This window comes from Arenibacter sp. S6351L (genome assembly GCF_023016025.1).
Lineage (GTDB): Bacteria > Bacteroidota > Bacteroidia > Flavobacteriales > Flavobacteriaceae > Arenibacter > Arenibacter algicola_B.
In genome coordinates this window covers 1-57,671 of the sequence record NZ_JALKBB010000028.1, presented here as the reverse complement: position 1 = coordinate 57,671, position 57,671 = coordinate 1, and the positions used below count along the sequence as shown (strand labels likewise).

Sequence of the window (57,671 nt, the reverse complement as noted above, 5' to 3'; positions counted from 1 at the left end):
ATTAGGCAAAACTACCTTTGGTAGGATTGGGAAACGTTTTAAGTTATTAAATTTTATTAACGGGGATTGAAGGGGAATGCTTCCTTAGAGGGTAATTTTTTTTGAAATATATGGGGGTGGTTACCCCAAAATCATTCCGGCAATGGTAGCCGAAAGCAAAGAGGCGATAGATCCGCCCAAAACAGCTTTCATTCCAAATTCCGACAATGTTTTTCTTTGTCCGGGAGCCAAGGAACCTATGCCTCCGATCTGAATGCCAATAGAGGCAAAATTGGCAAATCCACATAACATATAAGTAGCCATTATTACGGATTTGTTATAGGTGAAATGGGTGCTGCTGGCAATATTTTTTAGTTCGGCCAATTGTATATATCCAATAAATTCACTGGCGGCCAATTTAATGCCCAAAAGCTGTCCCATAAGCATAATGTCCACAGAATCCACTCCTATTAGCCACATGAGCGGGGCAAAAATAGTTCCGAGTATGGCTTCCAAGGAAAAATTCTCGTAAGGTGAATTTAGTGCAATCCATGAGTTTAGATCTGTAATATCGCCTGTCCAATTTAAAATGCCATTTATCATCGCAATAAAGGCTACAAATACCAACAACATGGCGCCAACGTTTACGGCTAATTTTAGGCCTTCTGTAGTTCCGTTGGAAATGGAATCCAGAATATTGGAACCAATTTTTTCATTGGAAACATGTACGTCTGTATTAATGGCTTCGGTTTGAGGATAAAGAATTTTAGAGATAACAATGGCTCCCGGAGCTGCCATTACCGATGCGGCCAGGAGGTGTTTTGCGAACTGTAACCTAAGGATTGGGTCGTCTCCCCCTAAAAAACCAATATAGGCCGCTAAAACGGCCCCAGCAACGGTTGCCATGCCTCCGATCATCACCAAAAGCATTTCCGATCGGGTCATTTTTTCCAAATAGGCCTTTATTAGCAAAGGAGCTTCTGTTTGACCTAAAAATATATTCCCTGTTACGCTTAAACTTTCAGCACCGGAAATTCCGAGGGATTTGGTCAGTAACCAAGCCAATGCCTGTACTACTTTTTGAATGATGCCCAAATAGAACAAAACCGATGTCAATGCCGAAAAGAAAATAATAGTGGGTAGGACCTGAAATGCAAAAATAAATCCGAAGGTATCCATGTCCACCACCAGCCCTTCAAACAGGAATTTGCTGCCTGCCCTTGTGAAATCTAGAATACTCACAAAAATTTTCCCTCCAATCTCAAAGATCTTGGAGACAAAGCTGAGGTCGAATCTATAGCCGAAGGCATTAAAACCTATTTTTTCGCCAATTAGGATACAGATGGCTAAAAGCAGTTGGATAAAGAGTCCGATTCCTGCGGTTTTCCAATTAATGGCCTTTTTGTTATTGCTAAAGAGGTAGGCAATAAAAATCAACGATATCATTCCAAGAACTCCCCTCCATAGACTTTGAAATGATGCCCCTTGATTGGCGATGATCTCTGGTGAATTCTGCAGTAAGTTTGGGTTGCTTATTTCTTGGGCCAAGGATGGGAATGCTATAAAGCAGAAAATAAATAAAACCCAAAGCTTATTTCTCATCCAATAATTCTTATTAATGCTTAAGTTACTTGCGTTTGGATATCTCGTCCCTGAGTTTTGCTGCCTTTTCATAGTCTTCGCTGGCAACGGCCTTGTCCAACTCGGCATACAATTCATCCGTACTTAATTCTTTGTACCCGTCGGAAGCACCTGGATTTATTTCTACCGTTTCTCCTTCCTGAAGAATTTCATCCACCATAATGCTGTCGTCAGAATCTTCCTTGTCCTTCTCTTTTGAAGAAAATTTAAGGAATATACCCGCTTTGTCCAATATAGTCTTGTAGGTGAAAATAGGTGCGTTGAACCTCAGGGCCAGGGCAATGGCATCGCTGGTCCTGGCATCTATGATCTCCTCTATTTTATCGCGTTCGCAAATAATACTGGAATAAAAAACACCATCGACCAATTTGTGGATGATGACCTGTTTGATTACGATATCGAAGCGATCGGCAAAATTTTTAAACAGATCATGGGTAAGTGGTCTTGGAGGTTTAATCTCCTTCTCAAGGGCAATAGCTATGGACTGGGCCTCAAACGCTCCAATAACTATAGGTAGTTTACGGTCACCATCAACTTCATTCAATATAAGGGCGTATGCGCCATTTTGCGTTTGGCTATAGGAAATCCCCTTTATTTTTAATCTAACTAAACTCATAGAAATTTATCAACTAAAAAAGGCTGTTCAAAATACTGGACGGGCCAAGTATGTTTGAGCAGCCCTTTAAGGGGCACAATTTAACAAAAATTAAGCGTTTTGTGCCTTAAATTCCTTTAATTTTTCGATTAGCTTGGGAACAACTTCAAAAGCATCGCCTACTACACCATAGTCGGCAGCTTTAAAAAAGGGAGCTTCCGGGTCGGTATTGATGACTACTTTTACTTTTGAGGAGCTAACTCCTGCCAAATGTTGGATTGCTCCAGAAATACCAATGGCAATGTACAAATTACTGGCAACCGGTTTTCCGGTTTGTCCAACATGTTCCCCATGAGGTCTCCATCCAAGATCGGAGACAGGTTTGGAACAAGCTGTAGCCGCGCCCAATACTTCTGCCAATTCTTCAATCATTCCCCAGTTTTCCGGTCCTTTTAGTCCACGTCCTCCAGATACCACAATATCTGCATCTGCAATAGTGGCTTTCCCTACTACCTTATCTATTTCTATAGATTTGGTGGTAAAGGAATCGTCTCCTAGGCTGGGGTCAAAATTTTCGACCGCTGCAGTAGTTTTGTTTTCCGTACTCCCAAAAGCATTATTGGAAACACCAACAATTTTGATTTCAGAACTGATTTCGGTAATGGCATAGCCTTTATTGCTAAAAACAGTTCTTTTTACCTTGAACGGGCTGGTACTTTCCGGGGCCGATACCACATTGGGAACATAACCGGCCTTTAGCTGTGCAGTTAAAATTGGCGCTAAGAATTTAGTGTCCGCACTGGAACTAAGAATAATGACCTTGGCAGATTCCTTTTCTGCTGCTTGGCCAATTACGTTGGCAAAGGCTTTTGCATTAAAGGTCTTTAGTTGGTCGTTGGAAACATTCAATACTTTGGAAATTCCAAAGTCCCCCAGGCCTGCGGCATCACTGGCATTAATAGAAATGGCAGTAGCCGTTGTCCCCATTTGCTTTGCTACCTCATAGGCGTAGGAGGCAACCTCATGGGCATTCTTTTTAAATTTCCCGTTTTCGGATTCTGTATATACTAAAACTGACATAGAGTTTAAGGTTTTTTAATAAGTGCCCGGTTCCAAGGATATATGGTAATAGGCGCTATAAATTATTTTCTTTTAGACTGATAAAAATAATGCTTATCTAGGTTGCTGTGCTGTAGAAGGAAGATTTTTTAGATTACCTTCGCTTCATTGTGCAATAGATTGATCAATTCGTCAATATTATCCGCATCCACCAACGTTACTTTGCCTTTTGGAGCGGGTTTTTCAAATTTAACATCGGCCGTTAAATTATTGGATGAAGTGGGTTCAACTACGTTTAGTTTTTTCTGGCGCGCCATCATAATTCCCCTCATGTTCGGAATTCTTAGGTCGCTTTCGGCAACTAGGCCTTTTTGTCCTCCGATCACCAATGGCAATGTGGTGGCTATTTTTTCCTTTCCACCATCTATCTCTCTTGTAGCGGTGGCATTGTTGCCATCAATATCCAAACTAATACAGGTGTTAACGAAGTTCATGCCCAATAAAGTGGCTAGAATGCCTGGGACCATGCCGCCATTGTAATCAATGGATTCCCTCCCGGCGATTACTAGGTCATATTCTCCGTTTTTAACAATTTCTGCCAACTGTTCGGCCACAAAAAAGCCGTCTACGGGAACTGCGTTTACACGTATTGCTTCATCCGCACCAATGGCAAGCGCTTTTCTAATGGTTGGTTCGGTGCTTGCCTCGCCAACAGTAGCGACATGTACAGTGGCTCCTTGTTTTTCCTTGAACCACATGGCGCGTGTCAGGCCAAATTCATCATTGGGATTAATTACAAATTGAACCCCATTGGTGTCAAATTTGGTGTCACCGTCCGTGAAGTTTATTTTTGAAGTAGTGTCCGGGACATTACTTAGACATACTAAAATTTTCATATATTAATATTTTATTGACCATTAATTAAGAAATGGTGGCTAAGATACTCAATAATTTTTTAAAATACTATGCATGCATAGTATTTTTTTGAGGTATTTTTAATTATTAACTTCTTAGTTTTGATATATTATTTCCTACTTTTGCTAGCGCTTTAAGCATTTTAACATAAAGATTCCATTTTAAAGATGAAAACACTACAGTTTAGGGAAGCTATACAGGAGGCAATGTCCGAGGAGATGAGGAGGGACGAGTCCATTTATTTAATGGGTGAAGAAGTTGCTGAATACAACGGGGCCTATAAGGCTTCCAAAGGAATGTTGGATGAATTTGGACCGGAAAGAGTAATAGATACCCCTATATCCGAGCTTGGTTTTGCCGGTATAGGTGTGGGTTCGGCTATGATTGGCAATAGGCCTATTATAGAGTTCATGACTTTTAATTTCGCTTTGGTAGGGATTGATCAAATCATCAATAACGCGGCCAAGATCAGGCAAATGTCCGGGGGTCAGTTTAATTGCCCTATTGTTTTCCGTGGTCCAACTGCCTCTGCTGGTCAATTGGCAGCAACCCATTCGCAGGCTTTTGAAAGTTGGTATGCCAACTGTCCTGGGCTAAAAGTGGTGGTTCCTTCCAACCCAAAAGATGCCAAGGGACTTTTAAAAGCGTCTATACGCGATAATGACCCGGTTATATTTATGGAGTCGGAACAAATGTACGGCGATAAAGGCGAAGTGCCGGAGGGAGATTTTACCATTCCCTTGGGTGTTGCCGATATTAGGAGGGAAGGTACTGATGTTACCATTGTTTCTTTTGGTAAAATAATTAAGGAAGCGGATAAAGCGGCCGAAGAATTGGCCAAGGAAAATATTAGTGTAGAAATTATTGATTTACGTACGGTTAAGCCTTTGGATTACGAGGCGGTTTTAAAATCGGTGAAGAAAACCAATAGGTTGGTAATTTTGGAAGAAGCTTGGCCTTTTGGCAATGTGGCTACTGAGATTACTTATCATGTTCAGTCCAACGCATTCGATTATTTGGATGCTCCGATCGTGAAGATCAATACTGCTGATACGCCAGCACCATATTCCCCAGTGCTATTGGCAGAATGGTTGCCAAACCATGAAGATGTAGTAAAGGCGGTAAAGAAAGTATTGTACAAACTATAATACAGATCTTAAAATTATGTTATGGCTTCGTTGGCTTTGGGTTGACGGAGCTTTTATATTATAAATCTAATTAAAAGGGTAAGTATGGACTATTGGTTACGTCTATACGTTTGGTTCCTTGCTAGAATGAAAAGGTGCTTTTTTATTAGAAGTCTTTTTAAATAAGAAAATGACACGAATCCTTTTAATCTTATTTCTGTTTATCGTTCAATACTCTGTTTCCCAGACCAAGGTTGGGGGTATTGTAGTGGATGAGGCCGGTGAACCCGTTTCGTTTGCCAATGTTCTGTTCAAGGATTCCTCGGAGGGTACCATAACCAATGACAACGGTAGGTTTTATATGGAATCCGAGAATACCCATGCTACTTTATTGGTGTCTTTTATTGGTTACGAAACCAAGGAAATAAGTCTTACGGCCAAGGTTACCTATAACATGAATGTTGTGCTTGCGGAGTCCAGCGAACAGTTGGATGAGGTGGTGGTTTATTTTGGTAAAACCGATAAAAAAAATAATCCGGCGATAGATATACTCAAAAAAATATGGGCCAAAAAGCGTAAGAACGGGGTTCATATGTTTAAACAATATCAGTATGACAAGTATGAGAAAGTAGAGTTTGATCTCAATACTATAGATAGTGCCCTTATGAAGAGTAGGGTTTTTAAGGGGTTGGAATTTGTTTTTAACGATTTGGATACTTCACGGATAACAGGGAAGACCTATTTGCCCATTTTTTTGAATGAAACCTTTTCCAAGGTCTATGGGAATAATGAGACGGCCGTGGTAAAGGAGGATGTTTTGGGGAGCAAGAATTCTGGCTTCAGCAATAATCAGGCTATAATTGCCTTTATTGCCGATCTTTATTCTGATTACGATATTTACAATAATTATTTGAAATTTTTCGACAAGAGTTTTACCAGTCCATTGTCCAAGACAGGTGTGGATACCTATAATTACGTCTTGGCAGATAGTGCCTTTATAGATAATAAATGGTGTTACAATATTATTTATTATCCGAGACGAAAAAATGAACTTACGTTTAAAGGAGACTTTTGGGTAAACGATTCTACCTACGCGGTGAAGAATATAAATTTGGCCGTCACCAAAAGTGCCAATATTAACTGGGTAAAGGAAATTTATATTGAACAGGAGTTCGATGTGGTCAATGATTCGGTTTTTCTTTTGACCCGGGATTATATGCTATCGGATTTTAGCTTTAATAAAAAGGAAAATTCTAGAGGGGTATATGGCAAGAGGACTACGGTCTACGGGGATTATAAATTTAATCAGCCAAAACCCAATGAATTTTATAGGGCCAAGACAGACCCATTTGACCCGCTGGTCTTGAATAAGGAAGATGACTTTTGGGAGGCCAATAGATTGGAGTCTTTAAATGCTGATGAAAAAGGTATTTATAAATTGTTGGATACCCTAAAGACAGTTCCCAAATTTAAAAGCTACTATAACATTGTGAGTATACTGGGATCCGGGTATGTAGAAATAGATAAATGGAATTTGGACCTAGGGGATGTGTACAGTATTTTTGGTTATAATGAAGCTGAGGGGGTTCGACTAAGGGCCGGGGCCCGGACTTATTTTGGGCAAAATGATCCTTGGCGATTGCAGGCCTATTTGGCATATGGGTTTGGCGATGATAAATTTAAATATGGGATTTCCGGAAAATGGCTGGTGGACAAGAAATCCAGGTTTATAATTTCAGGTGGTAAAAGAAGGGATATTGAACAATTGGGGATTAGCTTAACGGCCACTACGGATGTCTTGGGAAGGAGTATAGCCTCCTCTTCGGTGTTTACTGTGGGTTCCAATGACCGACTTACCAATATAGATCTTAGTACCTTTAATCTTGAGCTGGAACCGGTCACCAATTTAAGGATAGGGGTAGGTGGGTCTTACAGGACACTCAGTTCTGCCTTGCCCAATGCCTTTAGCTTGGATTATATAGATCCTACGTCACCTACAGGGATATCTTCGGAAATCAATCAATTTGACCTTTCTACCATTCTTATATATACTCCAGGAAAGAAAACCATAGGAAATGGAGTGGAAAGGCGTGATGTGAACGATAACTACAGCACCTTGTTTTTGTCCTATACCAATGGAGTTAAAAACTTTCTGGACAGTGATTTCGATTATAAAAAGGTTCAGTTTAGTTACACACAACCTTGGCAGGTAGGTGGTCTTGGCAGGTTGCTAAGTACCGTGGAGATTGGGAAGACTTATGGGGAGGTTCCATTGGGACTACTAAACGCCATTCCCGGAAATCAAACATTTTTCTCTGTTTACAATACTTTCTCAAATCTCGATTTTTACGAATTTGTTACGGATACTTATGTTTCTGCACATTTGGAACACAATTTTAATGGTAGATTTTTTTCCAGGATTCCCTTTATGAGAAAATGGAACCTAAGGGAAATAATTGGACTAAGAGGAGTCTGGGGAGAACTTTCGGATGAAAATAGGGCCTTGAGCGCCCCGGCAAACATTCCGTTATTAGCTCCAAATGATAAGGTTTATTGGGAGTATTCCGTTGGAGTAGGGAATATATTGAAGATTTTAAGGATAGATTTTAACTTTAGGGGCAATTATTTGGAAAACCCTGGGGCAAGGTCTTTTGGGGTAACAGGGTCCTTCGGATTTCACTTCTGATATACTTTTTGCCCAATACCTGATATTAATTTGTTATTTTAGGAAATTATAAGAATAAACATAACCATATGAGCAGTGAAGATATTACGTCGTTCGATGTATTGATCGAAATACCAAAGGGTAGTAGAAACAAATATGAATACGATTTTGCCCTAAAGAAGATAAGGTACGATAGGATGATTTTTTCATCCATGATGTATCCGGCCGATTATGGGTTTGTCCCAGAAACCTTAGCATTGGATGGCGATCCATTGGATGTCCTTGTTTTGGTGACCGAAGCAACATTTCCCGGTTGTGTAATGGAGGTAAAACCTATCGGCGTATTTCATATGACCGATGAAAAAGGTCCGGATGAAAAGGTGATCTGTGTGCCCGTATCGGATCCAGTCTGGAACAAGATCAATGATTTAAACGAATTAAACCCGCATTTAATAAAGGAAATAGAACATTTCTTTAAGGTTTATAAGGATCTTGAAAAGAAAAAAGTCGATGTTGGTGGATGGGGAGAGCAACAAGAAGCAAGGGAAATTGTCGCAAAATGTATCCAAAGGTTTAAGGATAGCGATGTCCCAAAACAGGATGTAAGTATAAAGTATTAATCCTTAATTTTTTAAAAAGTAAAAAAGCAATATTGCGGAAGTAATATTGCTTTTTTTATTCTGGCATATTTTACTACTTTTGCCCCTCAAAATATATAACAAATAATCAAACAAATGGAATCAATAATTATTTACTTGCCAATAATTATGGCATTGGTAGGTCTTGCTTTTATGGCGGTAAAAAGGTCTTGGGTATTAAAACAAAATGCTGGAGACGGAAAAATGAAAGAAATTTCAGATTATATCTATGAAGGGGCCTTGGCTTTTCTTAAAGCAGAATATAAATTATTGACCATCTTCGTTATAGGGGCCAGTGTTGCGTTGGCCGCAATTTCTTTTATAGTACCTACTACGCATATTCTTATTGTAGTAGCTTTTATTTTTGGTGCATTCTTTTCTGCATTGGCAGGTAATATGGGAATGAAAATTGCCACAAAAACAAATGTTAGAACCACGCAGGCTGCCCGTACCAGTTTGCCACAGGCATTAAAGGTGTCTTTCGGTGGTGGAACTGTCATGGGACTTGGGGTTGCTGGTTTGGCCGTTTTGGGCTTAACTGCCGCCTTTATATTATTGTTTCAATTTTTTATGAACGGTACTTGGACATCTACAGAGGACATGACCATTGTTCTTGAAACATTGGCCGGTTTTTCCCTTGGTGCGGAATCTATTGCCTTGTTCGCAAGAGTTGGTGGAGGTATCTATACCAAGGCCGCAGATGTAGGTGCGGATTTGGTTGGTAAGGTTGAGGCAGGTATTCCAGAGGATGATCCGCGTAACCCGGCTACCATTGCAGATAACGTTGGGGACAATGTTGGGGATGTTGCAGGTATGGGTGCGGATTTATTTGGTTCGTACGTAGCTACCGTTTTGGCGGCTATGGTACTTGGGAATTATGTTATTAAGGATATGGGTGGTGCCATCCAGGATGCCTTTGGTGGTATTGGACCAATTTTATTGCCTATGGCCATTGCCGGCTTTGGAATTATTTTTTCCATTATAGGTACTATGTTGGTTAAAATAAAAAACAACGAAGCCAAGGAAAAAGAAGTGCAGGGTGCTTTGAACATAGGAAACTGGGTTTCTATAGGTTTAACATTGATAGCCTGCTTTGTATTGGTAAAATACATGTTGCCAGAAACCATGCAAATGGAGTTTTTTGGTGAAGGTTTAAAAGATATTTCTTCCATTAGGGTGTTTTATGCAACCGTTATTGGTTTGGTTGTAGGTGGGGTTATTTCCTCGGTTACTGAATATTATACAGGTTTGGGTACAAAGCCGGTTATGGCCATTGTGCAAAAATCAAGTACTGGTGCTGGGACAAATGTTATTGCCGGTTTGGCTACTGGGATGATTTCTACATTTCCTACTGTTCTAATTTTCGCAGCAGCAATTTGGTCTTCCTATGCCTTGGCAGGTTTTTATGGGGTGGCATTGGCCGCTTCTGCAATGATGGCTACTACAGCCATGCAATTGGCTATTGATGCGTTTGGACCTATTTCCGATAACGCTGGTGGTATAGCGGAAATGAGTGAGCAAGATCCTATTGTAAGGGAGCGTACAGATATATTGGATTCCGTGGGGAACACCACAGCAGCAACTGGAAAAGGATTTGCTATTGCCTCCGCTGCTTTGACCTCATTGGCGTTATTTGCAGCTTATGTAACCTTTACAGGTATCGACGGAATTAACATTTTTAAAGCGCCAGTTTTGGCCATGTTGTTCGTAGGTGGTATGATTCCGGTGGTTTTCTCCGCCTTGGCCATGAATTCGGTTGGTAAAGCGGCTATGGATATGGTGTACGAAGTGCGTAGACAATTCAAGGAAATTCCAGGAATTATGGAAGGCACTGGGAAACCAGATTATGCAAAGTGTGTTGATATTTCAACTAAAGCAGCATTACGTGAAATGATGTTGCCAGGAATTCTGACCATTGGCTTCCCTATTGCTATTGTGCTTTTAGGAAAATTGGTTTATGGTAGCGATAATCAATTGATTGCTGAAATGTTGGGAGGTTATATGGCCGGTGTTACTGTTTCTGGGGTGCTTTGGGCTATATTCCAAAACAATGCCGGTGGTGCTTGGGATAACGCTAAAAAATCTTTTGAAGCAGGTGTTGAAATTAATGGTGAAATGACCTACAAGGGGTCTGATGCCCACAAAGCGGCAGTAACAGGGGATACCGTAGGAGATCCATTTAAGGATACTTCCGGACCTTCAATGAATATTCTTATAAAACTTACCTGTTTAATTGGATTGGTAATAGCCCCAATATTGGGTGGACATTTGGAAACAGGGGTTGCCGAGCAGGAAGTGCAGATTGAAATGAATGTGGAATCAGCAGATTTGGCGCAGGCTGTAATTACTTATAGTACTACGGTGAATGGTGAAACCACCACAGAAGAAAAAACTTTCAATGGAACCAAGGCGGAAGTAAAAGCCCAATTGGAAGCATTTGAAAAGACTACTCAAGTATCGGATAAAAATGATAATAAAGTGGTTATAGAGAAAATAGATATTAGAAAGTAAGTTGTAAAACTTGTATTTTGGCATCATATTAAAAACCCCGTTCAAACGGGGTTTTTTACTTTTTACGGTGTTCTTACATAACGCGGTAAATGGATTACCACGATATAACTACATTGGGCATTGTCTTCTGATTAGGCCTTTTGGTTGCCTTCAGGCCGAAAAGGCAAATAGTGAACTGGCGGGGGTACGGACCTTTGCCCTGATTTCAATTTTAGGGGTTTTGGCAGGGTTCTTAAGTAAGGACTATTAAAATCCATTTATTCTGCCGGTTCTTGGCATTTCTAACCATTGGTTTTTATCGGTAATGAAATATGAACTACTGCTGGTGTATTATATATTGCCAGGAAGGTTTCATAGGATTATGTTTTAAAAAAGACCATTGATCTCGGCGTCAATTTTATTGATGACCAAGCCTAAATCTTCCGGTTCGTCCACGAAATTCAATTTGTCTACATCAATTACCAATAGATTTCCTTTTTCATAGCTTTGCGCCCATGCTTCATAGCGTTCGTTCAATCGGCTTAGGTAGTCGATGGAAATACTGTTTTCATATTCACGCCCGCGCTTGTGGATTTGATTCACCAAATTTGGGATGGAACTTCTTAAATAAATTAATAGATCTGGTGGCTGTACCAGAGTTTCCATTAATTCGAATAGACTGGTGTAATTGCTAAAATCCCTATTGGTCATTAAACCCATGGCATGAAGGTTTGGGGCAAAAATGTGGGCATCTTCGTAAATGGTCCTGTCCTGAATAGTGTCTTTGCCGCCCTTCCTTATCTGTAAAATTTGTCTGTACCTATTGTTTAAAAAGTATATCTGGAGATTAAAGCTCCATCTTTCCATTTGATTGTAAAAGTCGTCCAAATAGGGATTGTCAACCACATCTTCAAATTGGGCCTCCCATTGGTAGTGTTTGGAAAGTAATCTTGTCAAGGTTGTTTTGCCAGCCCCAATATTTCCTGCAACGGCGATATGCATAGGTTTGTAATTATGGTTAGTGTTTTGTGCACTTGTAATAAAGAGGTACAATATACAAGATATCGGGTGCATGATAAAATCTTTGTGAGAATATCCGATAAAAAACTTATGCGAAAGGATAATTGTATTTTTTATTGATTTCGGATTAAACCAAATCAAATTGTTGCAGTCTTAAGCTTAATATAAAATGTTAAAAAATGAAAAGTTTCTATTTATTCTCTTTGATGCTATTGGCATCCCATTTCGGAATTTATGCCCAGGATTTTCAGGGCGAGGCTACCTATTTTAGTAAAACTACGGTTAATATGGATTTTGGGGGAAGGCAAATTCCAGAGGATAGAAAAAAGGAAATAATGCAAAGAATGAAGGAAGCCAATGAGCGGACCTATATTTTAACCTTTGACAAATCCACTTCGATCTATAAGGAGGAGGAAAGATTGGAACAGCCTGGCAACGATAGGGGAGGTAGACGATTTGGTATGATGAGCGGAGCCGGTGGCGATTATTATAAGGATGTGAAGGAAGGTAGATATTTGGTTAAAAATGAACTTTTCGGAAAGATTTTCCTAGTAGATGATACATTGCCAAAATTGGATTGGAAACTCGGAGGGGAGTCAAAGCAGATTGGTAATTATACAGCTTTTAAGGCCACTGCCATCAGAACTATTAAAAGGCCCAATATGCGGGCAATTTTTCGTAGAGGAGGGGAGAATAGTGAAAACAAGGAAGAGGAATTTACAGAAAAGGATATTGAGATAACAGCTTGGTATGCTCCGGATGTTCCGGTAAATCAAGGTCCGGGGGAGTATTGGGGGCTTCCCGGTCTAATTTTGGAGGTTAAAGATGATATTACGGTTATTCTTTGTACAAAACTGGTGCTCAATCCAACAGAGAAGAAAGAGATAAAGGCGCCCAATAAGGGCAAGACGGTTACCCAAGAGGAATATGATAAAATATCCAAAGATAAGATGGCCGAGATGAGGGAGAATTTCCGTCGTGGTGGCGGAGGCGGAGGCAATAGAGGTGGTGGAGGTGGCAGGCCATAGTTCAACTGTTTTTAGTCACAATAAATAATTTAGGTATTTTAATTTTTTTTATAGATGTACAATAAGAATGTTTATTCCGTACTGGTAGCTATTTTTGCTTTTACTTCAGCTTTTGGTCAAGAAATTACCCTAACGGGAACAGTTAAGGATTCCATAGGAGTGGGGATCGATATGGCAAATGTTATCGCCATAAATACAGAAACCAAAGCGTTGGAATCTTACGGCATAACAAACCATAGTGGACTCTATAAGTTAAATTTAAAAGCGGGTGCAAATTTTAATGTTCGCGTAAGCTATTTGGGTTTTAAAACGGAAGAATTCTCGTTTACGGCACCTACCAATGATGTTAACAAAGACATTGTTCTTTATGAGCAAACCAATCAATTGGACGAGGTTGAGGTTACCTATGAGATGCCTATCTCAGTGAAAGGGGATACCATAGTATATGATACGGATTCCTTTGTTACGGGTACTGAAAAAAAGCTTAAGGATGTGCTGGCCAATTTGCCTGGTGTAGAAATAAATGATGATGGGCAAATAGAGGTAGAAGGAAAAAAAGTGACCAAAGTAATGGTAGAGGGGAAGGATTTTTTCGACGGGGACTCCAAGTTGGCGGCAGATAATATTCCAGCCAATGCATTGGATAAAATAGAGGTGTTGAGGAATTTTAACGAAGTAACCCAAATGAAGGGTCTGACCAATGATACGGACAATGTAGCTCTCAATATTAAACTGAAAGAAGGGAAAAAGAGATTTTGGTTCGGGGAAATTACGGCAGGCTATGGTACCAATGATAGCTATTTGGCACATCCAAAACTCTTTTATTACAGTCCTGACTATAGTATCAATATTATTACGGATCTCAATAATATTGGGGAAGCTCCTTTTAATAGACGGGATTACCAGAGTTTTACCGGCGGATTTAGAAATCTAGGTAGCTCTAGTGGAAGTTCTATAGATATTGGTGGGGATGGCTTGGGACTTTCCAGTCTTCAGAACAATAGGGCGAAAAATATAGATACTAAGTTTGCTGCTGTGAACTTTAGTTATTCCCCAAAGGAAAATTGGGACCTGAGCGGCTTTGGTATTTATTCCTATACCGGGACCCTAATGGAAAACCAAACAAGAAGGGTTTATATCTCCTCCAACGAAACGGAGGATGCCACTACTTCTACAGATCAAACGGCTCATTTGGGATTGGCAAAATTTAGTTCCATGTACAAGCCTAATGAGAGATTTCAATTTGATTACGACATACTCTTGAAACAGTCTAACGATGATGAAATTGAGAATGTTATTTCAATTTCCACGATTACCGATGAAATTACGGAAACGAAGAAGCAAAAGCCTATTTCTGTAAATCAAAATGCCAATATTTATTATACTACTTTAAATTCAAAGAATATTTTCGCATTTGAAGCCCAACATATTTATCAGGATGAAGATCCATTTTACAACGCCATAAGGGATAATTTTGCCTTTATCGATATTTTTCCGGTAGATGAAAGTCAGAGTATATATAACCTTAATCAAGGCAAAAATACCATAACCAATAAAGTGGATGCGAAGTTGGATTATTATTGGGTAACGGGCCAAAAGAGTAATTTAAACTTTACTCTGGGTACTACACAGAGTCATCAGAATTTTAATTCCGATATTTTTCAAATATTGGATGGAGGGGCACCATTGACTTTTACCGATAGCGAGTTCAATAACGATGTTACCTATACTATTTCGGATTTGTATTTGGGTTTTCATTATAAAGTAATAGCTGGGATTTTCACCTTTAACCCTGGTGTTACCTTACATCAATACGGTACTAAAAACGATCAGCTGGGGACTACCGTTGAGGATAATCTAACAGCCTTGTTACCTGATCTGTACATAAATGCGCAACTTAAAAAATCAGAAAACATCCGTTTCAATTATAGGGTGTCAAGATCTTTTACGGATGTCAATAATTTTGCTGAGGCCTATGTGCTCAACAACTATAATTCTGTTTATTCGGGGAACAGGGACTTGGAGAGTGCTTTGAACCATAACCTATCATTGAACTTCTTCAGTTTTAATATGTTCAATTTCACTAACATTTTCGGGAACGTTACCTATACTAAACGAATAGACGCACTTAAAAGTTCTTCGGAAATTATTGGGATAAACAGGATTGGGACCACTATAAATTCAAATTTGGAAGACGAATCCTTAAGTGCCAATGGTAGGTATCAACGGACATTTGGTAAAATAAAGGCTTCTGTTGGGGCAAATGTTTCCTGGTCCGCTACCAACAACATTATTGACCTTCAGCCAAGAAGGTCGGAATCCTTTACCCAGAATTATACATCTTCCCTGGCTACCAATTTTAGGAATGCCCCTAATTTGGAGGTAGGGTACAGGTATACGGTAAATAACTATGATAATGGGGGTAGGACTACTACCTTTTATACGGATCGGCCCTATGCCAAGTTTGATGCTACCTTTCTAAAGAGCTTCATTTTTACCTTGGATTATGACTATTATAAATACATGGACAAGGAAAATACCATTGATAATACCTATAGTTTTTTGGAAGGTAACCTCAGTTACCAGAAAAAGGACAGTCCGTGGGAATTTGGAATAAAGGGTACCAATCTACTTGGAACGGATACCTTGAATAGGGATAGCACCAACGAATTATATTTTACGACCTCTTCTTATTTCATTCAACCCCGGTATATCTTGTTTACCGTTAAATACGATTTATAGATTTTTAGGGCCAATTTTAAAATTGTTGTTAAACATTTTTAGTTACGTCAAGAATTCTTGTACTTTTGTACGCGAAAAATATCGAGGAAGGATTTGACTGATTGCAACCTCATGTGCTGAATTAGTTTCGGCATAACTAAATGCTAAAGCAGTTTAAGTTGTTCTGTTCCATTGGAACTGTAACATCAACTCTTCTCTAGTGTGCTTGGTCAAATCCCTATTAATTTTTATTTAGAAAGGATTTATGGCATATTTATTTACTTCGGAATCGGTTAGTGAAGGGCATCCAGATAAAATAGCGGATCAAATTAGCGATGCGCTATTGGACCATTTTTTGGCTTTTGACTCGGAAAGCAAGGTGGCTTGTGAAACCCTGGTAACTACTGGTCAGGTGGTATTGGCCGGGGAAGTTAAGAGTCATACCTATCTTGATGTGCAGCAAATAGCGAGGGATGTTATCAATAAAATTGGGTATACCAATGGCGACTATAAGTTTAGTGGAGATTCCTGTGGTGTAATATCATTGATCCATGAGCAGTCCAAAGAGATCAACCAAGGGGTGGATCGCGGTGCAAAAGAAGATCAAGGGGCAGGAGATCAAGGTATGATGTTCGGCTATGCCACTAAGGAAACGGAAAACTATATGCCCCTGGCCCTGGATATTTCCCATAAAATATTGCAGGTTTTGGCGGATTTGAGAAGGGTGGGAGATACAATTTCATATCTAAGGCCAGATGCCAAGGCACAGGTGACTATCGAATATTCCGATGATAATGTTCCGCAACGTATAGATACTATTGTTGTTTCTACCCAACATGACGAGTTTGATAAGGATGATGATCTGATGTTGGCCAAAATTAAGAAGGATATTATTTCCATTCTTATTCCAAGGGTAAAGGAACAATTGCCAGTGGCAATCCAAAGGCTTTTTAATGATACTATAAAGTATCATATTAACCCAACCGGGAAATTTGTAATTGGAGGTCCCCACGGTGATACAGGTTTAACCGGAAGAAAGATTATTGTAGATACCTATGGAGGCAAAGGAGCCCATGGTGGAGGTGCATTTAGTGGGAAAGACCCTAGTAAAGTAGATCGTAGTGCAGCTTATGCCGCAAGGCATGCGGCCAAAAATCTTGTTGCTGCCGGGGTTGCCGATGAAATTTTGGTTCAGGTTAGTTATGCTATTGGTGTTGTGGAGCCTACTTCTATTTTTGTGGATACCTATGGTTCTGCTAAAGTAGCTTTGAGCGATGGTGAGATTGCCAAGAAAGTGGCCCAATTGTTCGATATGCGTCCTTTTGCCATAGAAGAAAGGTTGAAACTCAGAAACCCTATTTATTTGGAAACGGCGGCCTACGGACATATGGGCAAGGAACCTAAGAAAATAACCAAGGTTTTTGAATCGCCATACAACGGACGGGTAGAAAAAGAAGTAGAATTATTTACTTGGGAGAAATTGGATGCCGTTGATTTGGTGAAAGAAGCCTTCGATTTATAATTTTATTGAAAAGATTAGGAAAAAAGAATTTTCCATACCTATATTTGCAAACCTAAAGTTCAAACACTTATTGAATTGTTATCAAGAAAGGTGGAGGGAATAGACCCTTTGAAGCCTTAGCAACCCTTTGATCCTTAATTAAAGAAGGTGCTAAATTCTACCTAAATACTGGGCCAAATTATTTTGGTTTGTTTTACAGTATCCATGGCAGATAACACTAACGGTTACTTCTGTAACGGATTTTCTTTTTAACTTTTTGATTTTATAATATTGCACTGTCCGCATTATTTGTTTTGGCTTTTTATTTTATCTATTTTAATAATATAAAAAAACAAGAAATCATGAGTACTCAAAAATTTTCAACAAACGCTTTACATGCCGGGCATGACACAAAATTAACAGCTGGTACCAGGGCTGTACCTATTTATCAGAATACCGCCTATGTGTTTAATAATACGGACCATGCGGCCAATCTTTTTAATTTATCGGAACCTGGATATATTTACACCAGGCTGAACAATCCTACCAATGACATTTTGGAGCAGCGTTTGGCAGCTTTGGAAGGTGGTCTTGCCAGTGTGGTTACCGCATCCGGTACAGCGGCCATTTCCACAGCATTATTGGTTTTGCTTAAAACGGGAGATCATATAGTGGCTTCCAGTAGCCTTTATGGAGGTACCTATAATCTGTTGGCGGTGACTTTGCCTAGATTGGGTATTACCACCACCTTTGTTGAGCCAGGGGACGAGGAGAATTTTGCGAATGCCATTCAGGAAAATACCAGAGCTATTTTTGTAGAATCCCTGGGAAATCCAAAATTGGACGTGTTGGATTTGAAGGCAATATCCGAAGTGGCCAAAAAAGCAAAAATACCTTTTATAGTGGATAATACGGTTGCCACAAGTGCTTTGGTTAAACCTATTGAACACGGGGCAAATATTGTAATACATTCCCTTACAAAATATATCAATGGCAATGGTACTTCTATGGGAGGTGTCATTGTAGATGCCGGTACTTTCGATTGGAGCAGTGGTAAATTCCCTGAGTTTACGGAGCCATCTCCCGGATACCACGGTTTGGTTTATCATGATGTCTTGGGTGCGGCTGCCTTTATTGCAAAGGTGAGAATTGAAGGCTTAAGGGATCTCGGTGCAGCCTTGAGTCCATTTAATGCCTTTCAAATTATTCAAGGTTTGGAAACATTGGAACTTCGTATCAAGAAACACAGTGAAAATGCTTTGGAATTGGCTAAATGGTTGGAGGATAGAAAGGAAGTGGCATGGGTAAACTATCCAGGCCTTTCATCCAGTCCATATTATTCCTTGGCCAAAAAATACCTTCCAAAAGGACAAAGTGGAATAGTGACCTTCGGGGTTAAAGGCGGATACGAATCGGCCAAAAAAGTGGTGGATGAAACCAAGCTATTCTCCTTATTGGCAAATATTGGGGATACCAAGTCTTTAATTATTCACCCTGCAAGCACCACGCACCAACAATTGGATGATGAAGCCCAGCAATCTACAGGCGTAACAAAAGATCTAATACGTCTATGTGTAGGTTTGGAGGATATTGAAGATATAAAAGCAGATTTGGTTCAAGCATTTTCAGTCATTGATAAATCTGTTTTAGCGTAAAAATTATTTTATTTCCTTTTATAGTCATTAACAAAGTGATACGGGAGTGCGGCAATTAATTTGTATAATATTAAGGCACTCCCTGATCATTTCATCATCAATGACAAAGTTCTATCAAGAAAATTATTAGTTTAAACAACTTATGTTACATCATCTTTCAATAAATAAATACGTTACCTATAGCGGCAAAACCTTGGATATTAATTTGTCCTACGAGATCTTTGGCCAACCATTGCATTCCGCACCTATAATAATGGTGAACCATGCCCTTACAGGTAATTCCAATGTGGCAGGCGAACATGGCTGGTGGACAACATTGATAGGAGAAGGAAAATGTATTGATACCAAAAAATACACCATTCTTTGCTTTAATATACCGGGAAATGGGTATGACGGGTTTGTAATAGATAATTATAAGGATTTTGTTGCCAAGGACATTGCCAAGGTTTTCCTTCTGGGACTTGAGGCTTTAAAAATAGGTAAGTTATATGCGCTTATAGGGGGGTCTTTAGGCGGAGGTATCGCTTGGGAAATGGCAGCAATTGATCCGCACTTAACGGAACATCTTATTCCAGTAGCATCTGATTGGAAGTCTACGGATTGGCTTATTGCCAACTGCCAGATTCAGGAACAGTTCTTGGTGAACTCCAAGCAGCCCGTACATGATGCACGTATGCATGCCATGCTTTGCTATAGGACACCGGAATCCTTTAAGGAGCGTTTTAAAAGAAGCACCAATGAGGAACTGAAAGTCTTTAATGTAGAGAGTTGGCTAACGCACCATGGTAATAAATTACAGGAACGTTTTCAATTGTCGGCCTACAAACTAATGAATCAACTGCTGAAGACTATTGATATAAATAGAAATGGGGAAGAGGCATTCATTAATCTTCAAAATAGCGATACCAATATTCATATCATTGGGGTAGATTCCGACCTTTTTTTTACGGCCCAGGAAAACAAGGATACCTTTAAGAAATTGGCCCAGGCCAACAGCAATGTAACCTATGGGGAAATACATTCCTTACACGGGCACGATGCCTTTTTGATCGAGTTCAATCAAATGGAGGAGTTGTTAAAGGGAGTTTTTGAGCGCAATGGAAGATCTAAAAAAGTCAAGGTCCTAAAATTTGGAGGCAAATCATTGGCCAATGGAGAGGGGTTGGATACTGTACTTCAGATAATAACGGACAAGGTTGCCAATGGTGAAAATATTGCGGTTGTGGTATCGGCCAGGAACAAGGCTACGGACGAATTGGAAGGGATGCTGGACAAAGCGGCCAAGGGGCTTGATTATGTAACGGATTTTGAACAATTTGAAAAATATCAAAGGCACACTTATGGCAATGTTAATCTTTCCGAAGAATTTCGGGGATTGGTAAAATTGTTCGAAGGGGTAGCTTTATTGGGCGATTATAGCCCTAAAATAAAAGATCAGGTTTTAGCTTTTGGAGAATTGCTTTCGGCTAAATTGGTGGCAAAATTACTTATAGGTAGGGGTGTTAACGCCAAATTCATTGATTCTAGACAGCTAATTAAAACAGATTCCAATTTTGGGGATGCCAAGGTATTGGAAACCTTGTCCAAGGAAAATGTAAAAAGTGAGTTCGGGAAATTGGACCTGGATGCTGTAGTGGTAACTACAGGGTTTATAGCCTCCAATGAACTAAATGAAACAACCACCTTGGGTAGAAACGGGAGTAATTACTCTGCTGCTTTGTTGGCCAATTACCTCAATGCCGAGGAGTTACAGAACTACACCCATGTAGATGGTATATTCACAGCCAACCCGGATTTGGTGACAGAGGCTAAAAGAATCTCGGAACTTTCCTATAGCGAAGCTAATGAGTTGGCAAATTTTGGAACCAATATCCTACATGCCAAGACTATTATTCCATTAATAGAAAAGAATATTCCATTGCGGATCCTTAATACCTTCAACAACGATAACGAGGGTACCTTGATCAGTGCCAAGACCAGTAAGGAAGGTATCAAATCCTTGTCGGTCATTGAAAATATGGCCTTGATCAATTTGGAGGGCCGAGGTTTATTGGGTAAAGTAGGGGTAGATGCCCGTATCTTTAGGACAATGGGCAATAATAACATAAGTGTAAGTATTATTTCCCAGGGATCATCGGAAAGAGGGATTGGTTTGGTGGTCGATGCCAAAAATGCCAATTTAGCCAAAAGGGCTTTGGAAGAGGAATTTCAAACCGATTTTAAACTACAGGACATCAATAATATTACGGTTATAGATCAAGTATCGGTTATTTCGATTGTGGGACAGGACTTGAGTACTTTTCACAAGCCATTCAATGCGCTCATCAAAAACCAAGTGGTTCCCTTGTTGTTCAACAATACCGTTTCTGGAAAAAATGTGAGTCTGGTGGTGAAAAAATCAGATTTGCACAAGGCATTGAATGTAGTGCACGGCCAGATATTTGGAATAAGCAAAAAAGTAAATATTGCCATTTTTGGTCATGGAAATGTGGGGGGGACCCTCATTGATCAGATTCTTAAATCCAATAAGACTATAGAAAAAAGAAAGGGCATCAATATCAATGTTTTTGCAGTTGCCAATTCCAAAAAGGTTCTATTGAATAAAAATGGTATTTCCAAAAATTGGAAAAGTGCCATGCAAACCAAGGCGATACCCTATAAATTAAACGATATTTTTAAATATGCCAAGGATAATCATTTGGAGAACCTTATTGCGGTAGACAATACTGCCAATGAAGAATTTGTGGCCTCATATTTTGATTTCGTGGATAACGGTTTTGATTTGGTGTCGTCCAATAAGATTGCCAATACCTTGCGCTTCGATTATTATCAGTTGCTTAGGGAGGAACTTGCCAAGCATCAAAAGCAGTATTTATACGAAACCAATGTTGGTGCAGGGCTACCGTTGATAGACACCATTAAATTGTTGCATCTTTCAGGAGAGAATATTACAAGAATAAAAGGGGTCTTCTCGGGATCTTTAAGTTATATTTTCAACACTTTTTCGGAAAAGGAAGCCCCATTCTCGGTAATTTTAAAAGAAGCTATGGAGTTAGGGTATACCGAACCGGACCCACGCGAAGATCTTTCCGGTAACGATGTGGGTAGGAAACTGCTCATTTTGGCCAGAGAGTTGGATCTTAGCAATGAGTTTTCGGATATACAAATTGAAAATTTAATTCCAGAGTCGCTGCAAGATGTTGATGTAAAAGGCTTTTTGGAAAAACTGGACATTTTGGATGAGAAATTTAGCAAAATAAAGAAGGCGCAAAAACCAGGATACGTATTGCGTTATGTGGGCGACCTTTCAGGGGACCTGCAAAAGGAAAAAGGGAAATTGGAGGTGAAATTGATCTCTGTTCCCAAAGAGAGTGCCCTTGGTCAAATAAAAGGATCCGATTCCATTATTGAAATATATACGGAGTCTTATGGACAGCATCCTTTGGTTATTCAAGGCGCAGGTGCAGGAGCTGCAGTAACGGCCAGAGGTGTTTTTGGGGATATATTGCGTATTGCTGAAAAAGGTTAAATTTTGCTGGCTCCGGCTCCGCTCAGCCACCGAAAAATGTCGGCAGAGAGGTGAATCCCATATCGGAATTATGCATATTAGGAAGAGAAAGTAGAAGAATTAGATAGAACAGAAATAATGAAGAAGAATTTTAAATTTGAAACGGAAGCTATACGCACCCAAACGGAACGTACCCAATTTTTGGAACATTCCACACCTATGTATTTAACCTCAAGTTTTATCTTTGAGGATGCTGAGGACATGCGTGCTTCCTTTGCAGAGGAAAAGGAACGCAATATTTATTCGAGGTATAGCAACCCCAATTCTTCCGAGTTTATAGAGAAGGTTTGTAAGATGGAAGGGGCCGAGGATGGTTTTGCCTTTGCATCGGGTATGGCGGCCGTGTTTTCCACTTTTGCTGCCCTGTTGGACAGTGGGGATCACATAATTTCTTCTAGAAGTATATTTGGGTCTACCCATAGTTTGTTTACTCAGTTTTTTCCAAAATGGAATGTTTCAACAAGCTATTTTAAGATAGATGAGCTGGATAAATTGGAGGAATTGCTCACTCCAAAAACTAAAATTATATATGCTGAAACTCCTACCAATCCTGGAGTAGATGTTTTGGATCTGGAGGTATTGGGCCAATTTGCGAAAAAACACAATTTGATCTATATCATAGATAATTGTTTTGCTTCGCCCTATTTACAGCAACCTATTAAGTATGGGGCCGATTTGGTAATCCATTCCGGAACTAAATTAATGGACGGTCAAGGTAGGGTGTTGGCCGGTATTACGGTGGGCAGCAAAGCTTTGATGGATAAGGTGTATCGTTTTTCCCGAATTACGGGTCCTTCTTTGTCACCTTTTAATGCTTGGGTACTGTCCAAAAGTCTGGAAACTTTGGCGCTGCGTGTAGATAAACACTGTGATAATGCACTGAAGCTGGCTGAGTTCTTGGAAGGTCACCCCAAGGTTAATTGGGTAAAATATCCCTTTTTAAAATCGCATCCTAAATATGAGGTGGCCAAGAAACAGATGAAGGCTGGGGGCTGCGTGGTAGCTTTTGAAGTAAAGGGAGGGGTAGAGGCCGGACAGAAATTCTTCAACGCTATAAAAATGTTGTCCTTGTCTGCCAATTTAGGGGATTCAAGAAGTATAGTCACACACCCAGCATCTACCACGCACAGCAAATTGTCCGTGGAAGAAAGATCGGCATCAGGAATAACGGATGGTATGGTAAGGGTGTCGGTAGGCTTGGAGCATATAGATGATATCATCGCAGATATTGAACAAGCACTGGGGTAGAAGGAAACATTGCCAGCTTGCCTTGTTGTTGAACCTCTTTATGCAAAATTGGGGCATGCCTAATTGCGAATGTTAATTTTCCTTATCTTCGCTGCATGCTTTCCAAAAAGACAAAATACGGATTAAAGGCACTAACCTTCTTGGCTGCTCAAAAGGGACGCACTCCCGTTCAGATTTCTGAAATAGCCAAACATGAGAACATTTCTCAAAAGTTTCTGGAGAGTATTCTTCTCACTTTGAGAAAAACAGGACTTCTGGGTTCCAAAAAAGGAAAAGGTGGGGGTTATTACCTTATTAAGGAACCCAAGGATATTCCGATGACCACTGTTATGAGGGTGTTGGAAGGTCCTATAGCTATGGTGCCCTGTGTAAGTTTAAACTTCTACGAGAAATGTGAGGATTGTCCCGACGAGGCCAGCTGTTCCGTACATAAATTAATGCTACAGGTTAGGGACAGTACCCTGGAGGTGTTTAAGAACAATACGCTTGCCGACCTGGTACCTTAAGGTTACAAAGGTATTTTTTAGCTGGGGCGTTAGTTTATGCATATATTTCGACGGAAGTATTAATTATCGTCAAAATCCAAGCAAAATTTTATTAATCTACTAAATTTATAGGGTAAGTTGAATTTTAACTATTTTTTTTTATTGTGGTTTGTAAAATATTTCTATTTTTGCTTACTCTATTAAATCGGTAGGGTAATAAATTTAAGTTTTTTTGTCATATGATTGCTGAACAATTAATTGCAAATAATAATTCAAGTACTGTAACTAAAAGCTATAAGGCAGATAAGTCTTCCGAAAATCCTAAAAGGAGTATTGCTAAATCTATTAGTTGGAGAATTATTGGAACCTTGGACACTATTCTTATTTCTTGGATCGTAACCGGGACATTGTCAGTGGCATTTTCAATAGGGGTAGTAGAGTTGTTTACCAAGATGTTGTTGTATTTTTTTCATGAAAGAATCTGGAACAAGATTAGTTGGGGAAAGTAAAACGGTAAAATTCAAAGTAATTTAAGAATTGAGGACAATGGCATACACAGAGGAACAAATAAATAAATTAAACCAACAATTTAAAGGTATACCACCTGAGGAAATAATTTCCTGGGCAATACAGTCTGCCGAGAAACCTTTGGTAACCACAAATTTCCGTCCATATGAAGTAGCCATTTTGCATGCGGTGACGGATGTTTCTCCACATATTCCTGTTGTTTGGTGCGATACGGGTTATAATACGCCCAATACCTACAAGCATGCCGAAGAGCTAATTGCTAGATTACATTTAAATGTAAAATTATATGTTCCCAAGCAAACTTCCTCACATAGGGATGCTATCATGGGAATTCCAGGTATAGATGATCCCAAGCATCAACTTTTTACGGAGCAGGTGAAATTGGAACCGTTTAGAAGGGCGATGGAGGAGCATAAGCCAGATGTATGGTTTACGAATCTTAGGCAAGGACAGACTGCTTTAAGGGATTCGTTGGATATTTTAAGTTTAAGCAAGGACGGGGTTTTGAAGGTGAGTCCATTTTATCATTATAACGATAGTCAATTGGATGCTTACCTCAAGGATAGGAATTTGCCCAATGAGCATAAATACTTTGACCCCACCAAGGTTTTGGAAAACCGGGAATGTGGGCTTCATACCTAAGAAAAGAATATTAACAATTGGCGAATTATTCCAATAGGGGAAAGCCAATTAAATACAGAATTATTGTGAGCATTGTAGAATCAGAATTGGAAACACTAGTAGACGTGAGCGGATCGAATGAATTGGAAGTATTGAACAATAATGCTTTGGAGAACGAAGCAATTTATATTTTAAGGGAAGTTGCGGCACAGTTTGAAAAGCCGGTGTTGCTTTTTTCGGGAGGTAAGGATTCCATTACCTTGGTAAGATTGGCGCAAAAAGCCTTTTTCCCGGCTAAAATACCGTTCCCTTTAATGCATATTGATACTGGGCATAATTTCCCGGAAACCATCGCCTTTAGGGATAAGTTGGTAAAGGAATTGGGAGTGGAGTTAATAGTTCGTAATGTTCAGGATTCTATAGATCAGGGGAAAGTGGTAGAGGAAACTGGTAAATATTCCAGTAGGAATATGTTGCAGACCACTACTTTATTGGATGCCATTGAGGAATTTAAGTTCGATGCCTGTATAGGTGGAGCTAGAAGGGATGAAGAAAAGGCACGTGCCAAAGAACGTATCTTCTCCGTTCGTGATGATTTTGGTCAATGGGATGAGAAAAACCAACGCCCAGAGTTGTTCGATATGTTGAATGGTCAGATAGAATTGGGTCAGAACGTAAGGGTTTTTCCAATAAGTAACTGGACAGAATTGGATGTTTGGAGCTATATCCAAAAAGAGAACATAGAAATACCTTCTATCTATTTTGCGCACAAGAGAAAGATTTTCCTAAGGGACGGATTTATATGGTCGGCAGAAGATGATGTTGTTTTCCGTGCAGAGGATGAGAAAGTGGAAGAGCGTATGGTTCGTTTTAGAACTGTTGGGGATATGAGTTGTACTTCAGCGGTATTGTCCCACGCAGATACCATAGAAAAGGTAGTAGGCGAAATTAGGGAATCCAAGATTTCGGAAAGGGGAGCTAGAATAGATGATAAGCGCTCCGAAGCCGCAATGGAGAAAAGAAAACAACAAGGATACTTTTAAAGTCGGCATTTGAAGTGAGTTGGCACTTGTTAAAATTGTCAGCGGAATCTCATGTCTAATACAAAACACAAAAGAAATGGAAGTACTAAAAATAGCAACAGCAGGAAGTGTAGATGACGGTAAAAGTACCTTGATCGGAAGATTGCTTTATGATACCAAATCCCTGACAGACGATAAGTTGGAAGCCATTGAAAAGACTAGTAAGCAAAAAGGATATGATTATCTGGATTTCTCTTTGGCTACAGATGGTTTAGTGGCGGAAAGGGAACAGGGAATTACTATAGATGTGGCACATATCTATTTCTCTACACCCAATAAAAGTTATATCATTGCGGATACCCCTGGTCACGTGGAATATACCCGTAACATGGTTACCGGTGCTTCTACTTCCCAAGCGGCCATTATTTTGATCGACGCTAGAAAAGGAGTGATAGAGCAGACCAACAGGCACTTTTTTATCAATAATTTATTGAGGATCAAAGATGTTATCGTGGCCATTAATAAAATGGACCTGGTAGACTACTCAGAGGAAAGATACAATGAAATCAAAGCAGATTTTGAGGAACTGATGAGTAAGCGCGATTACCAAGACCAGAAAATAACCTTTATTCCCGTAAGTGCACTTAAGGGTGACAACGTGGTAAACAGGTCTGAGAAAATGGTATGGTACAAAGGACAAACTCTATTGGAGCATTTTGAGGAATTGGATAGAAAGGATATCTATAATGTAGGTACCCCAAGATTTCCGGTGCAATATGTGATACGTCCCAAAACGGAGGAGTATCATGATTTTAGAGGATTTGCCGGAAAAGTATATGGAGGTGAGCTGAGTGTTGGTGATGAAGTAGTGGTCTTGCCATCTATGACCAAATCAAAAATCAAGGAAATTTATTTTTACGACAAAAAATATAAAACAGCAACAAGACGTTCTTCCGTAACCATTACCTTGGAAGATGAAATAAATGTAAGTAGGGGGGATATGTTGGTCAAGGCAGGTGATTTGCCTACAATAGACAAGCAATTTACAGCTACGGTTTCATGGATGGATTCCCAGAATTTAACGGTGGGAAGCAAATATGTGGTGCAGCACGGAGTAAACAAGGTTTTGGCGAAGGTTGAAAACATTCATCATAAGATTAATCCTGATTACTCAGGTATAGATAGCTCTATCAATGCCTTGGGGATGAACGATATAGCACAGGTTACCTTTAGATTGAACAAGCCAATTTTTTATGATTCCTTCAAGAATCACAGAACCAATGGCTCTTTTATCCTAATAGATAATCAATCCAATACAACAGCTGGGGTCGGGTTTATAAATTAAACCCCGCTTCCGTACCCTAGGGTATGGCGTTGTTGTCAATTTAACCTATTATTCCTATGGGATAAAGATTTTTTAAAAGTTAATAATCAATTCGAATAAAAAATATAAGTAGCATGCGGACTTTCAGAACAGAAGTGGAAAACCCGGTTGTAGAACAGGATATCATAGCATTGGAAGCTAAGATCCGTGAATTTCAAGGCGGTAGTTTGGATGAGGAGAAATTCCGTAGTCTAAGATTGGCTAGGGGAATTTACGGTCAAAGGCAACCTGGTGTCCAAATGATTCGTATAAAATTACCTTACGGGAAAGTAAGCTCTCAGCAGTTAAGAAGGATATGTGACGTTTCCGAAGAATACTCTACGGGCAGACTTCATATAACTACGCGTCAGGATATCCAGATCCATTATGTGGATATTAACCGCACACCCGAATTATGGGCCCAGTTGGAACAGGATGATATTACGATCAGGGAAGCCTGTGGAAATACGGTGAGAAACGTTACCGCTAGTGAAACTGCCGGCATAGACGTAAACGAACCATTCGATGTTTCCCCATATGCACATGCACTTTTCCAATATTTTTTAAGAAACCCCATCAGTCAGGAAATGGGAAGGAAGTTTAAAGTTTCCTTTTCTGCCTCGGATGAGGATACCGGTCTTTCTTACATGCACGACCTTGGCTTTATTGCCAAGATAGAGAATGGAGTAAGAGGCTTTAAGGTGCTTTTAGGTGGAGGATTGGGCTCACAGCCCCGCCATGCAGATGAAATATATTCTTTTCTGCCTACCGACAAGATTATTCCTTTAATGGAAGGAGTAGTCCGTGTTTTCGACCGATTTGGAGAAAGAAAAAGTAGGGCAAAGGCAAGAATGAAATTCTTGTTGAAGGATATTGGTTTGGACGGATTTAAGCAATTGCTGGAAGAGGAGCAATTGGCAATACCTGTTCAAACTTACGAAATAGATGCGGATGCCTATCCAAGTGTGAATATTGCAGAGAATATTGCTCCTGAAGTAACCATTAAAGACCAGAAAGCCTTTGATAAATGGAAGGCTACCAACTTGGTTCCTCAAAAACAACAGGGATATGTTGCTATTGGGGTAAAGGTTTTATTGGGTGATTTTTATATAGAAAAAGCCAGACAATTGGCAGATCTAGTAGAAAAATATGCTGCAGGTGAAATTAGATTGAGTCTGCGTCAGAATATCTTGATTCCTTATGTTAAGGAATCGCTGGTACCTTTTTTCTATCAAGAATTGGAAAAATTAGGCTTCGCAGAGATTGGATACAATACTGCCTTGGATATTACAGCTTGTCCAGGAACCGATACCTGTAATTTGGGAATTGCCAGTAGTACTGGGATAGCGGATGAATTGGAAAGGGTAATTAAGGCGGAATACCCCCATTATATCAATAATCCGGATGTGGTTATTAAAATAAGTGGATGTATGAATGCCTGTGGCCAGCACAATATGGCCAATATTGGTTTCCAGGGTATGTCTGTTAGAACAAAGAATAAATTGGTGGCCCCAGCACTTCAAGTGCTTTTGGGAGGTGGTAATTTAGGAAATGGAAACGGCCGATTTGCAGATAAGGTAATTAAGATACCTAGTAAGAGGGGACCAGAATCTTTAAGACTTATTTTAAATGATTACGATGCCAACGGAAATGGTAAACCCTTTGTAGATTATTATGAGGAAAAAGGGCAAATGTATTTTTATGATTTTCTAAAGCCATTGTCCGATGTGGATAACCTAACGGCATCCGATTTTATCGATTGGGGTAACTCGGAAAAATATGAACAAGCCATTGGTGTAGGAGAATGTGCCGGGGTAGTAATAGATTTGATAGCCACCTTGTTGTTTGACAGTGAGGAAAAGATAGAGACTGCAAAATTGAATTTGGAAGAGGAAAAATGGGCAGCCAGTATCTATCATTCCTATTCATCAATGGTAAATACGGCCAAGGCTTTATTGACTGCCGAAAATACCAAGGTAAATACCCATATCAGCATTATTAAGGATTTTGATGAGTTGTTTGTGGCCTCAGGGAAATTTAAATTGGAGCAAGGTTTTGAGAAAATGGTCCTTCAATTAAATCAGAATGCACCAACAGAAGCCTTTGCAAAAGCGTATTTAAAAGATGCCGAGGAATTTTTGGGCAATGTGGAAGCTTATAGGAAATTAGAATTGACAAACGCTTAGTAATGATCGGGAAGGAAGATAATATTCACGTTAATACCACGATGGTGGACCTTGATTTAAATAGGGATGCCAATAAGCTTGGACAGTTGACCGTAGTGGGAGCTGGACCTGGCGATGTGGAGCTCATAACGTTAAAGGCCATAAAAGCCTTGCAGGCGGCAGACGTGGTATTGTACGATGCCCTGGTGGATGTAGCCTTGTTGGATTATGCTCCAAATGCCGAACATATATTTGTTGGCAAAAGAAAAGGATGCTATGCCTACCAGCAGGAACAGATAAACGATCTTATTGTAAGTAGGGCCAAAACCCACGGGCACGTAGTAAGATTAAAAGGAGGTGATCCCTTTGTTTTTGGTAGAGGGGCGGAAGAAATGGAATATGCGGCCAGTAAAGGTCTAAAAGTGGCCATGGTACCGGGAATTTCATCCTCGATGGCCGTACCGGCTTCCCAAAATATACCTGTTACCAAAAGAGGTGCAGCTGAAAGTTTTTGGGTAATTACTGGTACCACCAAGAATCATAAATTATCTACTGATGTAGCTTTAGCTGCCAAGTCCAATGCCACAATAGTCATTTTGATGGGGATGGGAAAACTGGCGGAAATCGTTGAGTTGTTTAAACTGGAAGGTAAAGCGGATATGCCCATTGCGATTATTCAAAACGGTACCCGCGAAGATGAAAAGTTGGGTATTGGTACAATAGATACCATAGGGCAAATAGTGGTCGAGTGTCAATTAAGCAACCCAGCAATTATAGTTGTAGGAGAAGTTGTAAAGCACAGATCGGCGGTATTGGATTATGCACAAACATTACAAGTACACTCAGAGGAGTTATAAATAATAAAGAAAAGTACCTATCTAAAATAGTTCAGGATTTAAGGGTGCAATTATAAATTAGGAATTAATCAAAGTAGTATGATAAAGACAGATATACTTATTATTGGAGCGGGTCCAACAGGGTTGTTCACGGTTTTTGAAGCGGGATTGTTGAAATTGAAGACGCATCTTATAGATGCTTTGCCTCAACCAGGGGGCCAATGTTCGGAAATTTATCCTAAGAAGCCAATTTATGATATTCCTGCATTCCCTGAAATTCTTGCTGGAGATTTGGTTAAGAATCTGATGCAACAGATTCAACCTTTCGAACCTGGGTTTACCTTAGGGGAGAGAGCGGAAACTTTGGATAAATTGGATGATGGATCCTTTGTGGTAACCACAAATAAAGGGACAAAACATCATGCTCCGGTGGTAGTTATTGCAGGGGGATTGGGATCTTTTGAACCTAGAAAACCTTTGATTCCCAATTTGGTGGATTTTGAGGATAAGGGCGTAGCTTATATTATTAAAGATCCTGAAGTATACAGGGATAAGAAAGTGGTTATTTCTGGTGGTGGTGATTCTGCCTTGGACTGGGCAATATTCCTGTCCGATGTTGCTGCTGAGGTATCTTTGGTGCACAGAAGAAATGAGTTTAGGGGAGCCTTGGATTCAGTGGAAAAAGCTGCTGATTTGGCCAAGCTGGGTAAAATTAAATTATTTACCGAAGCTGAGGTGGTCAGACTGTACGGAGACGATAATTTGGAAGCTGTTGTAGTAAAACATAACGATGAGGCCAAAGGTGAAACCTATGTGGAAGCGGATAATTTTATTCCTTTGTTCGGACTTTCCCCAAAATTAGGACCAATTGGCGATTGGGGACTTGAAATAGAGAAAAATGCCATTAAAGTAAATAACGCCTACGATTATCAGACCAATATTCCTGGGGTATATGCTATTGGGGATGTAAACACCTATCCTGGAAAGCTTAAATTAATATTGTCCGGCTTCCATGAAGCAGCCGTTATGTGTCAGAGTGCTTACCAGTTGATCAATCCTGGAAAGCGTTATGTAATGAAATATACCACTGTAGGTGGGGTGGAAGGATTTGACGGTAGTAAGAAGGAAGCTAAAAAAGAAGTAGTTCAAAGTATTTTGGCTTAATAACCATTTTAGACCAATCTTTTAGCCTGCCAGGTCTTAAAATCTGGCAGGTTTCGTTTTTACATAATATTCCGGTATTTCAATTTTTGGAATATTAAAATAAAGTAGTGTTTCCTTGCTTTTAAGGGCACTGATGCGTTACTTTGCATCTAGTTCATTATCAATTTGAAACGTTATCAAGAAAGGCGGAGGGACTAGACCCGGTGAAGCCTTAGCAACCCTTTTTCATTGTCGGTAACTATCGGTAAGAATAAAGAAGGTGCTACGTTCTAATCCTATATTTTATTCTATTTAATTAGAATTTCACTTGGGAATAGATAACATAAAGAAAGACGCAGGTCCGAAACTTTTCCTTACTTGATTTTATTTATTTTTTTGATACCGATAACTGGATTGTTATCCTTTGTTTTTCGGGTGTCAATTTTCTAATTTTGTGGTCCCAAATAGTTTGGGGCCTTATGTGATGGTATCTTTGTTTGGTCTAAGGCGAGCAAACATTTTTGAAAAGTAATATGAAGAAGATTCAAGACGTACTAAAGGAAAGGATTTTGGTGTTGGATGGTGCCATGGGGACCATGCTTCAACGACATAAGTTTACGGAGGAAGATTTTAGAGGAGAACGATTTAAGGATTGGGAACACCCCTTACAGGGAAATAATGACCTGTTGTCCCTTACCCAGCCGGAAGCTATAGCGGAGGTACACCGATTGTATTTTGCAGCGGGAGCCGATATTGTTGAAACCAATACTTTTTCCGGTACTACCATAGCTATGGCAGACTATCATATGGAAGATTTGGTCTACGAATTAAATTATGAGTCGGCTAAAATAGCCAAGGCTGTCGCCGATGAATTTACTGCCAATGAACCAAATAAGCCGCGTTTTGTTGCTGGGAGTATTGGTCCTACCAATAAAACGGCCAGTATGTCGCCAGATGTGAACGATCCCGGTTTTAGGGGAGTTTCCTTTGAAGAGCTACGGCTTGCTTACAAGCAACAGGTGGAAGCCCTCTTGGACGGAGGTGTGGATATGTTATTGGTAGAGACTATTTTTGATACCTTAAATGCCAAGGCAGCATTATTTGCCATTGAAGAGGTAAAGGAAGAACGAAATATAGATGTTCCCATTATGGTGAGCGGCACCATAACCGATGCTTCGGGTAGGACCCTTTCCGGCCAAACCGCTGAAGCCTTTTTGATATCCATAAGCCATATACCCATATTGTCCGTAGGGTTCAATTGTGCTTTGGGAGCTAGCCAATTAGTGCCCCATTTGGAGGTGCTCTCCAGTAAAACGGAGCATGCGGTTTCTGCCCACCCTAATGCGGGATTGCCTAATGCTTTTGGGGAATATGACGAAACACCTGAGGAAATGGCTGCACAGATCAAGGAATATGCCGAAAAAGGCTTGGTAAATATAGTTGGCGGATGTTGCGGTACCACTCCCGAACATATAAAGGCAATGGCCGATGTGGTTAAGGATTATTCCCCTAGAATCTTAAATACCTTAGAAGCGCATACACAATGATACCTAGCAGGCAGATTGTTCTTGAGGCGGGAAAAAGGGTAGAACCCTTTGTTCATAGAACACCGGTGCTCACCTCCCGTTTGCTGAATGAATTAGCCGGGGCGGAGGTTTTTTTTAAATGTGAGAACCTCCAAAAAATGGGTGCTTTTAAAATGCGGGGAGCTATCAATGCCATTCAGCAATTGAGTGATTCTCAGAAAAAAGCAGGAGTGGTAACCCATTCCTCAGGAAATTTTGGTCAGGCCTTGGCCTTGGCAGCTAAGAATTTGGGGGTGGATGCCTATATAGTAATGCCATCCAGTGCCCCGGCCGTAAAAATAGACGCGGTGAAAGCTTACGGAGGGTTGGTAACCATAACGGAGCCTACCTTGGAAGCCAGGGAAAAATCGGCAGCAACCATTGTTGTGGAAAAAGGAGCTGTTTTTTTACATCCATCCAATGATCTTAATGTGATTGTGGGGCAAGGTACAGCGGCATTGGAATTATTACAGGACCAGCCCAATTTGGAATATATTATGAGCCCGGTAGGTGGTGGTGGACTTATTGCAGGTACAGCCTTGGCAGCCCATTATTTAGGGGACAATTGCAGGGTTGTAGGTGGTGAGCCCATGGAAGTGGATGATGCCTATAGGACTTTTAAGAGTGGAAAAATAGAGTACAATATATCAGTAAACACTATTGCCGACGGACTTAAAACTAACTTAGGGGATATAAATTTACCCATTATTATGGAATTGGTGTCTGACATAATTAGAGTGGAGGAGGATGAAATTATCAGTGCCATGAAATTAATTTGGGAGCGGATGAAGTTGGTAATAGAGCCATCCAGTGCAGTACCGTTTGCGGCCTTGTTGAAAGAGAAAGAGAAGTTTAGGAATAAAAAAATAGGAATCATCCTCTCGGGAGGTAATGTAGAACTATCAAATTTGCCATTTTAAGGATGCTGTACAGTGTTTTTAATATTGAGGTCAATACATAAATAATGAGCAATACTACGGATAAGGAACAACATAGTACTAAGCGGTTTTTAAAACTCTCAGGTTTGGAACCTTTGGTGATAACTCCAGAAAGCAATTTTGTAAATGTGGGGGAACGTACCAATGTGGCCGGTTCCAAAAAATTCTTGAGATTGATCAAGGAGGAGAAGTTTGAAGAGGCCCTGGATATAGCTCGTGAACAGGTGGAAGGCGGAGCTCAGATCATTGATGTTAATATGGACGATGGCCTTATTGATGGCAAGGAGGTTATGGTAAAGTTCTTGAACCTTATTGTAGCCGAACCGGATATTGCCCGGGTCCCTATCATGATCGATAGCTCCAAATGGGATATTATTGAGGCAGGTCTACAGGTTGTTCAAGGAAAATGTGTAGTAAATTCTATAAGCCTTAAAGAAGGGGAGAAAGAGTTTATACACCACGCAAAATTAATCAGGCGATACGGTGCTGCCGTCATTGTTATGGCCTTTGATGAAGTAGGGCAGGCCGATAACTACGAAAGGCGATTGGAAATCACCAAACGCTCTTATGATATTTTGGTGAATAAGGTAGGGTTCCCCCCGGAGGATATTATTTTTGATCTTAATATTTTTCCCGTGGCCACGGGAATGGATGAGCATAAGTTAAATGCGCTCGATTTTATAAAGGCTACCGCGTGGGTAAAAGAAAATCTGCCTTTTTGTAGTGTAAGTGGAGGGGTGAGTAATGTGTCCTTTAGTTTTAGGGGGAATAATCCCGTACGGGAGGCAATGCACTCCGTGTTTCTTTATCACGCCATAAAGGCGGGTATGAATATGGGAATTGTAAACCCTAGTATGCTGGAGGTTTATGATGATATTCCAAAGGACCTTTTGGAACATGTAGAGGATGTAATCCTGAACCGAAGGGAAGATGCCACGGAGCGATTATTGGAATTTGCAGAAACCGTAATTGGTAAGGAGAAGGAAAATAAGGTAGACCTTTCTTGGAGGGAAGAACCCTTGCAAAATAGAATTACCCGCGCCTTGGTCAAGGGAATAGATCAATATGTTGTAGAGGATGTTGAAGAGGCCCGTTTAAGTGTGAAAGCCCCAATAGAAGTTATCGAAGGGCATTTGATGACCGGAATGAACGTGGTGGGCGATCTTTTTCAAAGTGGTAAGATGTTCTTGCCCCAAGTGGTAAAATCGGCCAGGGTTATGAAAAAAGCAGTGGCTTATCTCTTGCCGTTTATAGAGGAGGAAAAACTTAAAAATCCCCAGCCGGAAGGAGGCAGCTCGTCTGCCGGTAAAATACTAATGGCGACCGTAAAAGGCGACGTTCACGATATAGGAAAAAATATTGTAAGTGTGGTCCTTGCCTGTAATAACTACGAGATCGTAGATTTGGGAGTAATGGTCCCCCCTGAGAAGATTATTAATGCTGCCAAGGAAGAAAATGTGGATATTATAGGTCTGAGCGGACTTATTACCCCTTCCTTGGATGAAATGGTCTTTTTGGCCAAGGAAATGGAACGGCAAAATTTTACGGTTCCCTTGCTTATCGGTGGTGCTACTACCAGTAAGGCACATACTGCCGTTAAAATAGACCCGCAGTATAAGAGTGCCGTGGTACACGTAAATGATGCTTCCAGGGCAGTTACAGTGGTGGGCGACCTTCTACAAAAGGAATCCTCCAATAGGTATAAGGAAAACATTAAATTGGACTATGCCGACTTTAGACAAAAATTCCTGAATAGGGGCAAACATAAGGAGTATTTAACCCTTGAGGCGGCAAGAAAAAATAAATATCAGTTGGATTGGTCAAAGGCAGAAATTGTAAAGCCAAAGACATTGGGTATCCAAATGATCGAGGATTTTGACCTCAGGGAATTGGAGCCTTACATAGATTGGTCCCCTTTCTTTAGAAGTTGGGAGCTGCATGGCAAGTATCCGGATATTTTGGAAGACGAGGTAGTGGGCAAACAGGCAACCGAGCTTTTTGCGGATGCCAAGGCAATGATGAAGAAGATTTTGGATGGTAAACTTTTCCAAGCAAAGGCTATTTTCGGACTGTTTCCTGCCAATACCATTAATGATGATGATATAGCCCTTACCCACAATGGGGAGGAGTTTGTTTTTAGGACTTTAAGGCAACAGGCCAAAAAATATGTGGGGAAACCTAATTTTGCGCTGTCAGACTTTATTGCCCCCAAAGAAAGTGGTCTGCAGGATTATATTGGTTGTTTTTGCGTGTCAACAGGCTTTGGTACGGATGAATTGGCAGACGGTTATCGTAAAAATTTGGATGACTATAACAGTATAATGGTCAAGGCACTCGCAGACCGTTTTGCGGAGGCCTTTGCGGAATATTTGCACAAGGAGGTAAGGATCAACCATTGGGGATACGCAGCTAATGAAGGCTTAAGTAATGAAGAGCTGATCAAGGAGTCCTATATAGGAATTAGGCCTGCTCCGGGTTATCCGGCCTGTCCAGACCATTTGGAAAAGTTGACGTTGTGGGAATTAATGGAGGTGAAGGAAAAGATCGGGGTAGAGTTGACAGATAGTTTGGCCATGTGGCCAGCTGCCAGTGTAAGTGGATACTATTTTGGCAATAAGGAAGCGCGTTATTTTGGAGTAGGCAAAATAAAGGAGGACCAAGTGGCCGATTTTGCAGCAAGGAAAGGAATTCCTATGGAGGAGGCCACGCGATGGTTGGCACCTAATATTGCGGATGATTAAGGACAGGGACCTGCAAGATTTTTTCAGCGACCTGCAAGGTTTTCAAAACCTTGTAGGTCTGGATGAGGTTTTCTGCGAAATATTGAGGATGATTATTTTTGTCAATGAGACCTACAAGGTTTTGAAAACCTTGCAGGTCTTGGTCTAGGTCCAGGTCGCAAAAAAAATTGAAAATAAGAATTAAGAATAGCCCTTGTATAGGGCAATAAATAATATAATCGCTAATAGGCCTTTTCTTTGGAAGAGGAAAGAGGGAGAAATTATGAAAGTAACGGAACACATAAAAAAAGCGGACGGGAAGACATTGTTTTCCTTCGAGATCATACCACCGGTCAAAGGAAGAAGTATACAGGAATTATATGATAATATTGATCCCTTAATGGAGTTTAAGCCGCCCTTCATTGATGTTACTACTTCTCGGGAGGAGTACGTGTACATAGATAGGGACGGGTTGTTGGATAAAAGATTGACCCGTATGAGACCCGGAACTGTGGGTATCTGCGCCTCTATACAACACAAATACGGTGTAGATACCGTTCCACATGTGCTTTGTGGTGGTTTCACCAAGGAGGAAACCGAATATGTGTTGGTAGATTGTCAATATTTGGGTATCCAAAATGTAATGGCCCTTCGTGGGGATGCAAGGAAAGAGGAACAGTATTTTAATCCTACCAAGGGTGGACATGCTTACGCCTCCGAGCTGGTGAAACAGATCTACGCCTTAAATCACGGAAATTATTTACATGACAAGGTGGAGACGGTACATAGTGCCGATTTTTGTATCGGCGTAGCTGGGTATCCTGAAAAGCATCTGGAAGCACCATCCTTAATTACGGATTTAAAACGATTACAGGAAAAGGTGGAGGCTGGGGCCGATTATGTAGTTACACAAATGTTTTTTGATAATCAGAAATTTTTCGAGTTTGTGGAAGCTGCGAAGAAAATGGGAATCAACGTACCCATTATTCCAGGGATTAAGCCTATTGCCGTAAAGCGACATTTACAATTATTGCCACAGGTCTTTAAAATAGATCTGCCACAGGACTTGATAGACGCTGTTGAGGATTGTTCCACTAACGCGGATGTGAGACAGGTAGGTATAGAGTGGGCCATTCAGCAATCCAAGGAGCTGAAAGCGGCAGGGGTTCCTGTACTGCACTATTATTCTATGGGAAAATCCGATAATATTGAGGCCATTGCCAAAGAGTTGTTTTAAGGTTTGTTCAAGGTTACAAGGGCTGTGAAACGGATTGGAATAGGTTCTGCATTGAATTAATTTCAGGAGTTCAAGGAAGGTATTTAGTATTGCCAAGTTTTAGAAACGCCTATTTTTAATTTTTCATTACATTTGCTCCCCATGAAACTAAAGCTATTTCTTTTAAGCTGTCTGTCGACAGCTTTTTGCTTTTCACAAAACCGGCAAGAAACCAAGAGATATACCTTGGATGTTAGCCAATACTATGGTTCTGTACTCTTGCACAATCCGGATATTTCACATTTGATCACCAATCATCCCGGTGGTATTATCTTGGGATATAATAGGAAGACTTATGGGGACGAGGAATGGCAGCAACTCTACAATTATCCGGATACTGGTTTTTCGTTCGTTTATCAGAATATGAACAACAGTACTTTGGGAGAGAATTTTGGACTATATGCCCATTATAATTTTTATTTTTTTAGAAGAAACCTTCAATTTAGGTTGGGGCAGGGTATAGCCTATAACACCAATCCCTTTGATAAGAATGAAAATTTCAGGAACAACGCCTATGGCTCCCACTTTTTGAGTTCTACCTATTTAATGTTCAACTATCACAAAGAGAATTTATTTAAGGGCTTAGGGCTTACGGCAGGGATTTCTTTAGTACATTACTCCAATGCCAACGTTACCGCACCCAATACCTCTACCAATACCATGGCCTTAAATGTGGGATTGACCTATGATCTGGATGGTGGCCAGGAACGGGAATATATTAGAACCGAAAAATTGAAGGTTTCAGAGCCTATTAAACTTAATCTCGCCTTTAGGTCAGGCATTAATGAGAGTGATGTGGTGGACTCCGGTCAATATGCTTTTTACATTTTTTCGGCTTATATGGACAAACGCTTTACTAGAAAAAGTGCGCTGCAGTTTGGTGCAGATGTTTATTTTTCCAACTTTTTAAAAGAACTTATTCGCTATCAGTCGGTAGCCTTCCCGGAATATGGCGTGCAAGCTGATGACGATTATAAGCGTGTTGGATTGTTTTTGGGCCATGAACTCTTCATCAATAAAATGTCCGTTATTGCCCAGTTGGGCTATTATGTATATTATCCTTTCGATTTTGAAGGCAAGGTTTACAATAGAATTGGCCTAAAACGATATTTTTCGGACAAGGTATACGGCGCTATAACTTTAAAATCCCATGGGGCAAAAGCCGAAGCCGTGGAATTCGGAGTAGGGGTGCGGCTATAGGCTAACACAATTTGACGGAATTTGGTAACAGTAGGTTATAAAGATTTAATAAGATGAACTATTTCATTTTGATGATAAAATATAGGTGGAGAAACAGTTTTCGAGTTGTTTCAAGGTGGGGTATACTTGTGTTGGTAATGTTCTTGTTATGGAATTGTAACAGTGAAAATGCCCCTGATTGCTTTCAAAATGCCGGGGATATTAACAGGGAAATTGTGGAAGTGCCTAATTTTACCACGATTACGGTCTATGAGAATGTACAATTGACCCTTAGACACGGAAGCCCATTAAAGGTAGAAGTGGAAACTGGGGAATATTTACGGAGCGAAGTTGAGGTGAAGGTTGTGGATGACCGATTGTTGTTGCGCGATACCAATGATTGTAATTTTACCCGAAAATACGGACTTACCAAAGTATATGTTACGGCTCCCAATATTACGGAGATAAGAAGTAGCACTGGACTGGATATTTTAAGTGATGGCGTATTGGCTTATCCTAGTTTAAATCTTGTTTCTGAAAGTTTTAATGACCCTGATGCCGGCTATACCAGTGGGGAGTTCAATATGGAATTGGACACCCAAGGTTTAACCATTGTTTCCAATGGAATTTCGTTCTATAATTTAAGGGGCAAAACAACTAATTTTAATATTGTTTTTGCTTCAGGGGATTCCCGTTTGGAGGCCGAGGCTTTAATAGCGGAAAACGTTAGTTTTAATCATAGAGGTTCCAATGATATACGTATAAGCCCACAGCAATCGCTAAAGGGGACCTTGCGCGGTACCGGTGATGTGGTAAGTTTTAATAGACCGGCCACAGTAGAGGTGGAGCAATTGTATAAAGGGGAACTTATTTTTATTGACTAGCACCCAAAGGCTACAGTCGCGGTCCAATTTCTATTTCCGATAATTTATAAGCAGCATACTATTTCGCCGATGAATCCTATTATAAAATACCTGAAGAATTTATTTGCCTCCCAACGGGTCATAGGAGGGGATAAGGAATTATTGGGCAAGATCCAAGCGGATCAAATCTTACAAAAGCTTATAGATGACCAGCAGGTTCCGGGTCTTGCGATTACCGTGCGCAAAAATAATGAAGTGTACTTTGAGAAAGGATATGGATATGCGGATGTAGAACAACAGTCGCCCATAGATCCACAAAATACGATCTTTAGAATAGCCAGTGTATCCAAGCCCATAGCAGCGGCTGCTTTGGCCACCATGGTAGAGGAAGGGCAATTGGATTTGGACGCTTCCATTTATAAGTATGTTCCGTACTTTCCAAAAAAGGAGGTAGACATTACGCTGCGTCAGTTGGCAGGACATACTGCCGGAATTAGAGGTTATCGTGGCGGGGAATATGGATTGAACAAGCCAATGACCAATAAGGAAGCTTTGGCCCTTTTTCAGGATGACGATCTTCTTTTTGAGCCGGGTAAAGGCTTTCAGTATACCAGTTTTGATTGGGTGCTGATTTCCATGGCCATGCAGGAGGTGAGTGGTATCCCCTTTGCTGATTATGTTCGGGAAAAAATATTAAATCCTTATGGGTTAAAAAATACACTCCCCGAAGTTCCTGGGAAACTCCCTCCCAACTGTACCACTTTTTATTCAAGGGGCAGGTTGGGGTTCAGGAAGGCTATCCCCGTAAACAATACTTACAAATTGGCCGGAGGGGGATATTTGTCCACTTCAGCGGATATTGCACTTTTCGGACAGGTATATTTGGATTCCAAGTTTCGGGAGAATAGGATTCAGTCCCAATTCCTTACTTCTGGGATTATAGATGGAACTCCAACTTACTATGGTCTAGGTTGGCAGGTTGCCCAGGATAAGTTGGGAAGGACCTATTATGGCCATGTGGGCAATGGGGTAGGGGGCTATGCCGTATTTTATGTGTATCCGGAACAGGATATGGTTTTCTCCATTCTAATCAACTGTACCAACCCTGGGGTATTGGATACCTTGGAGGAGGTAATAGGGCTTTTGATCGGAGAGGTTGTTGCATAACCGCATTTGAGCAAAACCCTGGTAGATTACTCAATATAATTAGGATTGATTCGTTTATACAGTAAAATTTTGAAGATGGAGAAAAACTGATTTTCTACTAAATTGTTAGTCTTAAAATGCCGATATTTAACACTGGGGACAAATTAGGAAGAGTAGATTGGTTATTTCGTAGAATCCAAAAGGAGAAATTAAATTGAAAAAAATCATCAATGAAAAAAGATATAATTCCTTTGTTGTTGGCTATAATTTTGGTTCTTATTTCCATAGGTATGAATTTATTTGTGGATATTGAACTTGATGGAGCATTGTACATAGGGATTGGATGGTTAAGTGTTGCATCATTTTTTTACTTTGTGGATAAGAAGATTTATTTATTTGCTTTTGGCGCAACCTTATTAGCTGGATTGTTTAGCTTGATCGATATATATTATGTCTATCTAAAGTTTCAAGTTGGCTTCTTTTTGATCAATCCAATTTTTGTCCTTTTAATTTTTGGCTTTATTTTTCTTAATAGGGATGGGCTCAAAGCACTTTTGGCCGATATGCCCAAATTGAATGGAAAGTAATTTTCCTTTGGACCTTTACTCCCTAGTATTTCTGATTGAGTGTACTAATAAGGACCCAAGTAAATTTAATAAGTTTCCGATATTGATATATGGTATTTGTTCCTGTTATTTGATACCTTTTTATTCAATTTGGATAGCCTTGAAAATTAATGGGGTCATCCTCAAAATGGGTGTAAGTTAGAAAAAGATAATATAAATTATCGCAGTATTCGTGTCCTGTTCATTTTTTGCATCGCCCAAAAAACGAACCAAAAAACGCTAGGCTGATTTTAAATTTCTTTAAATCTACGCACTTTCCACGGCCGCACCGCCCAGGCCGCTTTCACTTGGGTGAAATGCTCTATGGACGGCTTCCGCCATCCAATGCGAAAACCACTTGATTTAAGACGAAATTGAAAATAGGCCGTTCCTTTGTTACATTTATCCAATAGTGTCGATAGATCATTGTTTTTTATCGAATACCACCATAAATTGCCTTTGAAGTTTGTTGTTGGGTCGGTCTTCTTCCGTGGTGGAGATGTCATGGCCGTAAAGAATTATTGAAGCCTTGGAAATAATTTAGGCCATGGTATCGGTCCTTAAAATCTCGAGATTTTAGGGACCACATAGTGAAGAAGTGTCTTTTCTTTTGTTTCGTTTTCTTTGGACAAGCAAAGAAAATGAAAGAAGAAGGTATTCATGAATCCCTTTGGTCGATTTCATTGAACTATTAAGCATGATCCAATTAATGGGTTTCTAATAGACCTTAAATAATTTACGCAACCAAATATCATTATAAACATCTTACCATCAGTATTTTAATTGGCGATACGTCTCCAAAGGGAATTCTTTGGAACAAGCTTAATTTTTAACAGAGGTAACCAATGAAAAAGAGCGCATTTCTTTTATTTATAATCGGCCTATTGCTTTCTTGCGAAAAAAATGAAGTAAATCCTTCAGATATCAAACAGTTGGGTTATGGCACATCCTTTGGTATGTGCGTGGGCTATTGTAAGAACGAGATGTTGTTAAAGTCGGGTACGGTAATCTATTCCCGTTCGGGTTGGAATAATCAGGTAGAACCTATTAAGTGTACAGAAAACATGACCCAATTGAGTTGGGACTCTCTTAAAAAAACAGTAGATTTAAATGAATTTAATTCTTTGCCTGAAATCTTGGGATGTCCGGATTGTGCAGATGGAGGGGCAGAGTGGTTGGAGATTGAAAATTTTTCCGGCAAGAAGTCCAAGGTGACCTTTGAGTACGGCAAGGAACCCGAGGAATTGAAAAGTATGGTAACCGCCTTAAGGAAACAATTGGAAAAGGGTATTCATTGCGAGGAGTTTTAAAGAATTACTCTTGTGTTATGCCCACAAAAAGTATAAAATGAAATATTTCATCTTTTTATGTTTGGTATTATTTTTTATAGGTAGTAGTAGTCTCAATGCCCAACAACGCGCCATATCGTCCCCAGATGAAAATGCCAATAACGATATATTGGTAAAGGATTGGAGCAAGCATGAGGCCAATGCATTTGGAAAAAAGGGAATTGGGATAAAGGATTCTATTGTTTTTGGATTCAATTTTAAGGATGGGCTTATTGGTTTAAAGGACCATAAGAGGTCCACTAAAATTAATTCAGAGAAAAAGACGGTAGAAATGCCCGTTGTTAGGCCTTCTGGCAACTATCCCATGACTATTTATCCAATTGATACCACTAAAGCCTACGCCGCAAGAATTTATAAATATTGATCATATCCACGGTCATTGGTGAACGAAATTGCTGGGCAGTAATAACAAATTGAAATTTACGTCTAATGTACTCCTCTAATGGACAATAAATATACTATTCCAGCACAGGCCCGAATAGGGCATGTACATTTAAAGGTAGCAGACTTGGAACGGTCCTTGGATTTTTATTGTAATCTATTGGGCTTTAAAGTAACCACCATGTACGGAAACCAAGCCGCCTTTATTTCGGCCGGTGGATATCACCATCATATTGGTTTAAATACCTGGCATAGTAGAGGGCTTCCTCCTGCATCTGCCAATAGTGTGGGCTTGTTTCATACAGCAATTTTATACCCTACAAGAAAGGATTTTGCAAAAATATATCTACGCTTGCTTAGGGAAGAATATCCATTGACCGGGGCCAGTGACCATGGTGTTTCGGAAGCTATTTATTTGGACGACCCCGACAAAAATGGGGTGGAATTGTATTGGGACCGCCCAAAAAGCCTATGGACCTATGAGCAGGACGGATCCTTGACCATGTTTACCAAGCCATTGGATATGGAGAATTTGTTGCAGGAGTTGAAAACGGTTTAAATTACACTGCGCTATCTTAGGTCTCTTGTAATTTTTTTTTATCTTCATGACCTAATAAATTCTCCTGAAATAATAAATACATGAAACTACTAATTGCCTTTTTTTCCGTTGCATTGGTACTATCTTCCTGCAAAACTAAAACCGACACCAAACCCGAAGCTAAAGCTGAAACTGCAGTAGAAGCCGAAAATTGGATATACTTGTTCGATGGAGTAACTACTAAAGGATGGAGAGCATACAATGGGGATACCTTGCCTCCGGGCTGGGTCGTAAAGGACAGTGTATTGACGTTTGATACCGAATTGGGGCTAGAGCAGGATTATACCGGAGGAAAGGATATAATCTATGGTTTGGAAGAGTTTGATAATTTTGAACTTTATGTGGAATGGAAATTGCCCGAAGGGGGTAATAGTGGTATTTTTTACCATCTAAAGGAAGGTATCCCCAATGCCGGGCCGCCAAATATTTCCCCGGAATACCAGTTGATCGATGATGAAAATTACGCAAAAATCCACGATCTTACGGCATACAACCTTAGCCTTGGACATACCGAAAATCCTGCGGCACTTCAACCCTTACAGCAAACCGCCTCGGATTATGCCATGCATGTGGCCGATCCCGAGCAAAAAATATTGAATCCTGTTGGAGAGTGGAACTCTTCTAAAATAGTATTTACACCAGAGCAAGTAGAGCACTGGCTCAATGGGAAAAAAGTACTATCTTTTGTGCCTTGGTCCAAGGATTGGTATGAAAGAAAGAATTCTGGGAAATGGAAGGATGAGGAAAATTATGGTAAGTTCAAGTCTGGGTATATCGGTTTTCAGGATCACTCAAGTCCCATTTGGTTCAGAAATATAAAAATTAGAAAATTATAGAACTTAATTCTGTCGGTTTGGTTTGACCGTTAAAAACAATAAAAAACTTACTTATGAAAAAAAGAGACTTTTTAAAAAGTACCGCAGCCTTGGGTTTAACGGCACTGCTGCCATCCTCCGTTTGGGCATTGTCCAAAAATGGACGTCTACGAACTGCCCATATCGGCGTTAGTAATATGGGAGGGGCAGACCTTGCGTCCATATCTTCACATGAATTGGTGGATGTAGTAGCACTTTGCGATGTAGATTCCAAGGCATTGGCAGAGGCCAAAAAATTGCACCCCAATGCTGTAGTCTACAAGGATTATAGGGTGATGCTCAAAGAAATGAAGAGCGATATAGATGCGGTAATCGTCTCGACCCCGGATCATACCCATGCTCCCGCTTCCATGATGGCCATGGAGATCGGAAAACCGGTATATTGTCAAAAACCCCTTACCCATCACGTGGTGGAAGCCAGAGCGATGCGCAAAATGGCAAAAGAAAAAAACTTGGTAACCCAAATGGGAATTCAGGTACATTCTTTCTACGATTATAAATTAGCCACCTTATTGATCCAATCTGGAATTATTGGGAAGGTAAGCACTGTTAGGGCGTGGTCTCCCAAGAACTGGGGCTTTGATGGCCCGGAGCCGCAAGGATCAGATCCGGTGCCTGAAAATTTGGATTGGAATCTGTGGTTGGGGACATCTGCCGAAAGACCTTATAAGGAGGGGTATTACCATCCGGCCAATTGGAGAAAATTACTGGACTATGGTTGTGGTACCTTGGGAGATATGGGTGTGCATATTTTTGACACCCCATACAACGCCCTTAAATTGGACGTGCCCATGACTATAAAGAACCAATGCAGAAAACCTACAGGATTTGGATTTCCTGAAAAAAACACTGTTACTTATACCTTTCCCGGAACCGAATATACGGCCGATACCTTAAAGTGGATCTGGTATGATGGCAAAGGGGCACCTGGGAAACATAAAGACTTGAAGTTGCCTAATAATGAGAAACTACCTGGTCAAGGAGCAATGTTTGTCGGAGAAAAAGGGAGACTTTTGTTGCCACATTTTATGGAATTGCCCAGACTTATTGTAGATGGTAAATATCAGGAACTGGATTTGTCCATAATTAAGGATCAAGAGGCCATAGGCGAACCGGTTAGGGACTATGATTCCGAAGGAAATAAGCATTACCATCAGTTTGTAGATGCCTGTTTGGGTAAAGCCGAAACCTCGGCTCCCTTTGAATATTCGGCACGACTTACCGAAACTATATTGTTGGGGGTTATTGCAGGGCGTTTTCCAAATAAGACATTGCATTGGGATAACGCCACCGCCAGATTTTCGGAACCTGAGGCCAATAAGTTCTTGGACGCGCCGTATAGGGATTTCTAAAATCTAAAATTTTACCTAATCATAAAAGCCCATCGGCCATTTTTATCAGAATGGCAGATGGGCTTTTTTATTCATGAAATTATGTTGCAGACCAGTCGTAATATTTGATTTTGTAATTATGATAAAACCATAAGATTCTTATCTTTAGGTTATGCAACAAAAGCCATCTTCTTTCTCTATTAAAAATTGGTCCGATGATGATAAGCCTCGAGAGAAATTGGTGCAAAAAGGGAAATCTGTTCTTTCCGATGCAGAACTGATAGCCATACTAATTGGCTCTGGAAGTCGCAATGAAAGTGCCGTTGAGCTTTCAAAACGTATTTTGGCCTCGGTAAATAACAACCTGAACGAATTGGGAAAATTGTCCATTAAACAGCTAATGCAGTTTAAGGGCATAGGGGAGGCCAAGGCCGTTTCTATTGCTGCTGCCCTGGAAATAGGGAGAAGACGCAGGGGAGAAGAGGCTCAAAAAATAACGAAAATCAATAGCAGTAAAAATGTCTTTGAACTTTTGCAGCCTAAAATGGGAGAGCTGCCACATGAGGAATTTTGGATAGTTTTTCTGAATAATTCCAACGCCGTGCTGCACGCGGGGCAACTTAGCAAGGGAGGTATTACAGGGACATTGGTAGATGTCCGCTTGGTTTTAAAACAAGCATTGGAATTAGGTGCGGTAGGATTGATTTTGGCACATAACCACCCTTCAGGTACTTTAAGGCCAAGTGAGGCCGATAAGCAAATTACAAGAAAACTAAAAATAGCGGCAGAGGCCTTGGATATAAAAGTTTTGGACCATATTATCATCACACAAAAAGAATACTTTAGTTTTGCAGATGAAAATATCCTTTAAAATGGAGCTTGGAATCTATGGTTTTGGGCTGAGACTACCGAAATTAAAAATGCAGGACTTCTTTAAAAGAAATAAGTAAAAAGTTATGTTGCTCATATATACCCATAAAATTACACATCGCTTCAGTTATATTATGCGGCATATATTCACAACTATTTTGGGAATAGAGGTTACCTACACTACCAAAGTAGAGGATTTTATTAAACATACCGGGCCAAAGATAACATACACCAAACAACCTTTGCAGAACGAATTCTTTGTACGGAGCAACGACCTGTTGTTTGAACAAGGTATTAACGACATACAGATCTATATAGCCGATTGGGAGGGTACACCTTGTTTTTTTGCAACTGGGGATAGAAGCAATCTGCCTTATGATATTTTTTCTGCAAGTTTTTATATGTTGAGTAGGTACGAAGAGTATTTGCCCCACGTAAAGGACATGCATGGGAGGTTTTCACCCAAGGACAGTTTGGCCTTTGAGCACGATTTTCTAGAAAAACCCTTAGTAGACATTTGGGCCCAAAAGTTATTGTCCGCACTAAAGGAAAAATTCAAGGATCTTAAATACAAGCCAAGAAATTATAATTATACCTCCATCATAGATGTTTCCAGTTCCCATTGTTTTGCCCATAGAGGTTTTGTCCGGGGTATGTCAGGATTTCTTTTCGATTTGGCTTCGCTCAAGATTCGTAGGGTTTTCGATAGGGTTTCGGTATGGTTCAATCTAAAAAAAGATCCCTATGACAATTTTTTTGAGCTAATAGAACTGCATAAGAATAACAAGGTAAAGGGCATGTTCTTTTTCCAATTTGCGGAATATTCCACTTACGACAAAAACGTGTCCCCCAACAATAATAAATTTAAGCATCTCATTAAATCTGTGGCGGACTACGATAAGGTTTCTTTGTCCTGTTCCTATAGCTCCTTTAATGATATAGCCCTGCTTAAGGAAGAGAAAAAAAATCTTGCCAATGTAATCAACAGACCTGTAAGTAGCTCCCGTATGCGCTATAATAGGGTGGACATTCCCGAAACCTATAGGAATTTGATCGAAGCAGGATTTACGGACGATTATACCATGGGATATACCCATGAAATTGGATTTAGGGCGGGTACCTGTACGCCTTTTTATTTTTATGATATTCCCTTGGAGGTTCAACAGCCCATTAAGATACATCCTTTTGCGGTGCACGATTACGGCTTGTTGAAATACAGGAATAGGACGGAGGCATTTTCCGCAGTGGAAAGGCTTTATTTGGAAACTAAAAAGGTAAACGGAAAGTTTATAACTGTTTTTTCAAATGAATTAATTGGGGGTGAAAGTAAATTGAATTGGAAGAAATTATATAGTAGTATTTTAAAACGTGTAAATGTTTAAGAACCTTGTTACGGATGTTTTTTTTGATCTGGATCATACCCTATGGGATTTTGAAAAAAACTCGGCCCTTACATTTCAAAAAATACTCGCGGAGAACTCCGTCAGTGTTGATCTCAACGATTTTTTGAAAGTATATATCCCCATAAATTTTGAATTTTGGAAGCTTTATCGTGAAGGGAAAATAACCAAAAATGAATTGAGGTTCCAAAGATTGAAAATCACCTTTGATACACTCGGGCATTCCATTTCCAATGAATTAATTGATGTTTTATCTGATCAATATATTGAGCATTTGTCTTCGTACAACCATCTTTTTCCCAATGCAACAGAGGTTTTGGACTATTTGAAGCCCAATTATAAATTGCATATCATCACTAACGGCTTTCAGGAAATACAGCATAAAAAATTGCAGGGCTCCAATATTCACAATTATTTTGAGCATATAATTAATTCAGAAATGGCCGGTGTTAAAAAACCCAACCCAATTATCTTTAGATTGGCACTTGAAAAGGCCAAAGTGCCGCCCCATAAATCCTTGATGATCGGTGATAGTTTGGAGGCAGATATTTTGGGAGCAAAGTCAGTAGGGCTGCATACCCTTCATTTTAACGCTAATAATGAGCCAAAGCACGAATATTGCGACATGATTCACGATTTAAGTGAAATAAAATCTTATTTATAGAGTTATATTCTTGAGTAACACTATAACAACGCGGTACCAGTAGTTGTTCTTGGAAAGTTTGGTATGAAAAATAAAATATTGCTTCCCGCCATTATTTTGCTTGCGCTCTATTCTTGTATAGAAAGGCAAAACTTCGATCAATATGATGATTTGGAAATTATTCCTACCGTAGAGGCCAGTATATTGTATATAGAATCGCCTGAAAGACTGTTAAATGAAATTCCCGGACAGGATTTTTATTCCCAGGATTTTAATTTTGACGGCTTTAGTGCAGATGCCTTCTCGGACCGGGTTTTGGATGGCTTTATATTTTATGAAATTGAGAATACTACCAGTAAGGAAATGGAGGCCACGGTTGAGTTTTTGGATGAAGGGGGGAATACCTTGGATACCCAATATTTTCATATTGACCCGGCTCCAACGCCCCTTGTGCAATTGCAAGTGGCCTATGGTACTGGTACTGGACGAAGCATAGAAATCATAAAAAACACTTCAAGTATAAAGGTAAGTGTTCTTAATTTAGGAGATAATAGTAGTGTATCCAACCTCCCGGATCCAAAAATTATATTTAGGTCCAGCGGAAAATTCAGACTTCGTTTAAAATGAGGCAAGTTAAACTCGTCTTATTATTTTGGTTACTGGGTTGTATCTTTATTACTGCCCAGAACAAGCAAATACTGTACGATTTTACAGAAATCCCCCAAGCCTTAATGATTAATCCCGGAATGTCAACGGACTTTCAATGGTATGCCGGAATCCCGGTATTGTCAGGAATTTCTTTTCAGGCAGGTAGTAGTGGACTTACGGTAAATGATCTGTTTGCAGACGACGGAGTGGACTTTAACGTTAAGGTCAGGGAACGGGCCATATATGGTATGAGTATCCGTGATGAGCTTAGCGGTACTTATCAGGTGGAATTATTGAATGGAGGTTTTCGCGGCCGTAATCGGGATAACTTTTATTCTTTCGGGATTTATAACGAAGGTGATGCTATAGGTTATTGGTTTAAGGATTATGCTATTTTGGCCTTTGAGGGCAATGCGGACCAATTGGGTAGAAAATTTGATCTTGGGCATTTAAAAACACGTGGGGAGATGCTCAATGTGTTTCATTTCGGAATAAACAAAAGAGTGGATGGGGCCCTGACCCTTGGCGGAAGAGCTAAAATATATTCTAGTGCCTTTAATTTTTCATCCACTAAAAACAACGGCTATTTTGTAACCGATGAGGGGCAAAATAACCTCTTGGCCAATACCATTGATGCCGACCTGGAATTAAGGTCCTCCGGTCTTAATGAAATTGAGGATGCTCTGGACAATGATAGTTCTCTTTTACCTGGAATTTTAACTAGAAGACTGTTTTTTGGGGGAGATTTGGGATTTGGAATCGATCTGGGATTTACGTATAAACTTAACAAGCAAACTGTAATAACCGGAAGTTTGTTGGACTTGGGGTTCATATATAGTTCCACCGACGTTAAAAACTACACCATAAAGGGCAATGCCACAGTGGAAGGAATAGAAGTTATTTTACCGGATGCATTTTCAAACTCCAATGCCGATTTTTGGCAAGATTTGATGGATGAGGTGGATGCTTTGGTTCCTCACGGCACCAATAATAATAGCTATATTTACTTTAGGCCTACCAAACTGTATGGTTCCATACGTTATAACTGGGGAGAACCCTCTAATAACAATATGGATTGCGATTGTAATTATATGGTGTCCAAAAGAAGGGATTACACCAAATACGCCAATGGTGTTGGTGGACAATTGTACATGATCAACAGGCCCAGAGGGCCACAAGCCGCACTTACCGCCTTTTATTTACGAAGATTTGGAAGGGCTTTGGCACTGAAAACAACCTATACTGTAGATAAATTTTCATGGACCAATATTGGATTGGGGCTTAATCTACAGGCCGGCCCGGTAAATATCTATGTTATGGCGGACAACCTATTGGCCTATAAGAACCTGGCGGATAGTCACTACTCCTCTTTTCAATTAGGATTAAATATTATATCTTGGGGGAAGAAATAATATTAGAACTATACAACCAACATTAATGTATTTAAATGTTCCTTTGTAAGGAACAATATTTAGGGCTTTTAATTTCCAAAAGTCATATTGGTTTAGTTTTTGCTCTCATTATTATTTATGTCTAAAAATTTACGCCCGTGAATAGATCACAAAAGGATGGTGGTGCCTTTTATTTTGTCCAAAATGAAATTCAAGGAGCACCGGGCGGCATTATCAACACTAACAATGAAATTTGAAATGATGAAAAACTTTTTTTTACCCCTTATTTTAATGTGTGGCTTTTTTGGCATGTCACAGGCCGAATTAAACAAATACAAGTATATTATAGTGCCAACCAAGTTTGAAGCCTTTAAAAATGAAAATCAGTATCAGACCAGTACAATGATCAAATATAATCTTGTCGAAAATGGCTTTACAGCAGTTTATGACAATGACATGCCCGCGGATCTGTTGGCCAATAGGTGTCTTGGTCTGCTTTTGAATCTTAAGGATGACTCGTCCATGTTTACTACCAAGGTTACCTTGACCCTCAAGGATTGTCAATCTAATGTGGTCTACACTACCGTGGAAGGTAGTAGCAAGGAGAAGGACTACAAATCCGCTTATTCAGAGGCAATAAAGGAATGTTTTAAATCTTTGTCAGGAATCGGGTACAAATATGAGCCTAGTGGGGATACCGCACCCACGACCGTAAGCTTTAAAAATGATGTTAAAAGAATTGAAGAGAAATCGAGTGTAGCTCCAAAACAAAATTTACCTAACCCTGTAGTTCAACAGAAAGCCACTTTGGAGGAGCAGTCCTACAAAAGCATGGAACCGGTTCAGTCCAATATTACCAAGGCAGAAAATATGCCTTCCATGGCCTTGCCGAATGTAGATTACAAGACAGAAGGTGCCGCGGTATTATATGCCCAGGCCATAACAAACGGATTTCAATTGGTAGACAGCACGCCTAAAATAACACTGAGGATGTACGCTACCTCCCAGGCCAATTTCTATATTGCCGAAGGGGATGTGCATAGTGGTGTGGTTTTGAAAAAAGGCGACAAGTGGTATTTTGAGTATTATGAGGGCAATAAATTAATGGGGCAGGAGCTGAATATTAAATTCTAAATTCTCTTAGATTTCCATGGGCCATTTATAGTTCATATTTATCTTTCCATCGCTTCTTCAGGAAATCTTTGATGGCATTTTCGCGTTGATTATTGCCTGGGCGGTAAAAACTGGTTTTGGCTACTTCCTTGGGCATAAATTCTTCTGCTATAAAATTATTTTCGTAGTCGTGGGCATATTTATAATCTTCCCCGTAACCTAGGTCTTTCATTAGTTTGGTAGGGGCGTTTCGCAATGCCAAGGGAACGGATAGGTCCCCTGTTTGTTTTACGGTTTGCTGGGCCTTGTTTATGGCCATATAACTGGCATTGCTCTTTGCAGAGGTGGCCAAATAGATAACGCACTGACTCAATATGATCCTAGCTTCGGGATATCCTATGGTAGTAACGGCCTGAAAAGTAGTATTCGCCATTACCAGGGCAGTAGGGTTGGCATTGCCAATGTCTTCGGAGGCTAGAATAAGTAGGCGCCTAGCAATAAACTTCACATCCTCTCCGCCTTCGATCATCCTGGCCAACCAATATACCGCCGCATTGGGGTCGCTTCCTCTTATCGATTTTATAAAAGCGGAGATAATGTCGTAATGTTGCTCACCAGTTTTATCATAAAGAACTGTGTTCTTCTGAATTTTGCTCAATACCAGATCGTCCGTAATGGTCACGGTATCCGTTTCTTCCGAATTGATGATAAGCTCGAAGATGTTTAACAATTTTCTTCCATCACCCCCAGAGAGACGCAGTAGCGCTTCGGTTTCCTTGAGTTTTATTTTTTTGGTTTTTAAAAACTTGTCCTCTGTCATTGCCCTGTGGAGCATGGCTTCAAGATCTTCTTTTCCAAAGGGATTTAGTATATAAACCTGACAGCGGGAAAGTAGCGCGGGAATTACCTCGAAGCTGGGGTTTTCCGTGGTGGCACCTATTAGGGTGACCCATCCTTTTTCTACGGCCCCTAACAGGGAATCCTGCTGCGATTTGCTAAAGCGATGGATTTCATCAATAAAAAGAATAGGGTTTTTGGTCGTGAACAAGCCTCCGCTTTGCTTGGCCTTTTCTATAACTTCCCGGACATCCTTTACGCCACTACTAATGGCACTCAAGGTATAGAAAGGACGGCCACTTTCTTGGGCAATAATATTGGCCAAGGTGGTTTTTCCCGTTCCAGGAGGACCCCATAGAATCAATGATGGCAGGATTCCTTTTTTTATTTGATGGGTCAATGACCCATTTTCTCCCACCAAATGATTTTGGCTTATATAATCCTCCAAGGTTTTGGGGCGTACCCTTTCTGCTAGTGGCTCGTTCATAATGTAAAAATAAAACAAAGTTGCAATAAGGAGGTTTTCTTTCGTGACTTTAAAAATGGAATTTTTGGTGGATGAAATATAGCGAATGACATTTTTACCGATTTTCTATTTTTGGTCAGCATATTGCTTAAATAATTATATTTCGGATATGACAGAGAGCAATTATTTTAAATTTTCCAATTCGGTAATGGTATTTCCATTGTTGGCGGTACTCTCTATCTGGACCGTATATTGGTTTGAAATTCGGTTTCAGGTCAATTTTAACGATTTTGGTATTTATCCAAGGACCTTAAAGGGACTTAGAGGTATTGTCTTTAGTCCGTTTATACATTCGTCCGTAGAACATCTTTATAATAATACCATTCCAATTGCCATACTTACGGCATCCCTTGCTTATTTCTATAGGAATATAGCCCTTAAAGTATTGTTGTGGGGCATTCTTTTATCGGGTGCTATAACTTGGCTCATAGGAAGGCCATCATATCATATTGGAGTAAGTGGATTGATTTATGTACTGGTGAGTTTTATTTTTTTTAAAGGAATTCTATCCAAGCATTACCGCTTGGTTGCCCTATCCTTGATGGTAGTTTTTATCTATGGTAGTTTGTTGTGGTATATTTTTCCTGTTGAGGACGGTATTTCTTGGGAGGGTCATTTAGGTGGATTTCTCACGGGTATATTTTTGGCGTTTGTGATGAAGGCTCCTTTGCCCAAACTGAAAAAATATGATTGGGAGAAGGAGGATTATAATGAAGAGGAGGATGAATTCTTGAAACATTTCGACGAACATGGGAATTTTATTGAGAGCAGGCCTCCTACCCAGGAAGATGATATTGTAATTAAATATCATTACAAAAAAAATCCCGAGGATTCGGGATTGGAATGATAATATAGAGTTCGGTAATATATATATGGGAAATTAGAATACAGCCAAGTTCTGATAAAGTTATGTAATCTAACGCCTTAAGAGGTTTCTTGCCGTTGCCTTACTGCTTCGTAAAGGAAAACTCCGCAAGCTACCGAGACATTAAGGGAACCTATCTCTCCCAATAAAGGAAGTTTCGCCATATGGTCCGCGGCCTTTAGAATGGATGGGGAGATGCCGACATCTTCCGATCCCATGATTATGGCGCAAGGCTCCTTAAAGGAAACTTCATATATGGTGTTCTCGGTTTTTTCGGTGGCGGCAATAACCTTTATACCTGAAGCCTGTAGATAGAAAACGGCATCTTTTATGTGGTCTATTTTGGCAATAGGAACTCTAAAAGCGGCTCCGGCAGAGGTTTTAATGGTGTCTGCAGTAACCGGGGCAGCTCCTTTTTTCTGAATTATGATTCCGTCTACTCCGGTACACTCGGCCGTTCTTATGATGGCTCCAAAATTCCGTACATCCGAGAGCTGGTCCAATAATAGGAAAAGGGGTGTTGTCTTGGTCTCCAATGTTTTTTCAACCAATTCTTCCACGGTTAAAAAGGTAATTGGGGATATATTGGCCACAACGCCCTGATGGTTATTCTTGGTAAGTCGGTTTAATTTTTCAATAGGCACATAGGAAGCGGTAATACCGTTTTTGCGGATCAGTGTTTCCATATCCTTGGACAGATCTCCCTTTAATCCTTTCTGTATAAAAACCTTGTCTATTGGTTCATTGGATTTTATGGCTTCTATTACGGCTCTGATGCCATAAATTTGTTCGGTGTTCTTCATGGGGTAAAGGTAGAAAAAAAGGACATCCTACAATGTCTTTTTGTTTTTGTAATTAGAAAATCTATTGACTACAGTTCCCAATATTAAAATTAAGCTCTATAGGATCGCCCGGTGCAATATTTTTATTTGAAAATCCAGGGAAATTCTCACTGTATTTAAGAGCCATAAATACATTGCTGATGGGTTCTTCGCCTTGATGTAATATCTCGCCCGAATTTGTTTCCGGATTAATGTATTCCCATACAATTTCATTGTTGGGATTAATCTCAAAAAATTTACCTTTGGTTCCCTCACAAATCAAAGTGTTGCCGTTTGGTAACCTTTGTACACTGGATAATATTTTGGAAAAGAAATCCCCTTTATTGGGTGCTTTATAAGACCATTCAGGCTGTAGTGGTCCAAAAGAGGATTCTTCATCATAGATGTAATTTCCAAAAGAATCAACGGGTGGTGTAATGATATCAATAGACGAATGATTGGGGTTTCTACCGGTACCGTTATTGAATAATATAATTTTATCTTGATCTTTAAGGCCTTTGTCAATCCATTGTGCATTGTGCTGTCCAAACAATAATTGGTTCATTTCCGAACCTTGATTGTAGGCTATGGGATTCCCCCATCTATATAAAATATCTCCTCCTTTGCCCATCCTTCCTCCATTGTTTGTAGCGGCTTCTTCCTTTGAGGTAGAATGGTCAATTATATATATTTCATTCAATTTTTGTGAACTTAATATAATTTGATCCAAAGACTCGTTAAATTGTAAGGAGTTAAAATGAAGCCAATCTTTTTCTCCCGTCGAAATCCCTAAAAAATTAATATTGATCAATTGAGGATTTAATGAAATACTGCCAAAGTTTTCTTTGGTGCTATCAAGGTCTTGTATTAAATGATCCCAAGCATTCCATTCCCAAACAATATTGCCGCCGTTATTACCTTGAGGTTCTATTTCTATAACCTGTTCATTATATAATTCACCTTCGGTTATATATTGTGGGTCCCGGCCTGCTGCAATAGCCTCTTCATATGTTTTCCTTGTCGCGGCCAATAATAGGATATTGCCATTTTCCATGGGGTAAAGTCCGTGGTGTTGGCTATATAGGGAGGTAGTGTAGATATATTGCCACGTTTTGTCTCCATTCCAATCAAATTTTTCTATTATTCCGCCCAACCCGCCATAGGTGATATTTGGATTGTCGTATTTCCCTGCTCTAAGCAAAGAACCGTCCTCTAGTAAATAATAAGCCCCACCTCTATCATAATCGCTGATCCAATGATTAATAACTTGCCCGCAGTTGTTTATTAAATAGGTGTTCTTGTGGATAGTGAATAAGGTGTATCCAGCGTAAACTTCAGAGCTGTATTTAATAGTTCCTAGAGTGTTATTGTTTGGAATTTTAATAGTGTCTATAGCTGTGACAGGATCTGGTTCTGGAGTATTGGTGTTAGTTGGTCCTTCATTGGAACATCCCATTATAAACAAGAAAAACAAAGAAATAAGTATGGAGCCAATAAACTTTGACATTAGTGAAAATTTTGTTTTTAATAAAAATATTAATTTTTTACAGATCAATTATTTAGACAATAGGAATGAAATAAAAAAAAAGCGGCCATTAAGGCCGCTTTTTAATTTTATACTGAAGTCCCGTCCTAAAATAAGTTGACACAAAATCGACTTATTTATGAAACATTCAAAGATTACAGGTAATAAGCGGACACAACGCGATTACAATCTA

Annotated in this window: 47 protein-coding genes and 2 riboswitches; of the genes, 39 read left to right on the top strand and 8 right to left on the bottom strand. The window is 39.9% G+C overall.

The genetic code is table 11. The features are described 5' to 3' along the window. Window positions 1–120 precede the first annotated feature (120 nt). From MWU82_RS19320 to MWU82_RS19305, 4 genes are all read right to left on the bottom strand, one after another. A complete protein-coding gene (locus tag MWU82_RS19320) occupies window positions 121–1,581 on the bottom strand; it encodes a nucleoside transporter C-terminal domain-containing protein (protein WP_215946095.1) in 1,461 nt (486 codons plus the stop codon). 25 nt (window positions 1,582–1,606) lie between these two features. Next, the gene (locus tag MWU82_RS19315) at window positions 1,607–2,236 is read right to left on the bottom strand and encodes a bifunctional nuclease family protein (protein WP_215946094.1); all 630 of its coding nucleotides are present in this window, start codon (window positions 2,234–2,236) and stop codon (window positions 1,607–1,609) included. Between the two features lie 90 nt (window positions 2,237–2,326). After that, complete coding sequence (locus MWU82_RS19310; protein WP_215946093.1) at window positions 2,327–3,295, bottom strand: electron transfer flavoprotein subunit alpha/FixB family protein; 969 nt, start codon at window positions 3,293–3,295, stop codon at window positions 2,327–2,329. Between the two features lie 128 nt (window positions 3,296–3,423). Further along, window positions 3,424–4,170 carry an electron transfer flavoprotein subunit beta/FixA family protein gene (locus MWU82_RS19305; protein ID WP_215946092.1) on the bottom strand — a complete coding sequence of 249 codons (747 nt, stop codon included), beginning with the start codon at window positions 4,168–4,170 and terminating at the stop codon, window positions 3,424–3,426. 186 nt (window positions 4,171–4,356) lie between these two features. Between MWU82_RS19305 and MWU82_RS19300 the strand changes: the two genes are divergently transcribed. From MWU82_RS19300 to MWU82_RS19285, 4 genes are all read left to right on the top strand, one after another. Further along, entirely contained in the window at window positions 4,357–5,337 is a 981-nt protein-coding gene (locus MWU82_RS19300; RefSeq protein WP_215946091.1) for a pyruvate dehydrogenase complex E1 component subunit beta, read from the top strand. A gap of 169 nt (window positions 5,338–5,506) precedes the next feature. Continuing rightward, the gene (locus MWU82_RS19295) at window positions 5,507–8,002 is read left to right on the top strand and encodes a DUF5686 family protein (RefSeq protein ID WP_247097615.1); all 2,496 of its coding nucleotides are present in this window, start codon (window positions 5,507–5,509) and stop codon (window positions 8,000–8,002) included. Between the two features lie 68 nt (window positions 8,003–8,070). Next, window positions 8,071–8,601, top strand: a complete 531-nt coding sequence (locus tag MWU82_RS19290) for an inorganic diphosphatase (RefSeq protein ID WP_111624331.1) — start codon at window positions 8,071–8,073, stop codon at window positions 8,599–8,601. Between the two features lie 114 nt (window positions 8,602–8,715). Next, complete coding sequence (locus MWU82_RS19285) at window positions 8,716–11,130, top strand: sodium-translocating pyrophosphatase (protein WP_247097614.1); 2,415 nt, start codon at window positions 8,716–8,718, stop codon at window positions 11,128–11,130. Window positions 11,131–11,496: 366 nt separating this feature from the next. Here the strand turns inward: MWU82_RS19285 and MWU82_RS19280 are convergent, their stop codons facing one another. Continuing rightward, window positions 11,497–12,111 carry a deoxynucleoside kinase gene (locus MWU82_RS19280; RefSeq protein ID WP_031445163.1) on the bottom strand — a complete coding sequence of 205 codons (615 nt, stop codon included), beginning with the start codon at window positions 12,109–12,111 and terminating at the stop codon, window positions 11,497–11,499. Window positions 12,112–12,308: 197 nt separating this feature from the next. Between MWU82_RS19280 and MWU82_RS19275 the strand changes: the two genes are divergently transcribed. From MWU82_RS19275 to MWU82_RS19110, 34 genes are all read left to right on the top strand, one after another. Further along, complete coding sequence (locus MWU82_RS19275; RefSeq protein ID WP_215946088.1) at window positions 12,309–13,157, top strand: GLPGLI family protein; 849 nt, start codon at window positions 12,309–12,311, stop codon at window positions 13,155–13,157. Window positions 13,158–13,211: 54 nt separating this feature from the next. Further along, window positions 13,212–15,899: a carboxypeptidase regulatory-like domain-containing protein gene (locus MWU82_RS19270; RefSeq protein WP_247097613.1), complete on the top strand. Its 2,688-nt coding sequence runs from the start codon at window positions 13,212–13,214 to the stop codon at window positions 15,897–15,899. Window positions 15,900–16,143: 244 nt separating this feature from the next. Then, entirely contained in the window at window positions 16,144–17,400 is a 1,257-nt protein-coding gene (gene metK, locus MWU82_RS19265) for a methionine adenosyltransferase (protein WP_247097612.1), read from the top strand. 75 nt (window positions 17,401–17,475) lie between these two features. Continuing rightward, window positions 17,476–17,618: riboswitch (SAM riboswitch) on the top strand. A 123-nt stretch (window positions 17,619–17,741) separates the two neighbouring features. After that, complete coding sequence (locus MWU82_RS19260; RefSeq protein ID WP_215946085.1) at window positions 17,742–19,034, top strand: O-acetylhomoserine aminocarboxypropyltransferase/cysteine synthase family protein; 1,293 nt, start codon at window positions 17,742–17,744, stop codon at window positions 19,032–19,034. 142 nt (window positions 19,035–19,176) lie between these two features. Continuing rightward, window positions 19,177–22,563 carry a bifunctional aspartate kinase/homoserine dehydrogenase I gene (gene thrA / locus MWU82_RS19255; protein ID WP_247097611.1) on the top strand — a complete coding sequence of 1,129 codons (3,387 nt, stop codon included), beginning with the start codon at window positions 19,177–19,179 and terminating at the stop codon, window positions 22,561–22,563. Between the two features lie 117 nt (window positions 22,564–22,680). Then, window positions 22,681–23,850 (top strand): aminotransferase class I/II-fold pyridoxal phosphate-dependent enzyme, encoded by a 1,170-nt coding sequence (locus tag MWU82_RS19250; protein ID WP_247097610.1) that lies wholly within the window; start codon window positions 22,681–22,683, stop codon window positions 23,848–23,850. A 95-nt stretch (window positions 23,851–23,945) separates the two neighbouring features. Next, window positions 23,946–24,356: an Rrf2 family transcriptional regulator gene (locus MWU82_RS19245; RefSeq protein WP_215946082.1), complete on the top strand. Its 411-nt coding sequence runs from the start codon at window positions 23,946–23,948 to the stop codon at window positions 24,354–24,356. Window positions 24,357–24,574: 218 nt separating this feature from the next. Then, complete coding sequence (locus tag MWU82_RS19240) at window positions 24,575–24,844, top strand: DUF2061 domain-containing protein (protein ID WP_215946081.1); 270 nt, start codon at window positions 24,575–24,577, stop codon at window positions 24,842–24,844. A 37-nt stretch (window positions 24,845–24,881) separates the two neighbouring features. Then, entirely contained in the window at window positions 24,882–25,505 is a 624-nt protein-coding gene (locus tag MWU82_RS19235; protein WP_215946080.1) for a phosphoadenosine phosphosulfate reductase family protein, read from the top strand. 131 nt (window positions 25,506–25,636) lie between these two features. After that, window positions 25,637–26,527 (top strand): sulfate adenylyltransferase subunit CysD, encoded by an 891-nt coding sequence (cysD, locus tag MWU82_RS19230; RefSeq protein ID WP_215946207.1) that lies wholly within the window; start codon window positions 25,637–25,639, stop codon window positions 26,525–26,527. 76 nt (window positions 26,528–26,603) lie between these two features. Beyond that, window positions 26,604–27,851, top strand: a complete 1,248-nt coding sequence (locus MWU82_RS19225; RefSeq protein ID WP_247097609.1) for a GTP-binding protein — start codon at window positions 26,604–26,606, stop codon at window positions 27,849–27,851. 113 nt (window positions 27,852–27,964) lie between these two features. Then, window positions 27,965–30,055, top strand: coding sequence for a HEPN domain-containing protein (locus MWU82_RS19220; RefSeq protein WP_215946078.1), 2,091 nt, complete (start codon window positions 27,965–27,967; stop codon window positions 30,053–30,055). Window positions 30,056–30,096: 41 nt separating this feature from the next. Beyond that, a complete protein-coding gene (gene cobA / locus MWU82_RS19215) occupies window positions 30,097–30,891 on the top strand; it encodes a uroporphyrinogen-III C-methyltransferase (RefSeq protein WP_247097620.1) in 795 nt (264 codons plus the stop codon). Window positions 30,892–30,969: 78 nt separating this feature from the next. Beyond that, complete coding sequence (locus MWU82_RS19210; protein ID WP_247097608.1) at window positions 30,970–32,034, top strand: NAD(P)/FAD-dependent oxidoreductase; 1,065 nt, start codon at window positions 30,970–30,972, stop codon at window positions 32,032–32,034. Between the two features lie 170 nt (window positions 32,035–32,204). Further along, window positions 32,205–32,358, top strand: a riboswitch (SAM riboswitch). Window positions 32,359–32,546: 188 nt separating this feature from the next. Beyond that, window positions 32,547–33,560 (top strand): homocysteine S-methyltransferase family protein, encoded by a 1,014-nt coding sequence (locus MWU82_RS19205; RefSeq protein ID WP_247097607.1) that lies wholly within the window; start codon window positions 32,547–32,549, stop codon window positions 33,558–33,560. Continuing rightward, a complete protein-coding gene (locus MWU82_RS19200; RefSeq protein WP_247097606.1) occupies window positions 33,557–34,498 on the top strand; it encodes a pyridoxal-phosphate dependent enzyme in 942 nt (313 codons plus the stop codon). Before MWU82_RS19205 ends, MWU82_RS19200 begins: the two co-directional genes overlap by 4 nt. 44 nt (window positions 34,499–34,542) lie before the next feature. Further along, window positions 34,543–37,257, top strand: coding sequence for a methionine synthase (metH, locus tag MWU82_RS19195; RefSeq protein WP_247097605.1), 2,715 nt, complete (start codon window positions 34,543–34,545; stop codon window positions 37,255–37,257). Then, the gene (locus MWU82_RS19190) at window positions 37,250–37,405 is read left to right on the top strand and encodes a hypothetical protein (RefSeq protein WP_247097604.1); all 156 of its coding nucleotides are present in this window, start codon (window positions 37,250–37,252) and stop codon (window positions 37,403–37,405) included. The genes metH and MWU82_RS19190 overlap by 8 nt, the downstream gene beginning before the upstream one ends. A gap of 114 nt (window positions 37,406–37,519) precedes the next feature. Continuing rightward, window positions 37,520–38,473 carry a methylenetetrahydrofolate reductase [NAD(P)H] gene (metF, locus tag MWU82_RS19185; protein ID WP_215946073.1) on the top strand — a complete coding sequence of 318 codons (954 nt, stop codon included), beginning with the start codon at window positions 37,520–37,522 and terminating at the stop codon, window positions 38,471–38,473. A gap of 141 nt (window positions 38,474–38,614) precedes the next feature. Continuing rightward, window positions 38,615–39,712, top strand: coding sequence for an acyloxyacyl hydrolase (locus MWU82_RS19180; RefSeq protein ID WP_215946072.1), 1,098 nt, complete (start codon window positions 38,615–38,617; stop codon window positions 39,710–39,712). A gap of 53 nt (window positions 39,713–39,765) precedes the next feature. Next, window positions 39,766–40,575 (top strand): head GIN domain-containing protein, encoded by an 810-nt coding sequence (locus tag MWU82_RS19175; RefSeq protein ID WP_247097603.1) that lies wholly within the window; start codon window positions 39,766–39,768, stop codon window positions 40,573–40,575. 69 nt (window positions 40,576–40,644) lie between these two features. Next, complete coding sequence (locus tag MWU82_RS19170) at window positions 40,645–41,721, top strand: serine hydrolase domain-containing protein (RefSeq protein ID WP_247097602.1); 1,077 nt, start codon at window positions 40,645–40,647, stop codon at window positions 41,719–41,721. A gap of 209 nt (window positions 41,722–41,930) precedes the next feature. Continuing rightward, complete coding sequence (locus tag MWU82_RS19165) at window positions 41,931–42,287, top strand: hypothetical protein (RefSeq protein ID WP_215946070.1); 357 nt, start codon at window positions 41,931–41,933, stop codon at window positions 42,285–42,287. A gap of 863 nt (window positions 42,288–43,150) precedes the next feature. Further along, window positions 43,151–43,615, top strand: coding sequence for a hypothetical protein (locus MWU82_RS19160; protein ID WP_215946069.1), 465 nt, complete (start codon window positions 43,151–43,153; stop codon window positions 43,613–43,615). 37 nt (window positions 43,616–43,652) lie between these two features. Further along, complete coding sequence (locus tag MWU82_RS19155; protein WP_215946068.1) at window positions 43,653–44,018, top strand: hypothetical protein; 366 nt, start codon at window positions 43,653–43,655, stop codon at window positions 44,016–44,018. A gap of 78 nt (window positions 44,019–44,096) precedes the next feature. Beyond that, a complete protein-coding gene (locus tag MWU82_RS19150; RefSeq protein ID WP_247097601.1) occupies window positions 44,097–44,594 on the top strand; it encodes a VOC family protein in 498 nt (165 codons plus the stop codon). An 80-nt stretch (window positions 44,595–44,674) separates the two neighbouring features. Continuing rightward, a complete protein-coding gene (locus MWU82_RS19145; RefSeq protein ID WP_215946066.1) occupies window positions 44,675–45,469 on the top strand; it encodes a DUF1080 domain-containing protein in 795 nt (264 codons plus the stop codon). 53 nt (window positions 45,470–45,522) lie between these two features. Next, complete coding sequence (locus MWU82_RS19140) at window positions 45,523–46,860, top strand: Gfo/Idh/MocA family oxidoreductase (RefSeq protein ID WP_215946065.1); 1,338 nt, start codon at window positions 45,523–45,525, stop codon at window positions 46,858–46,860. A gap of 151 nt (window positions 46,861–47,011) precedes the next feature. After that, complete coding sequence (gene radC, locus MWU82_RS19135; RefSeq protein ID WP_215946064.1) at window positions 47,012–47,710, top strand: DNA repair protein RadC; 699 nt, start codon at window positions 47,012–47,014, stop codon at window positions 47,708–47,710. Between the two features lie 85 nt (window positions 47,711–47,795). Beyond that, on the top strand, window positions 47,796–49,091 hold the full coding sequence (locus MWU82_RS19130) for a polysaccharide deacetylase family protein (RefSeq protein WP_247097600.1): 1,296 nt from the start codon (window positions 47,796–47,798) through the stop codon (window positions 49,089–49,091). After that, window positions 49,084–49,773, top strand: a complete 690-nt coding sequence (locus MWU82_RS19125; protein ID WP_247097599.1) for a YjjG family noncanonical pyrimidine nucleotidase — start codon at window positions 49,084–49,086, stop codon at window positions 49,771–49,773. The genes MWU82_RS19130 and MWU82_RS19125 overlap by 8 nt, the downstream gene beginning before the upstream one ends. A 63-nt stretch (window positions 49,774–49,836) precedes the next feature. Continuing rightward, window positions 49,837–50,379, top strand: a complete 543-nt coding sequence (locus tag MWU82_RS19120; RefSeq protein WP_215946061.1) for a hypothetical protein — start codon at window positions 49,837–49,839, stop codon at window positions 50,377–50,379. Beyond that, the gene (locus tag MWU82_RS19115; protein WP_247097598.1) at window positions 50,376–51,812 is read left to right on the top strand and encodes a DUF5723 family protein; all 1,437 of its coding nucleotides are present in this window, start codon (window positions 50,376–50,378) and stop codon (window positions 51,810–51,812) included. The genes MWU82_RS19120 and MWU82_RS19115 overlap by 4 nt, the downstream gene beginning before the upstream one ends. 183 nt (window positions 51,813–51,995) lie before the next feature. Beyond that, window positions 51,996–52,925 (top strand): hypothetical protein, encoded by a 930-nt coding sequence (locus MWU82_RS19110; RefSeq protein ID WP_247097597.1) that lies wholly within the window; start codon window positions 51,996–51,998, stop codon window positions 52,923–52,925. 25 nt (window positions 52,926–52,950) lie between these two features. Here the strand turns inward: MWU82_RS19110 and MWU82_RS19105 are convergent, their stop codons facing one another. Then, window positions 52,951–54,228: a replication-associated recombination protein A gene (locus tag MWU82_RS19105; RefSeq protein ID WP_247097596.1), complete on the bottom strand. Its 1,278-nt coding sequence runs from the start codon at window positions 54,226–54,228 to the stop codon at window positions 52,951–52,953. A gap of 148 nt (window positions 54,229–54,376) precedes the next feature. Here MWU82_RS19105 and MWU82_RS19100 point away from each other — a divergent pair, with 148 nt between their 5' ends. Further along, complete coding sequence (locus tag MWU82_RS19100; RefSeq protein WP_247097595.1) at window positions 54,377–55,114, top strand: rhomboid family intramembrane serine protease; 738 nt, start codon at window positions 54,377–54,379, stop codon at window positions 55,112–55,114. A gap of 77 nt (window positions 55,115–55,191) precedes the next feature. Here the strand turns inward: MWU82_RS19100 and rlmB are convergent, their stop codons facing one another. Then, window positions 55,192–55,935 carry a 23S rRNA (guanosine(2251)-2'-O)-methyltransferase RlmB gene (gene rlmB, locus MWU82_RS19095; protein ID WP_247097594.1) on the bottom strand — a complete coding sequence of 248 codons (744 nt, stop codon included), beginning with the start codon at window positions 55,933–55,935 and terminating at the stop codon, window positions 55,192–55,194. Window positions 55,936–55,996: 61 nt separating this feature from the next. Then, window positions 55,997–57,460, bottom strand: a complete 1,464-nt coding sequence (locus MWU82_RS19090) for an aryl-sulfate sulfotransferase (RefSeq protein WP_247097593.1) — start codon at window positions 57,458–57,460, stop codon at window positions 55,997–55,999. Window positions 57,461–57,671: the final 211 nt, after the last annotated feature.

Bases quoted from the DNA above. Each gene is read 5' to 3' on its own strand.
- MWU82_RS19225 (WP_247097609.1), top strand. From the start codon at position 26,604: ATGGAAGTACTAAAAATAGCAACAGCAGGAAGTGTAGATGACGGTAAA.
- MWU82_RS19155 (WP_215946068.1), top strand. From the start codon at position 43,653: ATGAAATATTTCATCTTTTTATGTTTGGTATTATTTTTTATAGGTAGT.
- MWU82_RS19320 (WP_215946095.1), bottom strand. From the start codon at position 1,581: ATGAGAAATAAGCTTTGGGTTTTATTTATTTTCTGCTTTATAGCATTC.
- metH (WP_247097605.1), top strand. From the start codon at position 34,543: ATGAGCAATACTACGGATAAGGAACAACATAGTACTAAGCGGTTTTTA.
- MWU82_RS19180 (WP_215946072.1), top strand. From the start codon at position 38,615: ATGAAACTAAAGCTATTTCTTTTAAGCTGTCTGTCGACAGCTTTTTGC.
- MWU82_RS19295 (WP_247097615.1), top strand. From the start codon at position 5,507: ATGACACGAATCCTTTTAATCTTATTTCTGTTTATCGTTCAATACTCT.
- MWU82_RS19220 (WP_215946078.1), top strand. From the start codon at position 27,965: ATGCGGACTTTCAGAACAGAAGTGGAAAACCCGGTTGTAGAACAGGAT.
- MWU82_RS19175 (WP_247097603.1), top strand. From the start codon at position 39,766: ATGAACTATTTCATTTTGATGATAAAATATAGGTGGAGAAACAGTTTT.
- radC (WP_215946064.1), top strand. From the start codon at position 47,012: ATGCAACAAAAGCCATCTTCTTTCTCTATTAAAAATTGGTCCGATGAT.
- MWU82_RS19105 (WP_247097596.1), bottom strand. From the start codon at position 54,228: ATGAACGAGCCACTAGCAGAAAGGGTACGCCCCAAAACCTTGGAGGAT.
- MWU82_RS19280 (WP_031445163.1), bottom strand. From the start codon at position 12,111: ATGCATATCGCCGTTGCAGGAAATATTGGGGCTGGCAAAACAACCTTG.
- MWU82_RS19110 (WP_247097597.1), top strand. From the start codon at position 51,996: ATGAAATTCAAGGAGCACCGGGCGGCATTATCAACACTAACAATGAAA.
- MWU82_RS19235 (WP_215946080.1), top strand. From the start codon at position 24,882: ATGGCATACACAGAGGAACAAATAAATAAATTAAACCAACAATTTAAA.
- MWU82_RS19240 (WP_215946081.1), top strand. From the start codon at position 24,575: ATGATTGCTGAACAATTAATTGCAAATAATAATTCAAGTACTGTAACT.
- cobA (WP_247097620.1), top strand. From the start codon at position 30,097: ATGGTGGACCTTGATTTAAATAGGGATGCCAATAAGCTTGGACAGTTG.
- MWU82_RS19305 (WP_215946092.1), bottom strand. From the start codon at position 4,170: ATGAAAATTTTAGTATGTCTAAGTAATGTCCCGGACACTACTTCAAAA.
- MWU82_RS19115 (WP_247097598.1), top strand. From the start codon at position 50,376: ATGAGGCAAGTTAAACTCGTCTTATTATTTTGGTTACTGGGTTGTATC.
- MWU82_RS19190 (WP_247097604.1), top strand. From the start codon at position 37,250: ATGATTAAGGACAGGGACCTGCAAGATTTTTTCAGCGACCTGCAAGGT.
- thrA (WP_247097611.1), top strand. From the start codon at position 19,177: ATGTTACATCATCTTTCAATAAATAAATACGTTACCTATAGCGGCAAA.
- MWU82_RS19270 (WP_247097613.1), top strand. From the start codon at position 13,212: ATGTACAATAAGAATGTTTATTCCGTACTGGTAGCTATTTTTGCTTTT.
- MWU82_RS19290 (WP_111624331.1), top strand. From the start codon at position 8,071: ATGAGCAGTGAAGATATTACGTCGTTCGATGTATTGATCGAAATACCA.
- MWU82_RS19150 (WP_247097601.1), top strand. From the start codon at position 44,097: ATGGACAATAAATATACTATTCCAGCACAGGCCCGAATAGGGCATGTA.
- MWU82_RS19315 (WP_215946094.1), bottom strand. From the start codon at position 2,236: ATGAGTTTAGTTAGATTAAAAATAAAGGGGATTTCCTATAGCCAAACG.
- metF (WP_215946073.1), top strand. From the start codon at position 37,520: ATGAAAGTAACGGAACACATAAAAAAAGCGGACGGGAAGACATTGTTT.
- MWU82_RS19285 (WP_247097614.1), top strand. From the start codon at position 8,716: ATGGAATCAATAATTATTTACTTGCCAATAATTATGGCATTGGTAGGT.
- MWU82_RS19145 (WP_215946066.1), top strand. From the start codon at position 44,675: ATGAAACTACTAATTGCCTTTTTTTCCGTTGCATTGGTACTATCTTCC.
- MWU82_RS19090 (WP_247097593.1), bottom strand. From the start codon at position 57,460: ATGTCAAAGTTTATTGGCTCCATACTTATTTCTTTGTTTTTCTTGTTT.
- MWU82_RS19125 (WP_247097599.1), top strand. From the start codon at position 49,084: ATGTTTAAGAACCTTGTTACGGATGTTTTTTTTGATCTGGATCATACC.
- MWU82_RS19130 (WP_247097600.1), top strand. From the start codon at position 47,796: ATGTTGCTCATATATACCCATAAAATTACACATCGCTTCAGTTATATT.
- MWU82_RS19245 (WP_215946082.1), top strand. From the start codon at position 23,946: ATGCTTTCCAAAAAGACAAAATACGGATTAAAGGCACTAACCTTCTTG.
- MWU82_RS19300 (WP_215946091.1), top strand. From the start codon at position 4,357: ATGAAAACACTACAGTTTAGGGAAGCTATACAGGAGGCAATGTCCGAG.
- MWU82_RS19275 (WP_215946088.1), top strand. From the start codon at position 12,309: ATGAAAAGTTTCTATTTATTCTCTTTGATGCTATTGGCATCCCATTTC.
- rlmB (WP_247097594.1), bottom strand. From the start codon at position 55,935: ATGAAGAACACCGAACAAATTTATGGCATCAGAGCCGTAATAGAAGCC.
- MWU82_RS19200 (WP_247097606.1), top strand. From the start codon at position 33,557: ATGATACCTAGCAGGCAGATTGTTCTTGAGGCGGGAAAAAGGGTAGAA.
- MWU82_RS19210 (WP_247097608.1), top strand. From the start codon at position 30,970: ATGATAAAGACAGATATACTTATTATTGGAGCGGGTCCAACAGGGTTG.
- MWU82_RS19170 (WP_247097602.1), top strand. From the start codon at position 40,645: ATGAATCCTATTATAAAATACCTGAAGAATTTATTTGCCTCCCAACGG.
- MWU82_RS19310 (WP_215946093.1), bottom strand. From the start codon at position 3,295: ATGTCAGTTTTAGTATATACAGAATCCGAAAACGGGAAATTTAAAAAG.
- MWU82_RS19260 (WP_215946085.1), top strand. From the start codon at position 17,742: ATGAGTACTCAAAAATTTTCAACAAACGCTTTACATGCCGGGCATGAC.
- MWU82_RS19140 (WP_215946065.1), top strand. From the start codon at position 45,523: ATGAAAAAAAGAGACTTTTTAAAAAGTACCGCAGCCTTGGGTTTAACG.
- MWU82_RS19205 (WP_247097607.1), top strand. From the start codon at position 32,547: ATGAAGAAGATTCAAGACGTACTAAAGGAAAGGATTTTGGTGTTGGAT.
- MWU82_RS19120 (WP_215946061.1), top strand. From the start codon at position 49,837: ATGAAAAATAAAATATTGCTTCCCGCCATTATTTTGCTTGCGCTCTAT.
- MWU82_RS19250 (WP_247097610.1), top strand. From the start codon at position 22,681: ATGAAGAAGAATTTTAAATTTGAAACGGAAGCTATACGCACCCAAACG.
- MWU82_RS19165 (WP_215946070.1), top strand. From the start codon at position 41,931: ATGAAAAAAGATATAATTCCTTTGTTGTTGGCTATAATTTTGGTTCTT.
- metK (WP_247097612.1), top strand. From the start codon at position 16,144: ATGGCATATTTATTTACTTCGGAATCGGTTAGTGAAGGGCATCCAGAT.
- MWU82_RS19160 (WP_215946069.1), top strand. From the start codon at position 43,151: ATGAAAAAGAGCGCATTTCTTTTATTTATAATCGGCCTATTGCTTTCT.
- MWU82_RS19100 (WP_247097595.1), top strand. From the start codon at position 54,377: ATGACAGAGAGCAATTATTTTAAATTTTCCAATTCGGTAATGGTATTT.